At 72.7% G+C, this 57,671-nt stretch carries 43 protein-coding genes (2 of these 43 cut by a window edge); 16 read left to right on the plus strand and 27 right to left on the minus strand.

Translation table 11 applies throughout. The features are described from left to right. The 5 genes from sucC to ACH4MY_RS30740 form a co-directional block, all read right to left on the minus strand. Positions 1 to 154 carry the 5' end (the start) of an ADP-forming succinate--CoA ligase subunit beta gene (gene sucC / locus ACH4MY_RS30720; RefSeq protein WP_398006996.1) on the minus strand. The gene continues 1,025 nt to the left of window position 1, outside the view, so 154 of the gene's 1,179 nt are visible here — the first part of the coding sequence; its start codon is at positions 152 to 154; its stop codon lies off the left edge, out of view. Between the two features lie 477 nt (positions 155 to 631). Continuing rightward, a complete protein-coding gene (locus ACH4MY_RS30725; protein ID WP_398006997.1) occupies positions 632 to 1,849 on the minus strand; it encodes a VWA domain-containing protein in 1,218 nt (405 codons plus the stop codon). Further along, on the minus strand, positions 1,846 to 4,272 hold the full coding sequence (locus ACH4MY_RS30730) for a DUF5682 family protein (RefSeq protein WP_398006999.1): 2,427 nt from the start codon (positions 4,270 to 4,272) through the stop codon (positions 1,846 to 1,848). The genes ACH4MY_RS30725 and ACH4MY_RS30730 overlap by 4 nt, the downstream gene beginning before the upstream one ends. Beyond that, a complete protein-coding gene (locus ACH4MY_RS30735; RefSeq protein ID WP_398007001.1) occupies positions 4,269 to 5,426 on the minus strand; it encodes an AAA family ATPase in 1,158 nt (385 codons plus the stop codon). Before ACH4MY_RS30735 ends, ACH4MY_RS30730 begins: the two co-directional genes overlap by 4 nt. Before the next feature lie 183 nt (positions 5,427 to 5,609). Then, positions 5,610 to 6,023 carry a hypothetical protein gene (locus ACH4MY_RS30740; protein WP_398007003.1) on the minus strand — a complete coding sequence of 138 codons (414 nt, stop codon included), beginning with the start codon at positions 6,021 to 6,023 and terminating at the stop codon, positions 5,610 to 5,612. A 154-nt stretch (positions 6,024 to 6,177) separates the two neighbouring features. On the opposite strand from ACH4MY_RS30740, the gene ACH4MY_RS30745 reads away from it, so the two are divergent. Both ACH4MY_RS30745 and ACH4MY_RS30750 read left to right on the plus strand, forming a co-directional pair. Further along, positions 6,178 to 7,548 carry an SWIM zinc finger family protein gene (locus ACH4MY_RS30745; RefSeq protein ID WP_398007005.1) on the plus strand — a complete coding sequence of 457 codons (1,371 nt, stop codon included), beginning with the start codon at positions 6,178 to 6,180 and terminating at the stop codon, positions 7,546 to 7,548. 74 nt (positions 7,549 to 7,622) lie between these two features. Further along, on the plus strand, positions 7,623 to 9,392 hold the full coding sequence (locus tag ACH4MY_RS30750; protein WP_398007006.1) for a DUF5691 domain-containing protein: 1,770 nt from the start codon (positions 7,623 to 7,625) through the stop codon (positions 9,390 to 9,392). A gap of 80 nt (positions 9,393 to 9,472) precedes the next feature. On the opposite strand, the gene ACH4MY_RS30755 is transcribed toward ACH4MY_RS30750, so the two are convergent. Next, a complete protein-coding gene (locus ACH4MY_RS30755; RefSeq protein WP_398007008.1) occupies positions 9,473 to 9,880 on the minus strand; it encodes a cobalamin B12-binding domain-containing protein in 408 nt (135 codons plus the stop codon). 301 nt (positions 9,881 to 10,181) lie between these two features. On the opposite strand from ACH4MY_RS30755, the gene ACH4MY_RS30760 reads away from it, so the two are divergent. Together ACH4MY_RS30760 and ACH4MY_RS30765 are read left to right on the plus strand one after the other, a co-directional pair. Next, positions 10,182 to 10,973 carry an esterase/lipase family protein gene (locus tag ACH4MY_RS30760; RefSeq protein ID WP_398007010.1) on the plus strand — a complete coding sequence of 264 codons (792 nt, stop codon included), beginning with the start codon at positions 10,182 to 10,184 and terminating at the stop codon, positions 10,971 to 10,973. Positions 10,974 to 11,192: 219 nt separating this feature from the next. After that, positions 11,193 to 12,884, plus strand: a complete 1,692-nt coding sequence (locus ACH4MY_RS30765) for a M23 family metallopeptidase (protein WP_398007012.1) — start codon at positions 11,193 to 11,195, stop codon at positions 12,882 to 12,884. An 86-nt stretch (positions 12,885 to 12,970) separates the two neighbouring features. Here ACH4MY_RS30765 and pcrA read toward each other — a convergent pair whose 3' ends face one another. Then, positions 12,971 to 15,421: a DNA helicase PcrA gene (pcrA, locus tag ACH4MY_RS30770; protein ID WP_398007014.1), complete on the minus strand. Its 2,451-nt coding sequence runs from the start codon at positions 15,419 to 15,421 to the stop codon at positions 12,971 to 12,973. 124 nt (positions 15,422 to 15,545) lie between these two features. After that, positions 15,546 to 15,899, minus strand: coding sequence for a hypothetical protein (locus ACH4MY_RS30775; protein WP_189832916.1), 354 nt, complete (start codon positions 15,897 to 15,899; stop codon positions 15,546 to 15,548). A gap of 340 nt (positions 15,900 to 16,239) precedes the next feature. Between ACH4MY_RS30775 and ACH4MY_RS30780 the strand changes: the two genes are divergently transcribed. Further along, the gene (locus ACH4MY_RS30780) at positions 16,240 to 17,355 is read left to right on the plus strand and encodes an NlpC/P60 family protein (protein WP_398007016.1); all 1,116 of its coding nucleotides are present in this window, start codon (positions 16,240 to 16,242) and stop codon (positions 17,353 to 17,355) included. Between the two features lie 36 nt (positions 17,356 to 17,391). On the opposite strand, the gene ACH4MY_RS30785 is transcribed toward ACH4MY_RS30780, so the two are convergent. Both ACH4MY_RS30785 and ACH4MY_RS30790 read right to left on the minus strand, forming a co-directional pair. After that, positions 17,392 to 18,108, minus strand: a complete 717-nt coding sequence (locus ACH4MY_RS30785) for a LuxR C-terminal-related transcriptional regulator (RefSeq protein WP_398007017.1) — start codon at positions 18,106 to 18,108, stop codon at positions 17,392 to 17,394. Then, on the minus strand, positions 18,105 to 19,367 hold the full coding sequence (locus tag ACH4MY_RS30790) for a PspC domain-containing protein (RefSeq protein WP_398007019.1): 1,263 nt from the start codon (positions 19,365 to 19,367) through the stop codon (positions 18,105 to 18,107). The genes ACH4MY_RS30785 and ACH4MY_RS30790 overlap by 4 nt, the downstream gene beginning before the upstream one ends. Positions 19,368 to 19,523: 156 nt before the next feature. Here ACH4MY_RS30790 and ACH4MY_RS30795 point away from each other — a divergent pair, with 156 nt between their 5' ends. Then, the gene (locus ACH4MY_RS30795; protein ID WP_398007021.1) at positions 19,524 to 20,870 is read left to right on the plus strand and encodes a PspC domain-containing protein; all 1,347 of its coding nucleotides are present in this window, start codon (positions 19,524 to 19,526) and stop codon (positions 20,868 to 20,870) included. A 156-nt stretch (positions 20,871 to 21,026) separates the two neighbouring features. Here the strand turns inward: ACH4MY_RS30795 and ACH4MY_RS30800 are convergent, their stop codons facing one another. From ACH4MY_RS30800 to guaA, 4 genes are all read right to left on the minus strand, one after another. Next, complete coding sequence (locus tag ACH4MY_RS30800) at positions 21,027 to 21,629, minus strand: DoxX family protein (protein WP_398007022.1); 603 nt, start codon at positions 21,627 to 21,629, stop codon at positions 21,027 to 21,029. Between the two features lie 181 nt (positions 21,630 to 21,810). Continuing rightward, positions 21,811 to 23,043 carry a hypothetical protein gene (locus tag ACH4MY_RS30805; protein WP_398007024.1) on the minus strand — a complete coding sequence of 411 codons (1,233 nt, stop codon included), beginning with the start codon at positions 23,041 to 23,043 and terminating at the stop codon, positions 21,811 to 21,813. A gap of 178 nt (positions 23,044 to 23,221) precedes the next feature. Further along, positions 23,222 to 24,010 carry a class II aldolase/adducin family protein gene (locus ACH4MY_RS30810; protein ID WP_398007026.1) on the minus strand — a complete coding sequence of 263 codons (789 nt, stop codon included), beginning with the start codon at positions 24,008 to 24,010 and terminating at the stop codon, positions 23,222 to 23,224. Positions 24,011 to 24,127: 117 nt separating this feature from the next. Beyond that, complete coding sequence (guaA, locus tag ACH4MY_RS30815) at positions 24,128 to 25,720, minus strand: glutamine-hydrolyzing GMP synthase (RefSeq protein WP_328943021.1); 1,593 nt, start codon at positions 25,718 to 25,720, stop codon at positions 24,128 to 24,130. 321 nt (positions 25,721 to 26,041) lie between these two features. Here guaA and ACH4MY_RS30820 point away from each other — a divergent pair, with 321 nt between their 5' ends. After that, complete coding sequence (locus ACH4MY_RS30820; RefSeq protein WP_398007028.1) at positions 26,042 to 26,335, plus strand: chorismate mutase; 294 nt, start codon at positions 26,042 to 26,044, stop codon at positions 26,333 to 26,335. A gap of 676 nt (positions 26,336 to 27,011) precedes the next feature. Here the strand turns inward: ACH4MY_RS30820 and ACH4MY_RS30825 are convergent. From ACH4MY_RS30825 to ACH4MY_RS30850, 6 genes are all read right to left on the minus strand, one after another. Next, on the minus strand, positions 27,012 to 28,844 hold the full coding sequence (locus ACH4MY_RS30825) for a GMC family oxidoreductase N-terminal domain-containing protein (protein WP_398007030.1): 1,833 nt from the start codon (positions 28,842 to 28,844) through the stop codon (positions 27,012 to 27,014). A gap of 53 nt (positions 28,845 to 28,897) precedes the next feature. After that, complete coding sequence (locus tag ACH4MY_RS30830; protein WP_398007032.1) at positions 28,898 to 30,535, minus strand: succinic semialdehyde dehydrogenase; 1,638 nt, start codon at positions 30,533 to 30,535, stop codon at positions 28,898 to 28,900. A 195-nt stretch (positions 30,536 to 30,730) separates the two neighbouring features. Beyond that, positions 30,731 to 32,479: a serine/threonine-protein kinase gene (locus ACH4MY_RS30835; RefSeq protein WP_398007033.1), complete on the minus strand. Its 1,749-nt coding sequence runs from the start codon at positions 32,477 to 32,479 to the stop codon at positions 30,731 to 30,733. Positions 32,480 to 32,625: 146 nt separating this feature from the next. Continuing rightward, complete coding sequence (locus tag ACH4MY_RS30840; protein WP_398007035.1) at positions 32,626 to 35,838, minus strand: protein kinase; 3,213 nt, start codon at positions 35,836 to 35,838, stop codon at positions 32,626 to 32,628. Positions 35,839 to 35,995: 157 nt separating this feature from the next. Beyond that, positions 35,996 to 38,437, minus strand: a complete 2,442-nt coding sequence (locus ACH4MY_RS30845) for a protein kinase (RefSeq protein WP_398007036.1) — start codon at positions 38,435 to 38,437, stop codon at positions 35,996 to 35,998. Between the two features lie 186 nt (positions 38,438 to 38,623). Beyond that, entirely contained in the window at positions 38,624 to 40,330 is a 1,707-nt protein-coding gene (locus tag ACH4MY_RS30850) for a glycerol-3-phosphate dehydrogenase/oxidase (protein WP_398007038.1), read from the minus strand. A 264-nt stretch (positions 40,331 to 40,594) separates the two neighbouring features. On the opposite strand from ACH4MY_RS30850, the gene ACH4MY_RS30855 reads away from it, so the two are divergent. Together ACH4MY_RS30855 and ACH4MY_RS30860 are read left to right on the plus strand one after the other, a co-directional pair. After that, positions 40,595 to 41,836 carry a nucleotide sugar dehydrogenase gene (locus ACH4MY_RS30855; RefSeq protein ID WP_398007039.1) on the plus strand — a complete coding sequence of 414 codons (1,242 nt, stop codon included), beginning with the start codon at positions 40,595 to 40,597 and terminating at the stop codon, positions 41,834 to 41,836. A 107-nt stretch (positions 41,837 to 41,943) separates the two neighbouring features. After that, positions 41,944 to 42,435: a hypothetical protein gene (locus tag ACH4MY_RS30860; RefSeq protein ID WP_398007041.1), complete on the plus strand. Its 492-nt coding sequence runs from the start codon at positions 41,944 to 41,946 to the stop codon at positions 42,433 to 42,435. Positions 42,436 to 42,505: 70 nt separating this feature from the next. Here the strand turns inward: ACH4MY_RS30860 and ACH4MY_RS30865 are convergent, their stop codons facing one another. The 4 genes from ACH4MY_RS30865 to ACH4MY_RS30880 form a co-directional block, all read right to left on the minus strand. Then, entirely contained in the window at positions 42,506 to 43,630 is a 1,125-nt protein-coding gene (locus tag ACH4MY_RS30865; RefSeq protein WP_073810049.1) for a GuaB3 family IMP dehydrogenase-related protein, read from the minus strand. 106 nt (positions 43,631 to 43,736) lie between these two features. Beyond that, positions 43,737 to 45,239: an IMP dehydrogenase gene (gene guaB / locus ACH4MY_RS30870; RefSeq protein ID WP_398007043.1), complete on the minus strand. Its 1,503-nt coding sequence runs from the start codon at positions 45,237 to 45,239 to the stop codon at positions 43,737 to 43,739. A 190-nt stretch (positions 45,240 to 45,429) separates the two neighbouring features. Next, positions 45,430 to 46,032: a sigma-70 family RNA polymerase sigma factor gene (locus ACH4MY_RS30875; RefSeq protein ID WP_308439803.1), complete on the minus strand. Its 603-nt coding sequence runs from the start codon at positions 46,030 to 46,032 to the stop codon at positions 45,430 to 45,432. A gap of 243 nt (positions 46,033 to 46,275) precedes the next feature. Then, positions 46,276 to 46,887: a response regulator transcription factor gene (locus tag ACH4MY_RS30880; RefSeq protein WP_003948568.1), complete on the minus strand. Its 612-nt coding sequence runs from the start codon at positions 46,885 to 46,887 to the stop codon at positions 46,276 to 46,278. 433 nt (positions 46,888 to 47,320) lie between these two features. Here ACH4MY_RS30880 and ACH4MY_RS30885 point away from each other — a divergent pair, with 433 nt between their 5' ends. Then, positions 47,321 to 47,716, plus strand: a complete 396-nt coding sequence (locus ACH4MY_RS30885) for a WhiB family transcriptional regulator (RefSeq protein ID WP_398007046.1) — start codon at positions 47,321 to 47,323, stop codon at positions 47,714 to 47,716. Between the two features lie 146 nt (positions 47,717 to 47,862). Here the strand turns inward: ACH4MY_RS30885 and ACH4MY_RS30890 are convergent, their stop codons facing one another. Further along, the gene (locus ACH4MY_RS30890; protein ID WP_398007048.1) at positions 47,863 to 48,756 is read right to left on the minus strand and encodes a LysR family transcriptional regulator; all 894 of its coding nucleotides are present in this window, start codon (positions 48,754 to 48,756) and stop codon (positions 47,863 to 47,865) included. An 81-nt stretch (positions 48,757 to 48,837) separates the two neighbouring features. On the opposite strand from ACH4MY_RS30890, the gene ACH4MY_RS30895 reads away from it, so the two are divergent. Both ACH4MY_RS30895 and ACH4MY_RS30900 read left to right on the plus strand, forming a co-directional pair. Further along, positions 48,838 to 49,512, plus strand: a complete 675-nt coding sequence (locus ACH4MY_RS30895; protein ID WP_398007050.1) for an MOSC domain-containing protein — start codon at positions 48,838 to 48,840, stop codon at positions 49,510 to 49,512. Between the two features lie 95 nt (positions 49,513 to 49,607). Then, positions 49,608 to 50,381 (plus strand): SDR family NAD(P)-dependent oxidoreductase, encoded by a 774-nt coding sequence (locus tag ACH4MY_RS30900; protein ID WP_398007051.1) that lies wholly within the window; start codon positions 49,608 to 49,610, stop codon positions 50,379 to 50,381. A 13-nt stretch (positions 50,382 to 50,394) separates the two neighbouring features. Here ACH4MY_RS30900 and ACH4MY_RS30905 read toward each other — a convergent pair whose 3' ends face one another. Continuing rightward, on the minus strand, positions 50,395 to 51,948 hold the full coding sequence (locus ACH4MY_RS30905; RefSeq protein WP_398007053.1) for a right-handed parallel beta-helix repeat-containing protein: 1,554 nt from the start codon (positions 51,946 to 51,948) through the stop codon (positions 50,395 to 50,397). After that, a complete protein-coding gene (locus tag ACH4MY_RS30910) occupies positions 51,945 to 53,867 on the minus strand; it encodes a DUF2264 domain-containing protein (RefSeq protein ID WP_398007055.1) in 1,923 nt (640 codons plus the stop codon). Before ACH4MY_RS30910 ends, ACH4MY_RS30905 begins: the two co-directional genes overlap by 4 nt. A gap of 175 nt (positions 53,868 to 54,042) precedes the next feature. Between ACH4MY_RS30910 and ACH4MY_RS30915 the strand changes: the two genes are divergently transcribed. From ACH4MY_RS30915 to ACH4MY_RS30930, 4 genes are all read left to right on the plus strand, one after another. Then, complete coding sequence (locus ACH4MY_RS30915; RefSeq protein ID WP_398007057.1) at positions 54,043 to 55,140, plus strand: substrate-binding domain-containing protein; 1,098 nt, start codon at positions 54,043 to 54,045, stop codon at positions 55,138 to 55,140. Between the two features lie 123 nt (positions 55,141 to 55,263). Then, positions 55,264 to 56,580, plus strand: a complete 1,317-nt coding sequence (locus ACH4MY_RS30920; protein ID WP_398007059.1) for an ABC transporter substrate-binding protein — start codon at positions 55,264 to 55,266, stop codon at positions 56,578 to 56,580. 4 nt (positions 56,581 to 56,584) lie between these two features. Continuing rightward, the gene (locus tag ACH4MY_RS30925; RefSeq protein ID WP_398007061.1) at positions 56,585 to 57,529 is read left to right on the plus strand and encodes a carbohydrate ABC transporter permease; all 945 of its coding nucleotides are present in this window, start codon (positions 56,585 to 56,587) and stop codon (positions 57,527 to 57,529) included. Then, positions 57,526 to 57,671, plus strand: the start of a protein-coding gene (locus ACH4MY_RS30930; protein WP_398007063.1) for a carbohydrate ABC transporter permease. The gene runs 709 nt beyond the window's last position; only the first 146 of its 855 coding nucleotides appear in the window; the start codon lies at positions 57,526 to 57,528; its stop codon lies off the right edge, out of view. The genes ACH4MY_RS30925 and ACH4MY_RS30930 overlap by 4 nt, the downstream gene beginning before the upstream one ends.

Consider the following 57,671-nt stretch of genomic DNA (forward strand, 5'->3'; position numbering starts at 1 on the left):
CACCGACCTTCACCTGCGCCTTGACGACCGACTTGCCGCCAAGACGCTCGGTGGCCTCGCGCGCCGCCTCAGGCGTGTCGATGACTTCACCGGCCAGCACCGGTACACCGTGCTTGGCGAAGAGGTCCCTCGCCTGGTACTCGAACAGGTCCACGCGCGTCCGTCCCTTTTCTGATGATCGCGGTTCGTTGTCTGCGTGGGCGTGCCGCGAAGGGCAACGTGACTGCGCTGTCACAAGGGAGGCGTACACGGTGACCGTGGACGCGGCATGTCCGTCTCGCAGGTTATCCCCGAGGGACGTGGGTCCCTAAATCGCAGATCACACCAGAGCGGTGATACGGGTCACAGATCGTAGGGGCGAGGGGGCCGTCCGTAGGGAGCGGGAGGTGGGGACATGCGGCGTTCACAGCAGGCGCGGCTTGGCCTCCCGACCCCTCACGGCGCGCCGGAAGCGCAGGTGAGGGGCGTTCTGAGACGGATGTGATATGGGACTCAATCACCCTCGGGGCGCCCGTGCGGGTGGTCCCGCGACGACGAATTCCGCAGCCGCGGGTGCCGGTCGAGAGCCGTGGGTGCCGGTCGACAGCCGCGGACGCCGGTCGATCGGGCCCGACAGCGCGGTCGCGGTCCGTCAGGTCGCCGGTATCGGCAGCGGGCGCTTCTCCAGGGCGGCCGCCATCACCTCCGGGAAGAGGTCCGGCGTGCACGCGAAGGCCGGCGTCCCGAGCGCGGCCAGCGCCGCCGCGTGGTCCCGGTCGTACGCCGGGGTGCCCTCGTCGGAGAGGGCGAGCAGCGCGACGAACTGCACTCCCGACGCCTTCATCGCCGCGACCCGCTTCAGCATCTCGTCACGGATGCCCCCCTCGTAGAGGTCGCTGATGAGGACGACGACGGTGTCGGCGGGGCGGGTGATCCTCGACTGGCAGTGGGCGAGGGCGCGGTTGATGTCGGTGCCACCGCCGAGCCGCGTGCCGAAGAGGACGTCGACGGGATCGTCGAGCCGGTCGGTCAGGTCCACGACGGCCGTGTCGAAGACGACGAGCCGGGTGGCGATCGACCGCATGGAGGCGAGCACCGCGCCGAAGACGGAGGCGTAGACGACGGAGGCGGCCATGGAGCCGGACTGGTCGATACAGAGGACGACCTCCTTCCGTAGCGACCGGGAGGCGCGCCCGTGGCCGACGAGCCGCTCGGGGACGACCGTGCGGTGCTCGGGCAGATAGTTCTTGAGGTTGGCGCGGATCGTACGGTCCCAGTCGATGTCCCGGTGCCGGGGCCGGCTGATCCGGGCGGAGCGGTCGAGGGCGCCGGTCAGGGTCGCGCGGGTGCGGGTGGCGAGGCGCCGCTCAAGGTCGTCGACGACCTTGCGCACCACGGCGCGGGCGGTCTCCCTGGTCGTCTCGGGCATGGCCTTGTGGAGGGAGAGCAGGGTGCCGACGAGGTGCACGTCGGCCTCGACGGCCTCCAGCATCTCCGGCTCCAGGAGGAGGGTGGCCAGGCCGAGGCGGTCGATCGCGTCGCGCTGCATGACCTGGACGACGGAGCTGGGGAAGTACGTACGGATGTCGCCGAGCCAGCGGGCGACGGAGGGCGCCGAGGCGCCCAGCCCCGCCGAGCGGTCCCGTCCGGTGCGGTCGCCGCCCTGGCTCCCGCGGCCGTAGAGCGCGGTGAGGGCTCCGTCCATGGCGGCGTCGGTGCCGGTGAGGGCCCGGCCGGTGCCGTCGGCCTCCCCTCCGCCGAGCACGAGCCGCCAGCGCCGCAGCCGCTCGTCCGCCGCGCTCGCCGCCGCGCCGGCGGCCGGGCCCGTGCCGGTGCTCGTGTCGGTGCCGGTCCTCGTGTCGGTGGTCATGCGAGGGCCTCCGTGCCGAGGACGAGGTGGAGCAGGGGCAGTACGGCGTCCGCCCGTTCCCGGTCGAGCGTGGGGGCGAAGCCGGGGACGCCGGGCACGGAGTGCGCCGGGCCGCCGGCGCCGGGGCCCCGGGCGACCAGCTCGCCGAGGGTGCGGCGCACACCCGGCTCGTATCCCGAGAAGGTGCGGCGCAGCAGCGGGAGGACATCGGTGAACGCCTCGGCCGGCACACCCGTGAGCCAGGCGTCGACCAGGCCGAGGAGCCGCTCGTCGTGGACCAGCAGCAGTCCGCCACCGGAGGCCCCGCCGGCGAAGCCGTCGATCCAGGCGGCGGCGTCGGCCGGCGGGGTGCCGGGCGACAGGGCCCTGCTCATGAGCAGGGCGGCCTCGTCGTCGGCGATCCGTCCCTCGTCCAGGAGGAGCCGGGCTGCCCGGCCCCTGAGGATGCCCGGTATCCGGTCGCGGTCGGCGAGCCGGCGCAGGACGCCCGCCCAGCGGACGGTCAGCTCGTCCGCGCCGGGCAGCAGGCCGAGGGCCTGGTGGACCTCGTCGATCCGCTCGCGCATGGCGGTGGCCGCGTCGGCGTCGAGTCCGGCGCAGGCGGGCGGCAGGCCGACACAGATCCGTTCGGCGAGGCCCGCGGCGACCTCGGCGAGGGCCGCGGTGTCGGTGCCGCGGACATCGCCGTAGCGCAGTGAGCGGGCGAGGGCCGGGAGGGCCTGGGCGAGATGGGCGACGTCCGTGTCGAGCGCGGCCCGGTCGGCGAGCGCCCGCATCACGACGGGGAGCGCGTCGCCCAGCCCGGCGAGGAGGCAGTGCTCCGCGAGGGCGGTGACGTCGGCGAGGGCCGTCGCCGCCAGGGCCCTGGACCGGGCCCTGGCGGTGGCGGCGGCCTCGACGGTGGTGCCCCAGACGCCGGCCTCGGCGACCTGGACGTGCAGCTCGGGCTCCCAGCGCAGCCGCCAGGTCTCCCGGAAGGTGCCGGTGCCGGCGCGTCCGGCGGCCGGTTCGCCCCAGCCGACACCGAGGAGGCGCAGCCGGTGCAGCAGCCGGCTGCGGTCTCCGTCCATCTCTTTGCGGAGGTCGAGTTCGAGGTCGCGTTCCGTGGCCTCGGGCTTGAGGCGCAGGCTGCGCTGGCGGCGGGCCAGATCGCGCTGGAGGGGGACGGCGGGGGCGCCGGCCGGGACCTCGCCGAGGACGTCGCCGACGACGAGGCGGTCCCGGACGAGGTCGAGCGGCACGTCGGAGCCCTCGCACAGGACGGCACGGACGGCGTCGGTGGTCTCGTCGAGGCCGGGTGCCGGTCGGCCGCGCAGGGCGGCGAGGCTCTCGGCGAGCCGGACGGCCTCGATGACATGGGCGGGAGAGACGAGGTGGTCCTCGGCCCTGAGGAGTCCGGCGACCTTGGTCATCCAGCGCTCCAGGGGCCGGTCGGGCGCGGCGAAGAGGTGTCCGTACCAGCCGGGCGCGTCGATCCCGGCGCCGTATCCCGAGCGGCGGGCGAGCCTGCGATGGGTCCAGGGGACCCAGGTCATCTCGGTCTTCACCTTCGGCAGGCCCTTGAGCAGGGCCCGGTCGGCGGTGACGGTGGTCTTCCGGGTGAGGGCGGGAACGTGCCAGGCGCCGCAGACGACGGCGACGGCGTCGCCGAACTCCTTGCGGGCGGCGCGCAGCCGGAGCCGCATGTACGCCTCGCGGACGAGGTCGCGGGGATGGCCGCCGTGCCCGTACGCCTCGCGGAGCGCGCCCATGGCCTCGGCGAGGGCCTCGAAGGGGGCGACGGCGTCGCCGTCGCCGCGCAGTTCGACGACGTCCTCCCACCAGCGCTCGGCGTCCTCGTACCCGGCGGCCCTGGCCAGTTCGGCGACCGGGTCGATCCGCAGGCCGCTCCCGGAGACCTCGTCCTCCCCGTCGTCCCAGGTGGGGTCGGCCGCGGCGAGGGTGTGTGCGGCGGGCAGGTCGATGAACCGGACGGCGGCGCCCCGGTCGAGGGCCCAGCGGATCGCGACCCACTCCGGGGAGAACTCGGCCATCGGCCAGAACGAGGCCCGCCCGGGGTCGTCCACGGCGTGGGCGAGCAGCGCGACCGGCGGCCGCATGCCGGGATCGCCGGCGAGCGCCACGAGGGCGTCGGCCTCTGCGGGGCCCTCGACGAGTACGGCGGCGGGCTTCTCCGCGTCCAGGGCGGCCCGCACCCCGCGCGCCGACCCGGGCCCGTGATGCCGCACCCCGAGCACGAGCGGCCCCCCGCCGGCCCGCGCCGCGCCCTCGGCTCCGCGCCGCACCGGGACCGCCGGGACCGTCGGGACCGTCGGGACCGTCGGGACCGTCGGGACCGCCGGGACCGTCGGGACCGTCGGGACCGTCGGGACCGTCGGGACGGGGACGCCGACGGCGGTGTCCCGGACCGCCGCGGCCGTCATACGCTCACCTCGCGGCAGGCGCGGTAGAAGTCCTTCCAGCCGTCTCTCTCCCTGACCACCGTCTCCAGATACTCCTGCCACACGACCCGGTCGGCCGCCGGGTCGCGGACGACCGCGCCGAGGATGCCCGCCGCGATGTCCGCCGGGCGCAGGACGCCGTCGCCGAAGTGGGCGGCGAGGGCGAGGCCGCCCGTGACGACGGAGATGGCCTCGGCCGTGGAGAGCGTCCCCGAGGGGGACTTGACCCTGGTCCGTCCGTCGGTGGTGACCCCGTCGCGCAGCTCGCGGAAGACGGTGACGACCCGGCGGATCTCGTCGGCCCCGTCCGGTACGGAGGGCAGTGCGAGGGAGTGGCCGAGCTGCTCGACGCGGCGGGCGACGATGTCGACCTCGGCCTCGGGGGTCGCGGGGAGGGGCAGGACCACCGTGTTGAAGCGGCGGCGCAGCGCGCTGGAGAGTTCGTTGACGCCTCGGTCGCGGTCGTTGGCCGTGGCGATCAGGTTGAAGCCGGGGACGGCCTGCACCTCCTGGCCCAGCTCGGGGACGGGGAGGGTCTTCTCGGACAGGATCGTGATGAGCGTGTCCTGGACGTCGGCGGGGATACGGGTGAGCTCCTCCACCCGTGCCGTCATGCCCCGCGACATGGCCCGCATCACGGGGCTCGGCACGAGGGCGTCCCTGCTGGGGCCGTGCGCGAGGAGCTGGGCGTAGTTCCAGCCGTACCGGACGGCTTCCTCGGGGGTGCCGGCGGTGCCCTGGACGAGGAGGGTGGAGTCGCCGCTGACGGCGGCGGCGAGGTGCTCGGAGACCCAGGTCTTGGCGGTGCCTGGCACACCGAGCAGGAGCAGCGCCCGGTCGGTGGCGAGGGTGGTGACGGCGACCTCCACGATGCGGCGCGGTCCCACGTACTTGGGTGTGATCACCGTCCCGTCGGGGAGGGTGCCGCCGAGGAGATAGGTGGCGACGGCCCACGGCGAGAGGCGCCAGCGGGCGGGGCGGGGCCGGTCGTCGGCCGCGGCGAGGGCGGCGAGTTCGTCGGCGAAGGCGTGCTCCGCGTGCGGCCGCAGGGCTTCGGTCACGGCCTGCGGCCGCCCGGTTCCGGTGTCCGTCTCGACACCGGAACCGGGCTGCGCGATGGTTTCGGGCACGGGCATGGATCCCCCTCCAGATCGTTCGACCTGCTGTGCGATCCACGGTGCACCATGCCTCTGACAATCGGATGTCACCGCTGGTCAGAGGCAGTTGGAGGGTTCATGAAGGGGTGATGGAGGGGTGATGGAGGGTCAGCCCTCCGTCGGGACGGGGCGGGGCGGCCCCGTCCTCGGGGCGGGTGGGGATCAGCCCACGACCGGGGAGACGGCGACGCAGCCGCCGGCCATCGCCTGCTCGGCCTTGGCCTCCTTGATGACCTTGCCCTGGTAGATGACCTTGCAGGTGAGGTCGGCGGGGCTGAGGGAGACCGGCATGACGGCCGGCGGCATGATGCCCTTCAGCTTCACCGTCTTCTTCCACGGCGTGGTCGGCTTCTTCTCCGACTCGACCTTCGGCGCCATCGCGGTGCCGTCGCCCGCGTGGTAGTCGATGGACTCGATTCCCTTGCCGGTGACCTCGTACGTGACCTCGTAGGAGTCACCGACGGACTTGTCGACCTGGTCGGCGGCCTTCTCGGCGGCCTGAGAGCAGGCTCCGAGGCCGAGGGCGAGACCGGCGACGGCGAGGACCGAGACGGCGGTGCGGGTGGTGCGGTTCATTGCGTGGTTCCCCTGAAGCAGTTGCGGTGGATCAGTTGGTCTCGCGCAGAGAATCGCAAAGGAAAGGTAAAGTCAAATCCTTTCACGACCCCTTCACCACCCCTGAACACGCAGGCCAGAGGCGTTGTCAGTGGCGGGCTCTACCGTCGGGGACATGAATGCCATGGGGGTGCGCGTTTCAGTTGAACAGGTGCTGGCACTGGCTCCTGACGACGCCTCGCGCAGAGCGGGGAGCACGTTGGGCACGGCCGGACCGTGGTCGGGCACGGGCCGCGACGGGGGCGCCGTCTGGGGGCTGTGCAAGGGCAGCGGCGGCGTGTCGTACCGGACGGTCGTCGACACCACGGGCCCCGCATACCTCTGCGCGTGCCCCAGTCGTAAGTTCCCGTGCAAGCACGCGCTCGGCCTGCTGCTGCTCCGCGCCTCGGACCCGGCGGCGATCGAGGAGACCACCGCGCCCGACTGGGCCGCGCGGTGGCTCACGGCGCGACGCGAGCACGCCGGAAGCCCCGAAGCCGCCACAAGCACCGCGGGCGCGGCTCTCGGGGCCGAGGGCGCCGCCGGAGGCCCGGCGGATCCCGAGGCGGCGCGGCGCAGGGCCGAGCGGAGAGCCGCCCGGATCACCTCGGGGGCGCGGGAGTTGGAGCAGCGGCTCGTCGACCTGCTGCGCGGCGGACTGGCGGCGGCCGAGCAGCCGGGGTACGGGCTGTGGGAGGAGACGGCGGCCCGGATGGTCGACGCCCAGGCGCCGGGACTGGCGGGCCGGGTGCGGGAGTTGGGAGCCATACCGGGTTCGGGGCCCGGCTGGCCGGTGCGGCTCCTGGAGGAGTGCGCGCTGACCCATCTCCTCGACCGGGCCTGGCTCACCGCCGACCGGCTGCCCCCGCCCTTCGCGACGACCGTACGGACCCGGGTCGGCCTCACGGCCCCGGTCGACGGCGTGCCGCTGCGGGACCACTGGCTCGTCCTCGCGCAGTACGACGCGGCCGACGCCCGGCTGACCACCCGGCGCATCTGGCTGCACGGCACGACGAGCGGGCGCACCGCGCTCCTGCTCTCCTTCGGCGCGGCGGGCAGGGCTCCTCGACTGGCGCTCCCCGTGGGCATGGTGCTCGACGGCGAGGTGACGCCGCACGGGGGGTCCGGTCAGCTGCGGGCGGAGCCGGGCGAGCGGTTCGTGCCGGTCGGGGGGCCTGTCGCCCCGCCGCCGGGCGGGCCGGTGGGCGCGGCCCTCGACGCGTACGGCCGCGCGCTGCGCGAGGACCCGTGGCTCGACTCCTGGCCCGTCACGCTGAGCGGGGTTCTCCCCGCGCGGGCGGAGTACGGCTGGCAGCTCGCCGACGCGGACGGCCGCGAGGCCCTGCCGCTGACACCCGCCGCCCAGTCCCGGCCCGGACTCTGGCGTCTGGTCGCCCTGTCGGGCGGCGCCCCGGTGACGGTCTTCGGAGAGTGCGGGCACCGCGGCTTCACGCCCCTCGCCGCCTGGTCCCCGGAGACCCCGGGAGAGACGGTCCCTCTCATATGACCCCCGGGACGACCACCGGCGCACCCTTCGGTACGCCACCCGCCCACGGACGCCCGCCCGCCCGGAGGAACGCGATGGAGACGGACACGACGCCCCCGACCGCCACCGGCCCGACCGCCGACACCGACACCGACACCGACACCCTTCCCGAGCACGGCGGCGCTCCCGAGCTCGGCGGCGGGGGGCTCGGCAGCGATGCCGAACTCGGCAGCGGTGTCGCCGAGGACGCCGTCTGGGAGGAGCTCGTCACCTCGGCCCTGCTCGGCACGGACCGGCGGACGCCCGCCCGGCTCGCCGGAAAGAGGCCCCGGGACGTGCCGGGCGCCCTGCTCGACGCCGCGGCGCTGCACACCGTACGGCGCAGGGCGGGGCTGCGTGCCGGACCCGCCGCGCCACCGCCGGAGCCCGCACCCGAGGACCCGCGTGGACCGCTGCCCGAGGCGGCCCGGCGGCGCCTCGACCAGCTGCTCGCCGGCCGCGCCGCGCCCTCGCCCGCCGGGCGGCGCGGAGCCGCCCCCGACCTCGCCGAACTGCTCCCGCAGTGGCTCGCCCTGGCCAACGAGCGCGGCTACCGGGCACCGGCCGCGACCCTGCCCGCCCTCCTCGACGCGGCCCGGGCCCGTACCGATCTGCGCCCCCAGGCCCTGCGTCTGGCCGGGCCGCGCGGCCTGTGGCTGGCCCGCCTCAACCCGGAGTGGCGGTTCGCCCTGCGGGGTGCGGGCGCGGGGAGCTCCCTCCCGGCCCCCGGGGACCGGGAGGCTGTGCGTGCTCTGTGGGACGAGGGCCTGTTCGCCGAGCGGGTCGCCCTGCTCTCCGCCGTACGGACGGAGGATCCGACGGCCGGCCTCGCCCTCCTCGCCTCCACCTGGTCCGCCGAGCGGGCGGAGGACCGGCTGATGTTCGTGGACTCGCTGCGGACCGGACTCTCGGACGCGGACGAGGAGTTCCTGGAGGCCGCCCTCGGCGACCGCAGCCGCAATGTCCGCGCCACCGCGGCCGAACTGCTCTCCGCCCTGCCGGCCTCGGCGCTCGCGGGCCGGATGGCGGGCCGGGCGGTGACCTGCGTCGGTCTCGACCGGACGGCGGACGAGCCGACGGTCACCGTGGAGGCTCCGCACGAGTGCGATACGGCCATGCAGCGGGACGGCCTCGCGGCGACGCCTCCGGCGGGGCGGGGTGAGCGGTCCTGGTGGCTGGGCCAGCTCGTCGAGGCCGCCCCGCTGTCCTGCTGGCCGCCGCGGTTCGGGGGGCGCGGGCCGGAGGAGATCGTGGCCCTGCCGGTGGCCGACGACTGGCAGGGCGAACTGCACGCGGCCTGGTGCCGGGCGGCCGTGCGACAGCGGGACGCGGCCTGGTCGCGCGCCCTGCTCGGCTCCCCGGCGATCCCGCCCGCGACGGGCCCCGGCACCTCGTCGCTGGCCGAGCGGGCCCAGCTCCTGTCCACGCTTCCCCGGGAGGAACGGGCGCTCTGGGTCGCCTCGTTCGTCGCCGCCCACGGTCTGTCGGAGGCCTTCCAGCTGCTCGGGGTCTGCGCGGTGCCGTGGGCGGAGCCGCTGGGCGGGGCGGTGATCGACGCCCTCGACATCGCGCGGGAGGCGGGCAGTTACCCGTGGAGCTTCAGCGGGGTGATGGGACTGGCCGAGCGGTGCCTCGCTCCGGAGGCGGCGCGGCGGCTGGAGTCCCTGACGGCCCGGCCGGACGAGACGGAGGACATCTCCCCCGGCGCGGGCGGCTACTGGGCCGAGGCCTTCCAGCGGCTGGTCTCCACCCTCCGGCTGCGTGCGGCGATGAGAGCCGAGCTCACCGAACCGCCGCCGGCCTCCGGGACTCCGGCTCCCCTCTGAACGGCCGGTACGACAGGAAGGGCCCTCCCCGGAGGGAGGGCCCTTCACCGGCCATGTGAGGCGCGCATCGCCGAAACGGGTTACGCGGCCACGCGGACGTTCGCGTTCACCCAGTCGACGATGGACGCCGTCGTCGCGCCCGGCGTGAAGATCGCCGCCACGCCCTTCTCCTTCAGCGGCGGGATGTCCGCGTCCGGGATGATGCCGCCGCCGAAGACCTTGATGTCCTCCGCGTCGCGGTCCTTGAGGAGCTCCAGGACCTTCACGAACAGCGTGTTGTGCGCGCCCGAGAGGATCGAGAGGCCGATCGCGTCGGCGTCCTCCTGGATCGCGGTGTCGACGATCTGCTCGGGCGTCTGGTGGAGACCGGTGTAGATGACCTCCATACCGGCGTCGCGGAGTGCCCTCGCGATCACCTTGGCCCCGCGATCGTGGCCGTCGAGACCCGGCTTGGCTACCACCACGCGGATCGGACCGGTCACACCCATCACTGCCTCCACATGCGACCCCCGCGCCTGATGGCCCCGGGGAGGTGAACGAACGTTATCTCCAGCATCCCGTACCCGCCCGTTTCGCGGAGGCGAGCGAGGGGGAAATCACACGTGGGACATGTTCGCTCTGCGCCGTACCCCGCTTTCGGGCCCTCCTCCTGGGCCCACCAGCCGCAAGCGGGGCACTGTCGCAAAGGGAGCCGCGACGAGGTCGCCGCGCCTCCGTGCCGCCGTCCGTGCGGCGCGGGGGCGGGGCGTACCGGCCTTCCGGCCCCGCGTGCCGTTCGGGAGGCCGGCCATGGAGTTCGCCAAGGTCACCGCCCTGATGAAAGCCACCGCCCTGGAGCTCGCGATCCTCACCGGGCATCTCGTCCTGTACCCGTCGGGGATCGTGGCCGAGCGCCTGTCGCCCGCCGCTCCCCCGTCGGCGATCACCCCGGGCCGGCGCCCTGTCGTCCTGCTGCACGGCTTCGTGGACAACCGTTCGGTCTTCGTCATGCTGCGCCGTTCCCTGACCCGGAACGGCTGTGACTGTGTCGAGTCGGTCAACTACTCACCGCTCACCTGCGACCTGCGGGCGGCCGCGGAGCTGCTCGGCCGCCGGGTGGAGGAGATCCGCGCCCGTACGGGACACGCCGAGGTGGACATCGTCGGACACAGCCTGGGCGGGCTCATCGCCCGTTATTACGTACAGCGTCTCGGCGGTGACACCCGGGTACGGACCCTGGTCACGCTCGGCACCCCGCACTCCGGCACCACCGTCGCCCCGCTCGCCGACGCGCACCCGCTGGTGCGGCAGATGCGTCCCGGTTCGGAGGTGCTGCGGGAGCTCGCCGGGCCCTCGCCCGGCTGCCGGACCCGGTTCGTGAGTTTCTGGAGCGATCTCGACCAGGTGATGGTGCCCGTGGAGACGGCCCGTCTCGACCACCCCGACCTGCTCGTGCACAACGTCCGCGTCAGCGGGATCGGCCATCTCGCGCTGCCCGTACACCCGACGGTGGCCGCCGGGGTCCGGGAGGCCCTCGACGCGGGCGGAGCCGAGGCACCCGCGGCACGGGAGGAGGAGCCGGGCGCGACCTCTGTCGCGTGACACTCCGGCACCGTTCTTCGAACGTTCCTCGAACACAAGGCCAAAGCTCTCTCCCTGAGCTGGCGAAACACAGCCGATTGCCCGTTTCCTGCGGGCGTAAGCCCCTCCGAAGATTGTCGGCTGCGCATACCGCCGGGTACAGTCGCGCCACTGCTTACCCCCGGGACACCCCTCGTCGGGCCGCCCCGGACTGGTCCTGCTGCCGAGGCGAGAGAGACGTTGGTGAACGACCAGCACCCCCACGCCGGGTACGCCGGAGACGGCGCCCACACCACCGGCAGCTTCGCCACCGACCCGCTCTTCGGCGCCTACGCCGATGGTCAGGCCGATCAGAGCGGCCAGTGGAATCCCGGTCAGTACGACGCCACCGGCGCGTACGGGACCACGGGGCAGTACGACACCACGCAGTACGGCACCGCGGGCCCGCAGTACGACACGACGGGTCAGTACGACACCACCGGTCAGTACGACACGACCGGCCAGTGGGACACCACCGGACAGTGGAACACCACCGGCGCCTACGACACCACCGGCACGTACGCGACGACGACCGGGGCGTACGACACGAGCTCGCAGTACGACGCCGGCGCGCAGTACGACGCCTCCGTCTCGTACGACACCACCGGCCAGTGGGACGCCTCCGCCTGGACCGACGCCCAGCACACCGGCCAGTACGAGACCCTCCACTCCGGCGCCTACGCCGCCCAGGGCGCGTACGGCCACGAGACCTACGACGCCACCGGCCAGTGGGCCGCCCCCGCCTTCGCGACCGACACCGGCGCCTACGACGCGACCGCGTGGAACCAGGCGGCCCCCGAGGCCGAGCCGGTCGTCCCCCACCAGTACACCCCGCAGGCCGAGCACACCGCGGAGTTCGCCTACGAGTACGTCCCCGAGACCGGGGCGGGCACCGCCGAGGCCCACGCGGAGGCGGCGTACACCTACGACGAACAGCCCACCGAGCACGCCGCGCACCCCGAGGACGCCCACGGCGTCGAGGACCTCGCGGACCTCGACGACCCCGAGGCCGCGTACGGCACCGCCGACGACCTCGACGACGACCGTCACGACGACCGCGGCACCGAGCCCGCCGTCGAGCTCCGCACGGACTCCCCCGTCGCCGGCCGCCCCGTGCGCCGCTCCGCCGGCGGCAGCCGCGGCCGTCGCCGCACCCCCGCCAAGCGGTCCGCGCTGCTGACCGTCGCCGTCCCCTCCGCCTGTGTCATGGGCGTCGCCGGCATCGCCGCCGCCTCCGTCGGCGGACTCACCGGCGCCACCGCCGACAGCGGACAGAAGGACAACACCACCGCGCTCGCCGCGGCGGACCCCGCCTCCGTCAAGCAGGTCGCCGCCAACAACGCGCTCGACACCCAGCTCGCCGCGCTCAGCGCCGACGCCCGCGACTTCGGCGAGCGCGCCAGCCGCACCCAGGAGCGCATCGACCTCAAGGTCCGCCAGGCGGCCGAGAAGAAGAAGCGCGAAGAGGAAGCGGCGCGCAAGGAGGCCCTGCGCCCCAAGTTCATGCTGCCGGTGCAGCTCCACCGGCTCAGCGCGCGCTTCGGCCAGTCCGGCGTCAACTGGATGTCCGTGCACACCGGCATCGACTTCCCCGTACAGCCCGGCACACCCGTGATGGCCGCGACGGACGGCACCGTCCGCACCCAGATCAACAGCGCCTACGGCAACATGGTGATCCTCACCGCCCCCGACGGCACCGAGACCTGGTACTGCCACCTCAGCAGCGCCAAGATCCGCTCCGGTCAGGTGAAGGCCGGCGACGTCATCGCCTACTCCGGCGACACCGGCAACTCGACCGGCCCGCACCTCCACTTCGAGGTCCGGCCGGCCGGCGGCTACGCGATCGACCCGCTGGCCTGGCTGCGCAGCCACGGTCTCGACCCGACCAGCTGAGCTGCTCACCCGCACACGCGCTCACCCTTCCCGTACGCACGAGAGCGGGCCCCGGCCGAAGCCGGGGCCCGCTGTCGTCGTCGGTGCTACAGCTTCTCGACCGGCGCGTACCGCAGCAGCAGCCGCTTCGGCTTCTCGTCGCCGAAGTCGATCGTCGCCTGCGCGTCCGCGCCCGCACCGGTCACCGTCATGACCGTGCCGAGGCCGAACTGGTCGTGCGTGACCCGGTCACCGACCTGGAGGGAGATCACCGGCTTCTCCCCGGCACGCCGGGTGGCGAAGCCCGAGGGGCCGGAACGCGAACGGGACGAGGAGAGCGAGGAGGTGATCCCCGAGGTCGGCCCGGCGGGCTTCGCCATCGGACCGGTCCGCTTCCACTCCAGGTACGCGGGCGGAATCTCCTCCAGGAAACGCGAGGCCGGGTTGTACGAGGGCTGTCCCCAGGCGCTGCGCATCGACGAACGCGTGAGGTAGAGCCGCTCACGGGCGCGCGTGATGCCCACGTACGCCAGGCGCCGCTCCTCCTCCAGCTCCTTCGCCTGACCGAGGGCCCGCATGTGCGGGAAGACGCCGTCCTCCATGCCGGTGAGGAACACCACCGGGAACTCCAGGCCCTTCGCGGTGTGCAGCGTCATCAGCGTGATGACGCCCCGGCCCTCCTCGTCCTCGTCCGGGATCTGATCGGAGTCGGCGACCAGCGCGACCTTCTCCAGGAACTCGGCCAGGGTGGCGGGCTCCTCGCCCCGCTCCTGCTCGAACTCCAGGGCCACGGCGGCGAGTTCCTGGAGGTTCTCGATCCGGGTCTCGTCCTGCGGGTCGGTCGAGGCCTGGAGTTCGGCCAGATAGCCGGTGCGCTCCAGGACCGCCTCCAGGACGACGGCCGGGCCCGCGCCGGACTCGACGACGGTGCGCAGCTCGTCCATCAGCGCGTTGAACCGCTTGACGGCGTTCGCCGAACGCGCGGCCATGCCGTACGCCTCGTCGACCCGCTTGAGGGCCTGCGGGAAGGTGATCTTCTCGCGGAGGGAGAGGGCGTCGATCATCGCCTCGGCGCGGTCGCCGATGCCCCGCTTCGGAACGTTGAGGATGCGGCGCAACGGGACGTTGTCCTCGGGGTTGGCGAGGACACGCAGATACGCGAGGACGTCCCGGACCTCCTTGCGCTCGTAGAAGCGCACACCGCCGACGACCTTGTACGGCAGTCCGACGCGGATGAAGATCTCCTCGAAGACACGCGACTGGGCGTTGGTCCGGTAGAAGACGGCGACGTCCCCGGCCTTGGCCTCGCCCGTGTCCGTGAGCCGGTCGATCTCGTCGGCGACGAACTGGGCCTCGTCGTGCTCGGTGTCGGCGACGTATCCGGTGATCCGCGCGCCCGCGCCCGCGTTCGTCCACAGGTTCTTGGGGCGGCGGGACTCGTTGCGCTCGATGACGGCGTTGGCCGCCGAGAGGATCGTCTGGGTGGAGCGGTAGTTCTGCTCCAGCAGGATCGTGGTCGCGTCCGGGTAGTCCTCCTCGAACTGGAGGATGTTGCGGATGGTCGCGCCGCGGAAGGCGTAGATCGACTGGTCGGCGTCACCGACGACGCACAGCTCGGCCGGGCCGAGGTCCTCGTAGCCGGTGCCGACGAGCTCCCGCACGAGGGTGTACTGGGCGTGGTTGGTGTCCTGGTACTCGTCGACGAGGACATGGCGGAAGCGGCGCCGGTAGTGCTCGGCGACGTCCGGGAACGCCTGGAGCAGATGGACCGTCGTCATGATGATGTCGTCGAAGTCCAGGGCGTTGGCCTCGCGCAGCCGCGACTGGTACATCCGGTACGCCTCGGCGAGCGTCTTCTCGAAGCCGTCGACGGCCTGGTCGGCGAAGGACTCCTCGTCGATCAGCTCGTTCTTGAGGTTCGAGATCTTGGCGCTGAACGACTTCGGCGGGAACTTCTTCGGGTCGAGGTCCAGGTCACGGCAGACCAGCGACATCAGCCGCTTGGAGTCGGCGGCGTCGTAGATCGAGAAGGAGGACGTGAAGCCGAGCCGCTTCGACTCGCGGCGCAGGATGCGGACGCAGGCGCTGTGGAAGGTCATCACCCACATCGCGTTGGCCCGCGGCCCGACGAGCTGCTCGACGCGCTCCTTCATCTCGCCGGCGGCCTTGTTCGTGAAGGTGATCGCCAGTATCTGACCGGGGTGCACGTGCCGCGAGCCCAGGAGGTGGGCGATGCGGTGGGTGAGCACCCGGGTCTTGCCGGAGCCGGCACCGGCGACGATGAGCAGCGGGGTGTCGGTGTGGACGACGGCGGCGCGCTGCTGCTCGTTCAGCCCGTCCAGGAGCGCGGCGGTGTCCACGACGGGGCGGGGGGCGCCGTCCCGGTAGTACGCGTCCCGGGCGGGCGGGGGCACGTCGAAGTGCTCCCCGAAGAGGTCGTGCGGGACGTCCTCCACGGCCGGGGTGCCGTGCCCGTCGTCCTCGGGGTGGGGCGGGGCCTCCTCCGAGGAGTGGTTCTGGAGGCCGGCCAGGAAGCTGTCGTCAAAGAGGCTGCTCATCGCCTCACGAGTCTAGGACGCCCCACCGACATCCGGGCCCGCCTTCGGGACCCACCTTCCCCCGCGGCCTGCGGAACCGGTCACACCGGCCCGCGGGACAGGTCGTCCCGCCCTGTCGGACGGGTCACGTCCAGAGGGTCGCGATGAAGATGTTCGCCGTGGTCAGACCGCCGACGGCGGCGAAGACGCCCTTGTCGACCCGCTCCTCGTCGCGCTTGACGTAGACCAGGCCGAGGACGACGACGAGGACCGCCAGCTTGATGCCGATCTTGATGTTGTTCACCGTCTGGTCGTCCGCCTGGTTCAGGCCGACGAGCGCGACGCCGGTGACCAGCATGGTCAGCGCGCCGTGCAGCATCGCGGGGCTGAAGCGGGCCGTACCGGCCCCCATCGCCTTCATCTGCGTGAGGAATCCGCCCAGCAGGGAGGCGATACCGATGATGTGCAGGGCGACGAAGACATTGATGAGTACGTCCATGGGGCGGAGCCTAACCGGGGCCCTAGCACCCTCCCCCGGCCGGGTCCACCCACTCCCGCGCTTCGGTCGGTCGACCACCGCAATGTCCCCCGGCCCGCCATCGCGGGCGGAGAACATCGGTCCTCGACCGTCAACTCTCGCCAATAGCGGTCAACTCACCGCCCGGGCGTGACCCCCGGTTTAGCGTCCTCCACCAGGTGACCGACTCCCCACCACCGTCGGCGATCCGGCGGTTGTCGGTCACCCCCGCCGAGAACCCGGCGGCGGGCCGTTCCCCTGTGCGGCCCGCCGTCGGCCCGGTGGGCCCGTTCCCCTCAGGCAGAGGATGTGACCCGCCCTCGTGGCAGCACACCGAAAACCCAAGCAGTCGCCCCTCGGCGGTCAGGCGGGCCGCACGGCCGCCACCCTCGCCCTCGCCTCCGCCGCGACCGCGACGCTCTTCGAGGGATCCGGACACGCGGAACCCCGGCCCACCACCGCGCAGGTCAAGGAGAAGGTCGACCGGCTCTACGAGGAGGCCGAGGTCGCGACCGAGCGGTACAACGGGGCGAAGGAGAAGGCGGACGAGGCCCGCGCCGCCTTCGACCGGCTGCGCGACGAGGCCGCCCGCAGGACCCAGCGGCTCAACACCGCGCGGGACGGACTCGGGGCCATGGCCGCCGCCCAGTACCGGTCCGGAGGGCTCGACCCCGCCGTACAGCTCGCCCTCACCTCCGACCCCGACGAGTACCTGGAGCGGGCCGCGCTCGCCGAGAAGGCCGGGGAGCGACAGGCGGCCGCCGTCGGACTCGTACGGCGTGAGCTCGCCGCGATCCGTCAGCTGCGCGGCGAGTCGACGGGACGCCTGGACGCGCTGCGCGGGCACGAGACGGAGCTGCGGCGACAGAGGACGGCCGTCCTCGGCAAGCTCCGGGAGGCCCGGACCCTGCTCGCCCGGCTGACCGCCGAGGAACGGGCCCGCTACGAGGCCGCCTCGGCCGGCCGCGACGGCTCCCGCGCCTCCGCCGGGAACGGCGGCACGGCCCGTACGACCACGGCCGGCGGCTCCGCCGCGACACGGGCCGACCGCTCCTCGGGCAGCGACCGCGGCCCGGTGACCGCCCCGAACGCCCGCGCCGCCCAGGCCGTCTCCTTCGCCCACGCCCAGCTCGGCAAGCCGTATGTGTGGGGGGCGACGGGCCCCTCCGCGTACGACTGCTCGGGCCTCACCCAAGCGGCCTGGCGCGCGGCGGGCATCTCCCTGCCGCGGACCACGTACACGCAGATCAACGCGGGTCAGCGCGTTTCCCGGTCCCAGCTCACCCCGGGCGACCTGATCTTCTTCTACTCCGGCATCAGCCATGTCGGGCTCTACATCGGCGGCGGCCAGATGATCCACGCCCCTCGGCCCGGCGCCCCGGTGCGGATCGCCCCCATCGACGAGATGCCCTTCGCCGGAGCGACCCGAGTGGGCTGACGGGACCCGCCCCTCGGATCACTCGGACCGCGTCGCTCAGACCAGGCGGCGGGCGGTGGCCCAGCGGGTCAGCTCGTGGCGGTTGGAGAGCTGGAGCTTCCGCAGCACCGCCGAGACGTGCGACTCGACCGTCTTCACCGAGATGTAGAGCTGCTTGGCGATCTCCTTGTACGCGTACCCGCGGGCGATCAGCCGCAGCACCTCCCGCTCCCGCTGGGTCAGCCGGTCCATGTCCTCGTCCACCGGGGGCGCGTCCGTCGAGGCGAAGGCGTCCAGGACGAACCCGGCGAGGCGGGGGGAGAAGACGGCGTCGCCCTCCTGGACCCGGAAGATCGAGTCGACCAGGTCGGTGCCGGTGATCGTCTTGGTGACATAGCCACGGGCGCCGCCGCGGATCACCCCGATCACGTCCTCGGCCGCGTCCGAGACGGACAGGGCCAGGAAGCGGACGGGATCCTCCGCCGCACCCATCAGGTTCGCGCACCGCCGCAGCACCTCGACCCCGCCGCCGCCCGGCAGGTGCACGTCGAGGAGGACGACCTCGGGGCGGGTCGCCGTGATGACGGTGACCGCCTGGTCGACGTCGGCGGCCTCGCCGACCACCTCGACGCCGGTGATCTCGGTCCGGCCGATCTCGGCCTGCACGCCCGTACGGAACATCCGGTGGTCGTCGACGAGCACCACCCGCACCCGGCGCTCCGTACCCGCCGCCCCCGCATCGGTCCCGGTCGCTGATCCGGTCTCGTCGCTCATCCGTCCGCCCTCTCCATCTCAAGCTCCACTTCGGTGCCCCCGCCCGGCACGGACCGCAGCCGGGCCGTGCCGCCGTTGCGCTGCATCCGACCGATGATCGATTCTCGTACGCCCATCCTGTCCTCGGGCACGGCGTCCAGGTCGAAGCCCGGTCCCCGGTCCCGCACCGAGACGAAGACCGTGCGGCCCTCCACCTCGGCGTACACCTGTACGGCCCCGCCCTCGCCACCGTACTTCGCGGCGTTGACCATCGCCTCGCGTGCGGCCTGAATCTGTGCGACCAGTCCCTCGTCGAGCGGGCAGTCACCGACGACGACCACCTCGATCGGCACCCCGTGCTTGTCCTCGACCTCGGCCGCCGCCTTCTTCACCGCCTCCGCGAGGGTCTCGGGCTCCTCGTCCTTGCCGGTGCCCTCGGGCTTGTAGAGCCAGTTCCGCAGCTCCCGCTCCTGGGCGCGGGCGAGCCGGCGGACCTCACCCGCGTCCTCGGCGTTGCGCTGGATCAGGGTCAGGGTGTGCAGCACGGAGTCGTGGACGTGGGCCGCGACCTCAGCGCGCTCCTGGGCGCGGATGCGCATGGTCCGCTCCTCCGTAAGGTCCTGCGACATCCGGACCAGCCACGGGCCGGCCAGCAGGGCTATGCCGGTGAGGACCGCGACGGCGGCGGTGAGGGCCGTGCCGAGCTGGGCGACGGAGCCGCGGACCACCACGAAGACCGCGAGGCCGGTGCCGACCAGGGCGACGCCGACGAGGCCGCGTACGAGATGGAAGGCGCGGCTGTGGCCCCCGGCGTCGGTCCAGCTGGCCCGACGGGCGTTGTCCGCCTGGCGCCAGACCAGGGCGACGCCGCCGCTGACGAGGATCAGCGGCCAGATGTACCGCCCGGACCCGCTGTCGACGCTGATGTTCCCGACGAGGACCGCCGCCCCGATCGCGAGTGCTATCAGGGCGAAGATCTGACCCCGGTCGGGCTTGCGCAGTCTGCGGCGTCCGTCCGGGGTCGTCTCGAAGACGGGACGCGGGGCGGTCCGCCCGCCGACGCCGAGCGGGACGACGATCCAGAAGGCCGCGTAGATCAGGAGGCCGAGGCCGTCCATGAAGAACAGCACCAGGAAGATCACGCGCACCCAGACGACCGGGAGGCCGAGATGCCCGGCGAGGCCGCGCGCGACACCGCCGAGCCATCGCCCGTCGGCGCTCCGGTAGAGCTTGCGCACGGGCGGTTCGTCGGTGTCGGTGACACGAGCGGCTGCGGACATGCACTGATCGTCACACGTTCGGCCTGCCCGGGACATCAGGGTCGGCCCTGAGATCGCCCCTGGTACCGCCTCGGGGAGAACGGCGCGCGGAATATCAGGGTCGGGCCAGGGTCGGCCCCGGTGCCGCTCGGCGTCACGGGCCGTCACCATGGATGCATGACGAGTTCGATGCCTTCGCAGCACGAGGCCCCGCCGCCGGCGGAGGCCGTTCCCGCCCTGCCACTGCGGCGCTCGCGCGGCAGCAAGGTCGTGGGCGGTGTCTGCGGCGGTCTCGGCCGGTACTTCGACCTGGACCCGGTGATCTTCCGTGTCGTGGTCGGTGTGCTGGCGGTGCCGGGCGGACTCGGGCTGATCTTCTACGGCTTCGCCTGGCTGCTGATCCCGCTCGCGGGCGAGGACGAGAACGAGGGGCGCAGACTGCTGACCGGCCGGGTCTCCGGCGCCACCCTGGCCGCCATATTGATGGCCCTGGTGGGCTGCGGGATCTTCCTGTCGATGCTGCACAGCGGGACGATGCTGGGCTCCGCGCTCCTGGTGGCGTTCCTCGTCTCGGCGGCGTCGGTCTGGTCGCGGCGCCGGCAGGCGGGCGCGGTGGAGCCCGAGGGCCGGGTGGATTCGGCGGCCGCGGCCCACGCGGTCGCCGTGGCCCCGCCCGAGACCAAGGCACCGCCGCTCGTCGAGTTCCCCTCCTGGTGGAAGGACCCGATCGTCAAGGACGGTTCGACGGGCAAGGTGGCCGTCGGCTATCTCTGGGGTCCGCACGGCATCGTGGACGAGAAGGGCCGGGTGGACGGCAAGGTGCCGAAGCCCGGCAGTCAGTGGGGCGCCGGTCCCCCGGCCCCCGGGCGCCCCAAGCCCTCGATCCGACGGAGCCCGCGCTCCATCGGTGGTCTCGTCACTCTGCTCGCCATGGTCGCCGCCGTGCTCGGCACCGCTCTCACCTGGGAGTCCCAACCGCTGGGCACGAGCCTGCAGACGGGTCTCGTCGGCGCCCTCGCGGTGTTCGGTCTCGGCCTGGTCGTCAGCAGCTTCCTCGGCCGGACCGGGTTCGGCACGGTCTTCCAGACCGTGGTCACGGCGGGGCTGCTCGCCCTGGTCACGGCGCTGCCGCAGCAGATCACCACGGACTGGATCCGCGATACGTGGAGACCGGCGTCCGTCGCCGCGGTGCAGCCCCGGTACGAGGTGGGCACCGGGGTCGGCACGCTCGATCTGACAGGGGTACCGGTCCCGGTGGGCACGACCGTCTCGACGTCGGTCGAGGTGGGCGCGGGGCAGCTCAAGGTGATCGTCCCGAAGGACGCCGTCGTGAAGCTGCGTGCCCAGGTGGGGCTCGGAGACCTGCAGCTGCCCGGTGAACAGCCCAACGACATCGACATCGCGCCGGACCGCGATGTGACCCGGACGCTCAACCCGCCGGCCGGGACCACCCCGGCGGGCACCCTGGACCTCTCCCTCGAGGTCGGCATCGGACAGGTGGAGGTCACCCGTGCTGCTTCATGAGTTCCGCCCCGGCCGTCTCCTCGCCGGCCTCACGGCCCTCGCCGTGGCCGCGGTCTACGCGGGCGACGCCGCCGGCTCGTGGACGACCCCCTGGTACGTGGCGATACCGATCGTCTGCGGTGGCCTGGGCCTGGCCGGTCTCGCGACCTGGATCACCTATCGCGTGCGCCGCCGCTCGGCGAGAAGCCGGTCCAGCGACAGCACCGGCGCCCCGGCCAGCAGCAGCGGCAGCCAGGCCATCAGATAGGCGAGGTCGTTGCCGAGGTAGTACGGGTTCACCTGCCAGCTGACCGTGAGCCACAGGCTCAGGGAGATCAGGGCTCCCCCGAGCGCCGCGAGGCGGGCGAAGAGACCCAGCAGGGTCCCGATGCCGACGGCGATCTCACCGAAGGCGATGGCGTAGCCGAAGCCGGTGGGGCTGTTGAGGGCGAGGTCGACCAGGGCGGGGATGGCCGAGGTGTCCCGGACGCCGCGCATCGTCTCGCCGATGGAGCCGCTGCCGGTGTCGGCGAGGAAGGCGGGGTCGGTGAGCTTGTCGAGCCCCGCGTAGATGAACGTGATGCCGAGGAAGAGCCGCAGGGGAAAGAGGGCGTAACGGGAGGCGAGGGCCTTCCACCGGTCGAGCCGGCCTGAGCCACCGGTCCGGCCCGCATCCCCCGCACTCGTCGCACCGTCCACGCCACCGTCATCGCCGCTCACGCCGCCCGCGTGGCCGGTCCCGTCGGCCGTGCCGTCCGCCCGGTCCGCGTGTCCCGTCATCATCGGCCACCTTTCCTCACCCCGTACAACTGTCCGCGGAACGATTCTCCTCGCACCACCGCTCCGGGGATACGCGAAGGGGGCCGGAAGAACGGCCGGAGGCCGGCGCAAGGTGTCTCCGCACGGAGTGGGCGGAGGGGACGGCGCGGAGAGCGCGCCGCGGAGGGATCGTCGTGGCGGGTCAGTCCATGACGTCGATGGTGACGCGGTTGGTCTCGACGCCCGCCGCTGTCACGACCGAGACCTCCACCCGGCCCGGTTCCACGTCCGCCGGGAGGGGGACGGTCAGGGTCGTGTCGGTGGGGTTGGCGAAGCCGCCGGGGACCGGGACCAGGGGGACGTGGGCGTGGACCGGGCCGATGCGGACGACGAGGCGGGTCAGCGGGTCGGGGGCGGCGGCGCCGGGCGGGACGAAGCCGCAGCCGCGAATCTCGATGTCGTCGCCCGTGCGGATCGGGGCGTCGAGATCGCCGGCCTCCCGGGACCGGACCACGGAGTGGATTGTGGGGCGGACGCCCTCGGTGCATTTCGCGGCGAGGTGCCAGGCCGCCGAGAGGCCGAGGAGCAGTACGAGGGACCAGGGCACCTCGGGGAGCCCGGCGGGGTCGCGGACGAGCCCCACGGCCGCCAGGGCCAGGACGGAGCCGGAGACGAGGAGGTACTGGACGTCGGCGAGGCAGGCCCGGCCGCCGTCGTCGCAGAACAGATCGGCGGCGCGCGGACGGTCGGCGCGCACCTTCTGGAGGCGGCGGGACGCGATCCCCGCCGAGACGACCGGGCGGGCGGTGACCGTGACCGCCGAGACCAGGGCGAGGGCGGTCAGCAGACCGGCGCCGCGGGCCAGGCCGAAGGCGGTCGCGCCCGGTGCGAGGAAGGCCAGGAAGAGGAGGGTGTAGCCGAGGAGCAGGAGCCAGGCGGCGGCGACGGCACGGGTGGTGGAGAGCCGGTTGTCCTCGCCGATCAGGGGGGCGAGGAGACCGCCGCGGGAGCGGTGGGCGTGGGCGGCTGCGCTGAGCACGACGGCGACGACCAGGGCGGTGCAGAGGCCGGCCGTGCGGGCCCCGGTCCAGCCGCCGCCGATGGCGGTGAGGGCCTGGCCGAGGAGGAGGGCGAGGACGGCGCCCCAGACGGCGCCGAGGCCTCCGCGCCGTACCCGCTCCAGCCAGGCCACCCCGGCCTCCCGGCCGTGTGCGGCCACCGCGCGGGCGGACTGGGCGAGCTCGTCGGAGACCCACTGGCGGGCGGCGACCGGGGAGTGGGCGACGGCCGCGGGGACGCCGTGCCCGGCGGCGAGTTCGTCGCGCCGGGCGAGGAAGGCGGCGACGGCACGGCGGTGGCCGGCCTTTCCGCAGTGGGCACAGCCGGCACAGGCCGTCGCGTGCTCGCCGTACTGTCTCGCCTCTTGAACCGCCACGGTGCTCACTTCCCGAGCTCACTTCACGACACGTACCGGGTGCCTCCCGAAGGGTCAACCAGCCGTAGGTTCCACGGAATTGTGTCGCACCGGCGGCTTCCGCGCCTCCCGCGTGCGCCCTGCCGGAGAGTGATTGCCGCGCCATCTCATTGACGTACAGAAGGGTGAAGCGATGGTGTTACGACAGGAGTTCGGGCTCCGCTCGGCTGATCCTGCGCCAGAGGGGCTGGTAGTTGATCCAGGCGACGAGGTCGCTGCCGAGCTGTTCGCGGGTGGCGAGGGCCTCGCGGTGGTCGATGAGGACCGGTTTGCCGGCCGCCCGGGCGGCCAGCTGGACCTGGGCGCAGCGCTCCAGGGCGATGAACCACCAGGCGGCCGCGTCGACGGAGGTGCCGACGGTGAGCAGCCCGTGGTTGCGGAGCACGATCGCCTTGAGCGCGCCGAGGGCGACGGCGATCCGGCGTCCCTCCTCGGCGTCCACGGTGACGCCGGTGTAGGCGTCGTAGAGGGCGTGGTCCTGGTAGAAGGCGCAGGCCTCCTGGGTGATCGGGTCGAGGAGTTCGCCGAGGGCGGCGAGGGCCCGGCCGTGGAGGGAGTGGGTGTGGACGACGGCGACGGCGTCGGGCCGGGCCCGGTGGACCTGGGCGTGGACGGTGAACGCGGCCTGGTTGACGTGCTGTCCGCCGCGGACGACCTGACCGTCGCCGTTGACCAGGATGAGGTCGCTCGCGGCCACCTCCTCGAACGGCGCCCCGAAGGGATTCACCCAGAAGCAGTCGGCGTATTCGGGGTCGCGGGCGGTGATGTGGCCGGAGACGCCCTCCTCGTACCCGAACCGTCCGAAGACCCGGAGCGCGCCCGCGAGTCGCTGTTTGCGGTGGACGCGTTCCTCGTCGGCCGTCGCGTGGACGGGCGGCATGGCGAAGTGGAGCCGGTCGACGGGTACGGGGTCGGGTATCACGCTCATGCGCCGGAAGGTAACGCCCGGCCGGTCAACTCACCAGAGCCCGGACGCGAAGAAGCCGCCGCCCCGCGCGACGGGCGCGGGGGCGGCGGCTTCGGTCGACTCAGGGAGCGGGCGCGACTACTCCCACTCGATGGTGCCCGGCGGCTTGCTGGTGACGTCGAGGACGACTCGGTTGACGTCCTCGACCTCGTTGGTGATGCGGGTCGAGATCTTGGCGAGCACGTCGTACGGCAGACGCGACCAGTCGGCCGTCATCGCGTCCTCGGAGGAGACGGGGCGCAGCACGATCGGGTGACCGTAGGTGCGGCCGTCGCCCTGGACGCCCACGGAGCGGACGTCGGCGAGCAGGACGACCGGGCACTGCCAGATCTCGCGGTCGAGACCGGCCGCGGTGAGCTCCTCGCGGGCGATGGCGTCGGCCTCGCGGAGCAGGTCCAGACGCTCCTTGGTGACCTCGCCGACGATGCGGATGCCCAGGCCGGGGCCGGGGAAGGGCTGGCGCTGGACGATCTCCTCGGGCAGGCCGAGCTCCTGGCCGACCATGCGGACCTCGTCCTTGAACAGCTGGCGCAGCGGCTCGACGAGCTCGAACTCGATGTCGTCGGGGAGTCCGCCCACGTTGTGGTGGGACTTGATGTTGGCGGTGCCGGTGCCGCCGCCGGACTCGACGATGTCCGGGTAGAGCGTGCCCTGGACGAGGAAGGCGACCTCGGGGCCGTCCTCCTGGAGGATCTCCAGCTGCGCCTGCTCGAAGACCCGGATGAACTCGCGGCCGATGATCTTCCGCTTGGTCTCGGGGTCGGAGACCCCCGCGAGGGCGGTGAGGAAGCGCTCCTGCGCGTCGACGACCTTGAGGTTGACGCCGGTGGAGGCGACGAAGTCCTTCTCGACCTGCTCGGTCTCGCCCTTGCGCATGAGGCCGTGGTCGACGTAGACGCAGGTGAGCTGCGAGCCGATGGCCTTCTGCACGAGTGCGGCGGCCACGGCGGAGTCGACGCCGCCGGAGAGACCGCAGACGGCGCGCTTGTCGCCGACCTGGGCGCGGATGGCCGCGACCTGCTCCTCGATCACGTTGCCCGTGGTCCAGCTGGGCTCGATGCCGGCGCCGCGGTAGAGGAAGTGCTCCAGGATCTGCTGGCCGTGCGTGGAGTGCAGCACCTCGGGGTGGTACTGGACGCCGTACAGCTTCTTCTCGTCGTTCTCGAAGGCGGCGACCGGCACGACGTCGGTGGACGCGGTGACGGAGAAGCCCTCGGGGGCGGCGGAGCAGGCGTCGCCGTGCGACATCCACACGGACTGCTCGACCGGGGTGCCCTCGAAGAGGGTGGAGCCGGCCTTGGAGACGTGCAGGGGGGTCCGGCCGTACTCGCGGGCGCCGGTGTTGTCGACGGTGCCACCGAGGGTCGTCGCCATCAGCTGGAAGCCGTAGCACATACCGAAGACGGGGACGCCCGCCTCGAAGATCTCACGGTCGAGGCGGGGGGCGTTCTCGGCGTACACCGAGGACGGGCCGCCGGAGAGGATGATCGCCTTCGGGTTCTTGGCCAGCATCTCGGCCACCGGCATGGTGGACGGGACGATCTCGCTGTAGACCCGGGCCTCGCGGACGCGGCGGGCGATGAGCTGGGCGTACTGGGCGCCGAAGTCGACAACGAGGACTACGTCCGGGTTGGTGACGTCGGGCGCGGCAGCGGGGGTCGCTGATGACACTACGGCGGCCTTCCGGCGGTAGGAGGAGGGTCCCCCGAAGGGGGGTGCTATTTGTCGATTCTACCGGCGTGGCGGTGGCGCTTTTCGTCTCACCATCCGAACCCGGGTTGGCCGCGGCCGGGCGGCGGGGTCCATACTGTCGCCATGCGCGAGCTCACGACCTTCGTCTTTACCTATGGCAACCGGCCCACCGGCTGCCATGGTCGTGCTGCTTGAGCAACTGACAAGCGACTTCCCAGGCGCCCCGGGCTGACAGCCCGGGGCGTTCTGTCGTTCCGGGCCGGTTCACCCCAGGGCATCCGACACCCCAGGAGCCCCATCATGACGACGAACACCGCCACCCCGGAGAAGACCGGCGCCCGCACCGACGAGGCGGCGACGCTGATCGGCGACGCCCGTGACCGCATCGACGCGCTCGACGACCGGATCATCGGTCTCATCCAGGAACGGATGGCCGTCTCGGCCGTCATCCAGGAGGCGCGGATCTCCTCCGGGGGCCGCCGGGTGAACCTGGCCCGCGAGATGGAGGTCCTCGGTCACTTCAGGGACGCGCTGGGCAAGCCGGGCACGTCCCTCGCGATGACGATGCTGGAGCTCTGCCGGGGTCGCATCTGAGTTCGGTCCCGCTCTCACCCGTACGGCGCGTGACCGGCTCAGGCCCGGCTTCGTTGGTCCGGGTGTCCGTGCCAGCCAGGGGCGGGCCCGTAAGAAACCACGCGTGGCTTCGCTGGGGCGTGTGGCGTACCTCTGGTACGTCGTGGGACCTCGCACCAGCGCTTGTGACCGGACAGCAGGGGACAGCAGCCCGGTCGCCCAGAAGGAGCGGTCGGTCCCGGGGACGCCCGGGGCCGGCCGCAACCGGCTCTTTCGGTCGCGGCCCCCGCGGCCTCACACAGTGCGGAACCCGAATCCCGTCCCGTCCCTCTCCTGACCTCTCCCCACGCGGCGCGCCCCCCCGGCGCCGCCCCGCTCGGCACCGCCGCTGCCCTGACACCGGTGCCGACCCCCGAGGGCCCCGTGCCGCGACCGGAATCGCGCCACGGGGCCCTCGCCCGTGCCCACGCACCCGACCCGCCCCAGACGTGACGCGCGTCACATGAAGATCCCGCGCAACCGCTACAACCATCTCCGTCGGTCGCGGGTCATCTATGCAGCAACACCAAAGCTGGTGGGGGCGCTGCACTCGGAGGGGGGTGCAGCGCCCTTTCCTGTCAGCTCTTTTTCGGCCCTGTGAGCTCTTCCCGGGCCCTGCCGTCTCTCCCGGGGCCCTGCCGGCTCTTCCTCGGCCCTGTCAGATCTTCTTCGGCGGGACCGTCGGCATCCCGAGGAACGGCAGCCGCAGCGCGCCGAAGGCCTCGGCCGGGACCGCGGGGGACTTCGGCTCGACCGCCGCGAGCCGTACGTACGTCTCGCCCTGCCGGGGTCGCGCGTCCTCCTCGCCCTTGTTCGGCCAGAAGGACATCGCCCGCTCCGCCTGCGCGGTGATCGTCAGGGACGGGTTCACCCCGAGGTTCGCGGAGACGGCCGCCCCGTCGACGACCGAGATCCCCGGGTGGCCGTAGAGCCGGTGGTAGGGGTCGATCACGCCGGCCTCGGCGTCGGCGCCGATCGGGCAGCCGCCCAGGAAGTGGGCGGTGAGCGGGGTGCCCATCAGCTCGCCGACGTTGGAGCCCGCGAAGCCGTTGATCTCCTCGGCGAGGAGGGTGGCGGCCCGGGTGGCCTCCGGGATCTGCACCGGGTTGGGTGCCCCGTGCCCCTGCCGGGCCGTGAGCAGGCCCTTTCCGAGGCCGCCGGGCTTGCGGTAGGTCGTCAGGGAGTTGTCGAGGGACTGCATGACCAGGCCGATGATGGTCCGCTCCGACCAGTGCCAGTTGGAGAGCGAGCGGGCGGCGAGGGCGGGGTGCTTGACGAGGTTGACGAACCAGTTGCGTACCCGGTGGGCCCCGTAGGGCACCTGGAGGACGGTCAGGCTGCCCATCGAGTTGGAGCCCTTGCCGTAGCGCACCGGCTCGATGTGGGTGTTCTCGTCGGGGTGGACCGAGGAGGTGATCGCGACGCCCTTGGTGAAGTCGGCCTTCTCCTTGCCGTGCCGCTTCCGGTAGCGGCGGTCGGTGGTCTGCGCGCCGACCAGGCCCTCGGAGTTGGTGCGGGTGAGCTCGCCGAGCCGCTGCGAGATCCGGGGCAGCAGGCCGCTGTCCTTCATCCGGTGCAGCAGGGTCTGGGTGCCGTACGTGCCGGCGGCGATCACCACGCGACGGGCGGTGAAGGTGCGCCCCCGGCCCTTCCTCCGCCGGTCGGTGGGCAGGGTCTTCACCGCGAAGCCGCCCCGTGAGTCCTCGGTGACGGTGACGACCGTGGTCATGGGGTGGACGGTGGCGCCCGCCTTCTCGGCGAGGTGGAGGTAGTTCTCGTTGAGGGTGTTCTTGGCGCCGTGACGGCAGCCGGTCATGCACTCGCCGCACTCGGTGCAGGCGCGCCGGGCCGGGCCCGCGCCGCCGAAGTACGGGTCGGCGACCTCGCCGCCGGGCTGCGCCTTCGCCGTACCGACGCCGTCCTCGCCGACGGCGTCGCGGCCGTCGCCGAAGAAGACTCCGACGGGTGCCATGTGGAAGGTGTCGCCGATGCCCATCGCCTGGGCGGCCGCCTTGAGGTGCACGTCGGAGGGGGTCGTCGTGGGGTTGAGCCGGACGCCGAGCATCCGCTGGGCCTGGTCGTAGTACGGCCGCAGCTCGTCCTGCCAGTCCGTGATGTCCTTCCACTGCGGGTCGTCGAAGAAGGGCTTCGGCGGTACGTAGAGGGTGTTGGCGTAGTTGAGGGAGCCGCCGCCGACCCCGGCGCCCGCGAGCACCATGACGTTGCCGAGCAGATGGATGCGCTGGATGCCGTAGAGGCCGAGGGCGGGAGCCCACAGGAAGTTCTTCACGTCCCAGGAGTTCTTCGGCAGGGTCGCGCGGGTGAAGCGCCGCCCCGCCTCCAGGACGCCGACCCGGTAGCCCTTCTCGGTGAGCCGGAGGGCGGTGACCGAACCGCCGAAGCCGGAACCGACGACGAGGACGTCGTAGTCGTACGCCTCTCCCTCGTCCTCCACCTGCTCCTGATTTTGGGTAGGGGGTACCGCGGTCATGGCTCTCCTCGTACGAAAAGGGAACAGTCGGGGTGCTGAGGCGGAGCGGGGGCTCAGCGCAGACGCAGGGCCTTCATCGCCTTCAGGGACACGCTCATGAACGCGGCGTACTTCTCGTCGTCCATCCCGAAGGAGGGCGCGAGCGGCATCAGCCGCTGCTGGGCCACGGTCTGGGCCTCGGTGTACTTGAGGATGCCCTCGGAGCCGTGGCGCCGGCCGAGCCCGGAGTCCTTCATGCCGCCCATCGGGGACTGCACGCTGCCGTAGGCGGGGGCGTACCCCTCGTTGATGTTGACGGTGCCGGTACGGAGCCGGGCCGCGACGGCGTGGCCGCGGCGCGAGTCCTTCGTCCAGACGGAGGAGTTCAGACCGTACGGGGTGGCGTTGGCGAGGCCGACGACCTCGTCCTCGTCGCTGAAGCGGTAGATCGAGACGACCGGGCCGAAGGTCTCCTCGCCGCAGACCGCCATCGGGGCCTCGACGCCGTCGAGGATGGTCGGCTCGTAGAAGAGGGGGCCGATGTCGGGGCGCGCGACGCCGCCCGCGACGAGCGTGGCGCCCTTGGCGACGGCCTCGTCGACGTGCTTCGTGACCGTCTCCAGCTGGCGCTCGCCGACGAGGGAGCCCATGTCGGCGCCGTACGTGAGGGAGTTGCCGAGCCGCATGGCCCTGGTGCGGGCGGCGAAGCGGTCGAGGAAGGCGTCGGCGATCGACTCGTGCACGTAGAGGCGCTCGATGGAGATGCAGAGCTGGCCGGCGGAGGAGAAGCAGGCGCGGACGGCTCCGGCGGCGGCCTTCTCGATGTCGGCGTCCTTGAGGACGAGCATCGCGTTCTTGCCGCCGAGCTCCAGGGAGACACCGACGAGCCGGGCGGCGGCCCCCTGGGCGACCTCGCGGCCGGTGCGGGTGGAGCCGGTGAAGGAGACGTAGTCGGCGTGCTTGACGACCTCGGGGCCGACGACCGGGCCGTCGCCGAGGACGACCTGGAAGACCTCGGCGGGCAGTCCGGCCTCGATGAGCAGGTCACGGGCCCACAGCGCGGTGAGCGCGGTCTCCGTGTCGGGCTTCATGACGACGGCGTTGCCGGAGACGAAGGCGGGGAGCGCGTCGCCGACGGAGAGCTCCAGCGGGTAGTTCCAGGGCGCGATCTGGCCGACGACCCCGCGCGGCTGGCGCAGCTCGGTGACCTTGGTGAGGGTCGGGACGACGCCGGTGTGGTGGCGGGGCCGCAGGTAGGAGGAGGCCTTGCGGCCGTAGTGGCGGGCGGCGACGCAGACCGCCTGCACCTCCTCGTGGGCGTGCAGGCGCGCCTTGCCGGTCTCCAGCTGGATGAGGTCGAGGACCTCGGACTGGCGCTGGAGGACGAGGTCGTGGAAGCGCAGCAGGACGGCGGCGCGGGCCCTGACCGGGGTGGCGGCCCAGGCGGTCTGGGCGGCGCGGGCGCGGGTGAAGGCCTCGGCGACGTCCTCGGGGGTGGCCTCGGGCAGGTCCGCCAGCTTCGCCCCGGTGAAGGGGGTGTGGTTGGCGGTCCGGCCGGAGCCGACGACGCCGCGGGTGAGCCGGGCGACCACGTCGGGCGTCACGACGTCGGCGGCGGTGCGCGCGCCGGCGGGCGCGGGCGCGACCGGATTGGTGGCCGTGGTGGGCGCGGCGGTGACCGAGGGGGCGGCGGGGGCCTGCGAGTCCGTCATGAGGGCGAGCGTAGGCGTCGTTCCGCCCTTTGGGTACCCGTCGGTAACGCGTTTTCACCGGGTGCGCACATCGCGCCAGCGATCACTGGCATATAAGCCCTGATCAGGGCCTTATGGCAGACGAAGGCCCCCGACGGAGATTTTCGAAGCCTCGCGCGGGTCCCCTCCGACGGTCCGGCCGCCCGGTCCGCCGGCTCAGTCGCCCGGCGCCCGCCAGTGCTGGAGGACGACGTCGAACTGCTGGCGGGTGGTCTCCCAGCTCGACTCCGGCGAGGACATGTAGATCGCGTACTCGGTGCCGTCGTCGGCGTAGTACATCAGGTCGATCGCGTGCCGCGGCCCGGGGAAGTCCCGCTTCTCGGTCCAGGTGAACTCCCACAGACAGGAGCGGACCTGGTCGCGGTAGGTGGTCTGGCCGAGCTTGACCCGGTCGTACGTCATCCGTTTCTCGACCGTGCGCTCCAGGTCGAGGGCGTGCATGTACGGGTTCTCGAAGTCGGGGCTGGGGTCGACGTTGATCCGGATGCGGTGGCGGCCGTTGTCCGGGGTGTAGTCGATGTTGTCGCCCTCGGTCTGCCGCTTCCAGCCCTCCGGTACGACGAGGCTGAAGCCCTCCGGGTCCTCGACGCGCTGCCAGCCGGCCGGCACGTCGTTCCCGGTGCCCTTGGTGACGGTGGAGGGGGACGATCCGGTGGCCGTGGGCCGCCCGCCGTCGCCGCGCTCGCCACTCGCGTAGTTCATGGCCGCGAAGACCGCGCCGCCCGCGACGAGTCCGGCGAGCAGGGCCGCCAGGACGGCGGAACGCCAGCGGCCTCGGCCGGAGGCCGGCGTGGGGCCGAGGGCCGGCGGCACCACGGTGGGCGGGGAGACGGCGGGGTGGGACGGACCGGACTCGGCCGGCTGCGGCGGATGCGGCCACTGGGCCGTACGAGCCGGTACGGACGGGCGGGAGGTGCCCGCCGGACCCGTGGCGTCCCGCGCCCCCGCGCCGTCGTCGTCCTCGCTCAGCTCCACCAGGTCGAGGCCGAAGGCGGGCCCGTCCCCCGCCGGGTCCAGGTCCTCCCTGGCCACCCGCTGCGTCGGCACATACGCCTGCGCGGCCTCCGGCGTACGCCCCTCCATCGCGTCCAGCAGCATCCGGCCGGCCTCGTCCGCCTTCGGCCGCTGCAGCGGGTCCTTGCGCAGCAGGGCCACGATGACGGGGGCCAGCGGCCCGGCCTTCTCCGGGTACGGCGGCTCCTCGGCCACCACGGCCTGCATGGTGCTGATCGGGGAGGTGCGGCGGAACGGCGAGGTGCCCTCCACCGCCGTGTAGAGCGTGGCGCCGAGCGACCAGAGGTCGGAGGCGGGACCGGGGTCGCCGCCCCGCACCCGCTCGGGCGCCAGATAGTCGATGGAGCCGACGAGTTCACCGGTTCGGGTGATCGTCGCGTCGCCCTCGATCGCCGCGATCCCGAAGTCGGTGATCAGGACCCGCCCGTCGCGCGCCAGCAGGACGTTGCCCGGCTTGACGTCCCGGTGCAGCACCCCGGCCGCGTGCGCGGCACGCAGCGCGCCGAGGACGTGCAGCCCGATCCTCGCCGCCTCGTGGGGATCGATCGGGCCCTTCTCCTTGGCGGCGTCGGCGAGCGAGGGCCCGTCGACGTACTGCATGACGATCCACGGCCGGTCGTCGTGCTCCAGAACGTCATGGACGGTCACCACACCCGGGTGCGTGATCCGCGCGGCGGCCCGCGCCTCCTTCTGCGTACGGGCGTGCAGCACGAGCCGGTCGGCCTCCCCCACGAAGCGGCCCGCCGTCAACTCCTTCACCGCCACCACGCGGTGCAACACCTCGTCGTGCGCGCGCCAGACCTTGCCCATGCCGCCGCGTCCGATGGACTCGCCCAGCCGGTAGCGACCGGCGAGCAACAGCCCCGCACCTGTGCTCTGAGAATGTTCCACTTGCCCCCGCCCGTTCCTTCGGATGCCAGGTTACGGAGGGGGGTACGGGCGACGGAACCTCGGGGCGGTCATAGGAACAGCACTGTGACCGGGGGCCGGTGGGCATTTCCGGCGTACCGGGGGCGCGCGGCCTCGTTCCGTCCTGTTCAGCGCCCCGGGCGGAAGCCCTTCGTGGCCTCGTCGAAGATCTCGGAGACCTTGCGGCGCGCGCCGTCCGGGCCGATGACCTGGACGACGTGGTACCTGCCGCCGCTGATCAGGGCCAGGTTGCGGACGTACACCTCGCGTCCCGTGCTGTCGAGCCACACGTAACTGCCCGTGGCCGTCGCCGTCGTGCCGATGTCGATCCGGCGCGTCTCCTCCACCCGGGACCAGCTCGACGCCCGCCACGGCTCCAGTTCGCGCTCCTTGGCGTTCTGGTACTCCACCGGGTCGGAACCGTTGTCGCGGACGCTGTCCCGGCCGGGCACGACGATCATCGTGAAGTCGCCCCGGGAGTAGCGCACTTGCCCGGCGTCGTTGATGGGGCTGCGCCGCCATCCGTCCGGCACACCGATCCGGAACCCCTCGGGGTCCTGGCGCAGCGTGTACCCGGCGGCGAGCGCGGGAGCCGAGGGATCCGCGGCGGGCGGGGTGGTACGCGGCGTGGCGGGCGGCGCCGTCGTCGTGGACGGACGGCTCGTGGGCGGCGCGGAGGTGCCCGGTGTCCGGCCCTCGGTGGGCGTGGTCGCACCGGTCGGCGCTTGAGGCGTCTCCTTCTCGCCCGGCATGAAGAGGACGGCGTACGCGACGGCCCCGCCGAGCAGCAGGACGACGAGGACCAGCAGGGTGCGGCCCAGCGCGTGCGGGGAGCCCTCCGGCCGGGAGGACGACGATCGGCCCGCACGCGGCGATCGGGAGGCGCGCTGCGGGATCTCCTCGTGGAACGAGTCCCGGAAGTCCTCGGGGAACTCCTCTCGGACATCGGCCTGTACGGGCGCGGTATCGCGCTCACGCGTCCGGACGTCCTCGTGACGGGCCGGGGGACGAGGGTCCTTGCCGCGCTTGTGGCGGTGCCGGCCCGCGCCCGCTCCCCCGCGCCGGCGGCGCACCAGCTCGCCGCGCCGGCGCACGATCGGCAGCCGCGTCTCGTCGAAGGACGGCAGCGGTACGGCTCCGAGACCGGCCTCCGGCTCCGGGGCCGAGCGCACGAGGGAGCGCAGCCAGCCGCGCAGCTCCTCGAAGTCGGGCCGCTCGGTGGGGTCCTGGCGCAGCAGGGACTCCACGACCGGGCGCAGGGGCCCGCACTCCTCGGCGAAGGCCGGCGGCTCGGCGCAGACCAGTTGGACGAGCTCGGCGGCGCTGTCCTCCGGGTAGGGGGCGTGGCCCTGGACGGCCCGGTAGAGGAGCGCGCCGAGCGCCCACAGGTCGGTGGCGGGGCCGATGGGCGGGGCGAGGCGCCAGTTCTCGTGGACGGGACCCGCCTGTTCGGGCGCCCAGCGCTCGGTGACGGCGCCCACGACCGCGATCCGGGTCTGCCGGGCCCGCTCGGCGGCCAGCCTCGTCGTGGGGCCGCGGTCCGCCCCTGCGGCGACCGCGACCGGCTCCCGTGCCTCCTCGCGGGCGCCTCTGGGCACGGGGAGGCGCGCGGGGTCCGGGTTCGCGGCCGTGTACCCGGCGGGCAGCGCCGGGCGGCCCGAACCAGGCAGCACGGGACCGCGGCCGGGCCCCGAACCGCCACCGGCCGATATCGGCCCGGAACCGTCCCGCGAGGCGTGCGGACCGTCGCTCCAGCTGCCGGCCAGCATCACGCGCGGCGGCGGCCCGGCCTGCGGGCCGGACCGGGGACCGGACGGCGACCCGCCGCCGCAGGGCTCGTCGCCGTCGTCCTCGTCGTCCTCGTCGTCGTCCGACACCCGTGCCCACCACTGCGGTTCGGGCGCGCCGGCCGCCTGCGTGGTCGGCGCCGGAGGCGGCTCGGGCGGGTCCGTCGGCGCGGGGCGCTGGGCGGGGAGCGCCCCGGTCTCCCCGAGCCGGGCCGCGGCGCGCGCACCGGCCCGGTAGGCGGCGATCGCTCCGGCGCGCGCGGCCCGCACATCGGCGGTGGGCGGCGCGGGCGCGGGCCGCGGCCCGGCGGCGGGCGGCGTCGCCGAGCGGCCGTAGGGGTCGGCACCGTACTCGCCGGGGGCGGTTCCGTAGGGGGAGCCGGTGTCGTCGTCCGGACCGAAGCCGGAGGCGTAGGTCCGGGTCTCGTCCGGATCGGCACCGGGCTCGTCGTGGAAGCCGGACTCAGCGGCGTGGGGGGCGGGTTCGGGCGCGTAGGGGGCGGGTTCGACGGCGTACTGGCCGGGTTCGGGCGCGTACGGGCCGATTTCAGCGGCGTAGGGGCCCGCTTCGACCGCGTAGGAGCCGGGTTCGACCGCATAGGGGCCGGGTTCGACCGCGTACGTCGGCTCGGCTCCGTAGCCGTAGCCGTAGTCCGGATCCGTGCGCTCCGCCGGCCCGCCCTCCCGGGTCTCCCCGGCGAGTTCGTCGACCGGATCGCCGGCGAGTTCGCCGTCCGGGTCCCCGGCAGGGTCCGTGCCGTACTCCGCCGTCCCCCCGTGGGAGGCCCGCTCGTCGCCCTCCTCGTACACCTCCGCCTCGTACAGCTCGGAGCCGTACTCGTCGGACTCGTACTCCTCGGGGCCGTACGCGCCGGACCCGTGCTCCTCCGCCCCGTACTCCTCCACCTCGTGTTCCTCGACCGGCTCCGGCCACGCGGGCGGCTCGTCCGGCTCCGCCTCCGGCACCGGCGCGTACCCGCAGAGGGCCTCCTCCGCCGCGCCCACCGCGAGGCCCGTGAGGACCACCCGGCCGTCGTCGCAGACGAGCACGGTCCGGGAGGTGATGTTCCGGTGCACCCAGCCGTGGGCGTGGAGCGCGCGCAGGGCGGTGAGGACGTCGGCGCCGATCTCGGCCGCCCGGTACGGGTTGAGGGGCCGCTCGGCGAGGAGCGCGGCCAGCTGCCGGGCCGCGATCCGTTCACTCACTATCCAGAGCGAACCGGCCTCGGCGAAGACGTCGAAGACCTGGTCGAGGAGGGGGTGGTCGGGGATCTGCGCGGCGGCCTGGGCCGCCTCCATCGCCCGGCGCACGACGGGCTCGGCCGGGCGGCGGGTCGCCCGCCCCGCGCCGCCGCGGGCACCGGAGTGGCCGCCCTCGCCGTCGAGCACCTCGGCGTCCACGAACTCCGGCAGCGGCACCTGGCGGACCAGGACCTCCTGCCCGCTGAACGTGTCGAAGGCACGCGTCTCGGCCAGGTCGTACGCATCCGCGTCCGCCTGCGGCAGCGGCAGGCGGTAGCGGTCCGCGAGCACCCTTCCCGCGTAGTCGTCCACGACGCCTCCCCACGCGCGCACGCTGTCCCCCGTGGACCCGCGATCCCTCGGGATCGAGCGGGATCACGCGGGTCCGTCAATTCCGGTCCGACACCGTGCAGTCAACGGCTCTGTTCGGCTGCGTACGGTCGTCGAACCTTCACGATACGTGCGTCGGTCAGTCCTTGGGGCTGAACGTGGCGAACGCCGTCTCCCGCAGCGTCTTGCACTCGGCGCCGTTCCACTCGTCCGCCTTGCAGCTGACCATGATGGAGTAGCCGTGCTCGGCGTCCACCTTGAAGCCGCGGTTGAGCACATGGACGCGCATGCCCTGCTGGACACGCTCGAACTCCCAGTCGGCGACGGTCGGGTAGCCCTTGTACGAGACCGTCCTGATGCCGAAGTGCTTGTACCCCTTGCTGGTGGCGGCCACGCCGATCTTGCCCAGCTCCCAGGCGGCCGCCGCGTCGTCCTTCGGGCTGGCGTTGAAGTCGACCTGGATGCGCGGGAAGCCGCCGCTGTCACTGAATATCCCGCCACCGCTGTAGCCCGGTATCGAGCGGACCTCGAAGGTGGAGGGCATCGCCATGGAGAAGTGGAAGCGCTTGTTGGTGACGAGGGTGTAGCCCGCGGGCAGCCGCGTACCCGTGCTGCCACCGGGCTTGCCGGAGGGCGTGACGCCGTTGCCGTTCGACCCCGTGGAGCCCGTGGTGCCGTTGGCGCCCGTCGAGCCGTCGGTGCCGGTGTCGCCGGGCTGCGCGCCGCCCTGCTGGCCGGGGCCGCCGGGCGTCTGGCCCTTGCCTCCGTCGGAACCGCCGGAGCCGCCGGAGCCGTCACCGCCGGCCGAGGCGCCGGCCGAGGCCGTGGTGCCTTCGTTCCCCTTGCTCTGCTTGTCGTCGTCGCCTCCGCCGAGGGAGACCGCGAGGATCGTCCCGAGCAGGGCGAGAACGGCGACCGCGGCGATGATCACCAGGGTGCGGCGCGGTACGACGTCGGTCAGCGGCGCGCGGGCCGTGGCCGGTCTGCCGGGACCGCGCGACGGGACGGAGGCCGCGCCCGTCGCCGACGAGGCCTTCGGCTCGGGCTTCACGGAGGCCGCCGCGTTGCGCACGGACTTCAGGGCGCCCCGCATCCGGTCGGTGGACGCGTCGGGCGTCCGGGCACGGTCGGCGACCGGCGCCACCGGCGCCTGCTCGGGACGCGGCGGCAGCGGTACGACCCTGGTGACCTCGGGGGAGACCGGCGGTGCCGCCTCGGGCGCGTCGAGCACGGCCATCAGCAGGACCCGCGCGCGGGCGTCGTCGAGCCGCTGGGCCGGGTCCTTGGCGAGGAGGCCGTAGATGACCTTCTCCAGCTCGGGTCCCGCGTTCTTCGGCGGGTCGACCTGCTCGATCATCACCGCCGTGAGGGTGGCGATGGCGGAACCCTTGTCGTACGGCGGGCTGCCCTCGACCGCCGCGTACAGGAGTCCGCCGAGCGACCACATGTCGGCGGCGGGGCCGGGCTTGTGACCGCGGGCACGCTCCGGGGAGATGTACGAGGGGGCGCCGACGAGCATGCCGGTGGAGGTGATGGAGGGGTCGCCCTCCACCTGGGCGATGCCGAAGTCGGTGAGGACGACCCGGCCGTCCTCGGCGATCAGCACGTTGGACGGCTTCACGTCGCGGTGCAGGATGCCCTCGCGGTGCGCCGAACGCAGCACGTCGAGGATGGCGAGGCCGACCTCGGCGGCGCGCCGGGGTGTGAGCGTGCCGTCCTCGCGCACGGCGTCGGCGAGGGACTTGCCCTCGATGAGCTCCATGACGATCCACGGACGGTCGTCCTCGTCGACGACGTCGTACACGGTGACGGCGCCGTTGTTGCGGATCCTGGCGATGGCCTTCGCCTCGCGCAGGGTCCGGGTGATGAGGCGGCGCTTCTCGTCCTCGTCGATGCTGGTGGGGAAGCGGAGTTCCTTGACGGCGACGGTACGGCCGAGGGTCTCGTCGACCGCACGCCATACCGTTCCCATGCCGCCGCGGCCGAGAACCCCGCCGAGCCGGTAGCGGCCGGCGAGCAGCCGGCCCTCGTTGACCGGGGCCTTGCGCGTCCGGTCGCCGCCGCGCGCGGTGCCGGCCGGTGTCCGGCGGTCGCTCTCGCCGTCCCCGTCGCCCGCGCCGAACCCGGCCCGTCCGGTCGACGGCTCGGTGCCCCGCAGCCGCCCGGCGGCGGAGACGTCCTCGCCCCGGCCCGCGCCGGAGCCCGCCCCGGCCCCGGACGGCGTGCTCGCGGAGCCCTTGGCGTCGCCGGAGTCCGCGGACCCCTTGGCGCTCCGGGCGTCCTGAACGTCCTTCACGTCCCGAACACCCCCGGCGTCCTGAACATCCTTCACGCCCTGAACGTCCGCACCCCGGACCTCCGCGTCACGGACGCCCGGGTCCCGGGTGTCCGTGTCCCGGACATCCGGGTCCCGGACCTCGGGCGCGTCCTCCGCACCCTGCTTGACCTGCGCGTCCTTCGTGGACCGCTCGGACTCACGTGCGGCCGGGACCGCTCCTCGGTCGCCGTCGACGGCGGCCCCCGCGGCGGCGTCCAGCCTGGGGTCCTTCGCCGTGTTCCGCGACTGCTCCGCCTCCGACATACGTCCCCTCTGCGATCCCTGATCTTCGCCGCGTCTGCCGCTTCCCGCGCGATGCGGTAACCCGCCCTGGAAGAGAGGCCATTGTCCCTCACCTCGGGACGGGTGGCGCCCCCGGGTCCGTACTCCGGAATGACGACGCCCCCGCACACCCCCCAGGTTCCCACCCGCGGGCGACCGGACGTCCCGTCAGATCGGCACGATGTCCGGCGCGCCGAGCCGTGCGGCGTCCGCGGTCAGGTCGTCGGGCTGCCGCTGCGACTCCCGCTCCGCCTCGACCCGCTTCTCGTAGTGCTCGATCTCCTTCTCGATCTGGTGCTCGTCCCAGCCGAGGACCGGCGCCATCAGCTCCGCGCAGACCCGGGCGCTGAGAGTGCCCCGGTCGAAGGTCTCGATGGAGATCCTGGTCCTGCGGGTGAGGACGTCGTCGAGGTGCCGCGCGCCCTCGTGGGAGGCGGCGTAGACGATCTCGGCGCGCAGGTAGTCGTCGGCCGCCGCGAGCGGTTCGGCGAGTCCCGGGTCCTCCGCGACGAGGTCGAGGATCTGCTCCGTCAGGGAGCCGTAGCGATTGAGGAGATGCTCGACCCGGACCACATGGAGGCCGGTCCGCGCGGCGATCCTCGCCCGCGCGTTCCACAGGGCGCGGTAGCCCTCGGCTCCGAGGAGCGGGGTGTCCTCGGTGACACAGGGGGCGACCCGCTGGTCGAGACCGTGCACGGCCTCGTCGACGGCGTCCTTGGCCATGACGCGGTACGTCGTGTACTTGCCGCCGGCCACCACGACCAGGCCGGGGACCGGGTGGGCGACGGTGTGCTCGCGCGAGAGCTTGCTCGTGGCGTCCGACTCACCGGCGAGCAGGGGCCGCAGCCCGGCGTAGACGCCCTCGACGTCGTCCCGGGTGAGCGGAGTGGCGAGCACGGTGTTCACATGCTCCAGGAGGTAGTCGATGTCGGCGCTGGAGGCGGCGGGGTGGGCCTTGTCGAGGTCCCATTCGGTGTCGGTGGTGCCGACGATCCAGTGGCGCCCCCAGGGGATCACGAAGAGCACGGAATTCTCGGTGCGCAGGATGAGTCCGGTGGACGAGTGGATGCGGTCCTTGGGGACGACGAGGTGGATGCCCTTGGAGGCGCGGACGTGGAACTGGCCGCGCTCGCCGATGAGCGCCTGGGTGTCGTCGGTCCACACCCCGGTGGCGTTGACGATCTGCTTGGCGCGGATCTCGTACTCCGCTCCGGCCTCGACGTCCTGGACGCGGGCGCCGACGACCCGCTCGCCCTCGCGCAGGAAGCCGACGACGCGGGCCCGGCTCGCGGCCAGGGCGCCGTAGGAGGCGGCGGTGCGGACGAGGGTGGTGACGAAGCGGGCGTCGTCCATCTGGGCGTCGTAATACTGGAGGGCGCCGACGAGGGCGTCCTTCTTGAGGCAGGGGGCGACCCGCAGGGCGCCCCGCCGGGAGAGGTGCCGGTGGGCGGGGAGGCCGCGGCCGTGGCCCGAGGAGAGCGACATCGCGTCGTACAGCGCGACGCCCGAGCCGGCGTAGAACCGCTCCCAGCCCTTGTGCTGGAGGGGGTAGAGGAAGGGGACCGGCTTCACCAGGTGGGGTGCGAGCCGCTCCAGGAGCAGTCCGCGCTCCTTGAGGGCCTCCCGCACGAGGGCGAAGTCCAGCATCTCCAGGTAGCGCAGGCCGCCGTGGATGAGCTTGCTGGACCGGCTGGAGGTGCCGGAGGCCCAGTCGCGCGCTTCGACGATGCCGGTGGAGAGGCCTCTCGTCGCGGCGTCGAGGGCCGTCCCGGCGCCGACGACTCCGGCGCCGACGACCAGCATGTCCAGCTCTCGCTCGGCCATGGCCGCGAGCGCCTCGGCGCGCTCGGCGGGTCCCAGTTTCGCTGTCCTCACGGCTGCCGCCTCCCGTCGTCCCCCGTCGTTCCAGCACGCGAACCGGGCCATGTGGTCCGGCTCACAGATCGATTCTGTCCCTCCCCGGCGACTTCAGCCACCGCCTCGTCACCGACCTGTGGATAACACTCGGCGACCTTCGGCCTCCCAATGCGACATGTCGGTCATATTTACGCCTAGTCTGACATTGCGCTCGACCCGTTCTGTCCACCGGGCTTGCGCGTCGCGTCCCCTCCGGCTACTGGGAAGGACGGCCCACCCCCCATGCCCGCTGACCTCGCCGTCATCGGCCTCGGCCACCACGGACTCCCCCTGGCCCAGGCCGCCACCGCCGCCGGTATCGACACCATCGGCTACGACACCGACCCCCGCCCCGTCGCCGAACTCGCCGCCGGCCGCTCCCCGGTCGACGGCTCCCTCACCGTCCCGGAGATCCGCCGGATGCTCTCGGGGAGCTTCCGGCCGACCGCCGACCCCGCCGAACTCGGCCGGGTCCGCACCGCCGTCCTGTGCGCCCCTACCCCCCTCGGCCCCGACCACACGCTCGACCTCACCGCCGTCACGGACGCGGCCCGCGCGCTCGCCGCCCGGCTGCGCCCGCACACCACCGTCCTGCTCGAGTCACCGGTCCCCCCGGGCACCACCGAGGGCCTGCTCCGCGACGTCCTCGAAACGGGCTCGGGCCTCCGCGCCGGACGCGACTTCCACCTCGCGTACTCCCCCGGCCGCCTCGACCCCGGCAGCCGTACCCACGGCTTCGCCGGCACCCCCAAGGTCATCGGCGGCCTCACCCCGGCCTGCACCGAATCGGCGGCCGCCTTCTACGGCCGGCTCACCGACAAGGTGGTACGCGCGCGTGGCCCCCGCGAGGCGGAGACGGTCAAGCTCCTGGAGACCAACTTCCGGCACGTCAACATCGCCCTGGTCAACGAGATGGCGGTGCTCTGCCACGAACTCGGCGTCGACCTGTGGGACGTCATCCGCTGCGCCGAGACCAAGCCCTTCGGCTTCCAGGCCTTCCGCCCGGGACCGGGGGTCGGCGGCCACGGCGTCCCCGTCGACACGGTCGGCGCCCACCGCCCGCTCCGCCTCGTCGAACTCGCCGGCCAGGTCAACGAGCGCATGCCGCAGTACGTCGTCCAGCGCGCCGCCACCCTCCTCAACGAGCACGGCAAGTCGGCCCGCGGCGCCCGCGTCCTGCTGCTCGGGATCACGTACAAGCCCGACCTCCCCGACCGCCAGGGCTCCCCCGCCGACGAGATCGCCCGCCGTCTGATGGACCTCGGCGCGGCCGTCAGCTACCACGACCCGCACGTCCCCGACTGGCGCGTCCGCGACCTGCCCGTCCCCCGCGCGGACTCCCTCTACGAGGCCGCCGCCCACGCCGACCTGACGGTCCTGCTCCAGCAGCACCGCACCTACGACCTCCAGGGCCTCGCGGTGAAGGCCCAACTCCTCCTCGACACCCGGGGCGCCACTCCCACGGGCACCGCCCACCGACTCTGACCAGCACGACCGGCGGAAATCCTGTCGCACTGTCATATCCGGCTGCTAACCTCCGGGCCTCTCGCACGCACATCCGTGCGTCTTCCGTCCCTGGGGGGATCCACCGCATGAGCCAGCCCGTTCCGCCGCCCGGCAACCCGTTCGCCGACGGCGCCGCGCCCCAGCCGTACCCGGTCGCGCCGCCGCCGGCGCCCGCCCGTGACAACGTCGCCCTCGGCCTGGTCGCCGCCCTGGTCACGGCCCTCGTCACGGCCGGTGTGTACGGCGCCCTCATCGGCGGCGTCGAGCGCGAGATCGGCTGGGCCGCGGTGGGTGTCGGCTTCCTCGTCGGCCTCGCCGCCGGCAAGGTCGGCGGCCGCAACCCCGTCCTGCCGGTCGCCAGCGCGGTGCTGGCCCTGGGCGCCGTCTACCTCGGCCAGCTCGTGGGCATCGCGGTCCTCCTGGCCAAGCAGCTGAACGTCTCCGCCACGGACCTCTTCCTGGAGGAGTTCGGCGTGCTCACCGAGGCGTGGAGCGAGACCAAGGACGGCCTGACGTTCCTGTTCTTCGCCATCGCGGCCTTCGCCGCCTTCTCGGGCGCCAAGAAGTCCGCCGCCTGAGCCTCGGCCGGCAGACGCCGAAGGGCCCCGCACCGGTCGGTGCGGGGCCCTTCGGCGTACGGACGGAGGATCAGCGCTTGTGCTGGGCGTCCGCGACCGTGACCTCGACGCGCTGGAACTCCTTGAGCTCGCTGTAGCCGGTCGTGGCCATCGCGCGGCGCAGGGCGCCGAAGAAGTTCATCGAGCCGTCCGGGGTGTGCGACGGGCCCGCGAGGATCTCCTCGGTGGTGCCGACGATGCCCAGGTCGACCAGCTTGCCGCGCGGCACGTCCTCGTGGACGGCCTCCATGCCCCAGTGGTGGCCCTTGCCGGGCGCGTCCGTGGCGCGGGCCAGCGGGGAGCCGATCATGACCGAGTCGGCGCCGCAGGCGATCGCCTTGGGCAGGTCGCCGGACCAGCCCACGCCGCCGTCGGCGATGACGTGCACGTACCGGCCGCCGGACTCGTCCATGTAGTCGCGGCGGGCCGCGGCCACGTCGGCGACCGCGGTCGCCATCGGGACCTGGATGCCGAGGACGTTGCGCGTGGTGTGCGCGGCGCCGCCGCCGAAGCCGACGAGGACACCCGCGGCGCCGGTGCGCATCAGGTGCAGGGCCGCGGTGTACGTGGCGCAGCCGCCGACGATGACCGGGACGTCCAGCTCGTAGATGAACTGCTTCAGGTTCAGCGGCTCGGACGCGCCCGAGACGTGCTCGGCCGAGACCGTCGTGCCGCGGATGACGAAGATGTCCACGCCGGCGTCGACGACGGCCTTGGAGAACTGCGCGGTGCGCTGCGGGGAGAGCGCGGCGGCGGTGACGACACCGGAGTCGCGCACCTCCTTGATGCGCTGCCCGATCAGCTCTTCCTTGATCGGGGCGGCGTAGATCTCCTGCAGACGGCGGGTCGCGGTCGCCTCGTCCATCTCGGCGATCTCGTCCAGAAGCGGCTGCGGGTCCTCGTACCGGGTCCAGAGCCCTTCGAGGTTCAGGACGCCCAGGCCGCCCAGCTCGCCGATGCGGATGGCGGTCTGCGGCGAGACGACCGAGTCCATCGGGGCGGCCAGGAACGGCAGCTCGAACCGGTAGGCGTCGATCTGCCAGGCGATCGAGACCTCCTTCGGGTCCCGGGTGCGCCGGCTCGGAACGACGGCGATGTCGTCGAACGCGTACGCCCTGCGGCCGCGCTTGCCGCGCCCGATCTCGATCTCAGTCACGATGTGTGGCCTTTCCCTCTACGTCTGCGCCTACCAGTATCCCCGACACAAGCGTGAGGGGCGGCTCCGGCCACATGCCGGAACCGCCCCCACGCGTCGCGCTGTGTTACTTCCTGCTGTAGTTCGGCGCCTCGACCGTCATCTGGATGTCGTGCGGGTGGCTCTCCTTGAGGCCCGCCGAGGTGATCCGGACGAACCGTCCGTGCGCCTGGAGCTCCGGAACCGTGCGGCCGCCGACGTAGAACATCGACTGACGCAGACCGCCCACCAGCTGGTGGACGACGGCCGAGAGCGGGCCCCGGTAGGGCACCTGGCCCTCGATGCCCTCGGGCACGAGCTTCTCGTCGGAGGCGACACCCTCCTGGAAGTAGCGGTCCTTGGAGAAGGAGCGCTGCTCGCCACGGGTCTGCATGGCGCCGAGCGAGCCCATGCCGCGGTACGACTTGAACTGCTTGCCGTTGATGAAGAGCAGCTCGCCCGGGGACTCCTCGCAGCCCGCGAGCAGCGAGCCGAGCATCACCGTGTCGGCACCGGCCACGAGGGCCTTGGCGATGTCGCCGGAGTACTGCAGGCCGCCGTCGCCGATGACCGGGACACCGGCCGCCTTGGCGGCGAGCGAGGCCTCGTAGATCGCGGTGACCTGCGGGACGCCGATACCGGCGACGACACGGGTGGTGCAGATGGAGCCGGGACCGACGCCGACCTTGATGCCGTCGACACCGGCGTCGATGAGCGCCTGGGCGCCGTCGCGGGTGGCGATGTTGCCGCCGATGACGTCGACCGAGGAGTTCGACTTGATCTTGGCGACCATGTCGCCGACCAGCCGGGAGTGGCCGTGGGCGGTGTCGACGACGATGAAGTCGACGCCCGCCTCGATCAGGGCCTGGGCACGCTCGTACGCGTCACCGGCGACACCGACGGCCGCGCCGACGAGCAGGCGGCCTTCCTTGTCCTTGGCGGCGTTCGGGTACTTCTCGGCCTTGACGAAGTCCTTGACCGTGATGAGGCCCTTGAGGATGCCCGCGTCGTCGACCAGCGGCAGCTTCTCGATCTTGTGGCGGCGGAGCAGCTCCATGGCGTCCACGCCGGAGATGCCGACCTTGCCGGTGACCAGCGGCATCGGGGTCATGACCTCGCGCACCTGGCGGCTGCGGTCCGTCTCGAAGGCCATGTCGCGGTTGGTGACGATGCCGAGCAGCCTGCCCGCCGGGTCGGTCACCGGGACGCCGCTGATGCGGAACTTGGCGCAGATCGCGTCGGCCTCGCCGAGCGTCGCGTCCGGGTGGACCGTGATCGGGTCGGAGACCATGCCGGACTCGGAGCGCTTCACGAGGTCGACCTGGTTGGCCTGGTCGGCGATGGAGAGGTTGCGGTGCAGGACACCGACACCGCCCTGTCGCGCCATGGCGATCGCCATGCGGGACTCGGTGACCTTGTCCATCGCGGCGGAGAGGAGCGGGATGTTCACCCGCACGTTCTTCGAGATGTACGAGGCGGTGTCGATCTGGTCGGGCGCCATGTCGGACGCGCCCGGCAGAAGCAGCACGTCGTCGTAGGTCAGCCCGAGTGTCGCGAATTTCTCGGGCACTCCGTCGACGTTTGCAGTCATGACACCTTCCCCAAATGGCCTTGATCGGTGCGGATGTCCATGCTAACGGGCCGAAGCGGTGTCTCATTCCACGATCAAGATCAGCCGCAAGCTTTGGACGTTCCCACGTGTACGAAAGGGCTCAAAGACCCCGGCAACACTTACTGGTCGGCCATCGCCCCCCGGTTCGGTGAACGCCGGCCGCCCCTCGCTACTGCTCCGCCAGTGCCCTGAGCCGGCTGAGCGCGCGGTGCTGCGCGACCCGGACGGCCCCCGGTGACATGCCGAGCATCTGCCCGGTCTCCTCGGCGGTCAGTCCGACCGCGACACGGAGCACCAGCAGTTCGCGCTGGTTCTCCGGGAGGTTGGCGAGCAGCTTCTTGGCCCACTCGGCGTCGTCGCTGAGGAGCGCGCGCTCCTCGGGGCCGAGGGAGTCGTCGGGCCGCTCGGGCATCTCGTCGGAGGGCACGGCCGTGGACCCCGGGTGCCGCATGGCGGCCCGCTGGAGGTCGGCGACCTTGTGTCCGGCGATGGCGAAGACGAAGGCCTCGAAGGGCCTGCCCGTGTCCTTGTAGCGCGGCAGCGCCATCAGGACGGCGACGCAGACCTCCTGGGCCAGGTCCTCGACGAAGTGCCGGGCGTCGCCCGGCAGCCGGTTGAGGCGGGTGCGGCAGTACCGCAGGGCGAGCGGGTGGACCCGCGCGAGCAGGTCGTGCGTGGCCTGCGCGTCGCCTTCGACCGCGAGACGGACGAGCGCGCCGATCTCCCCCTGCCCGGCAGGCATGGGGGAACCCACGGTCTCGTCGTCGCGCATCGCTCCATGGTGCCCCGACGCCTCGGCGTTCGTGGCACCGCGTCCGTAGTTGTGCACCGAAGCGTTATGAGCAGGTGCGCCGGCACTCATCTCCCGCGCCCTCCCGTCCCGCTCGATCGACTCGTCCCCGAGGAACTCCACATCTCAAGGATGCGGCATTCCGCGGGGAAGTGACACAAGCCCACCCCGTCCACCCCACGACGGACGTGGACGAGGACGGGGATGTGGCGGGTGACCTGCGACTCAGCGGACCAGGCCCCAGCGGAATCCGAGGGCGACGGCGTGCGCCCGGTCGGAGGCGCCCAGCTTCTTGAAGAGACGCCGGGCGTGGGTCTTGACGGTGTCCTCGGAGAGGAAGAGCTCGCGCCCGATCTCCGCGTTGGAGCGGCCGTGGCTCATGCCTTCGAGGACCTGGATCTCGCGCGCGGTGAGGGTGGGCGCGGCGCCCATCTCGGCCGAACGGAGCCGGCGCGGGGCGAGCCGCCAGGTCGGGTCGGCCAGCGCCTGGGTGACGGTGGCCCGCAGTTCGGCGCGCGAGGCGTCCTTGTGCAGATAGCCACGGGCACCCGCGGCGACCGCGAGGGCGACGCCGTCGAGGTCCTCGGCAACCGTGAGCATGATGATGCGGGCGCCGGGGTCCGCGGAGAGCAGCCGGCGGACGGTCTCCACGCCGCCCAGACCGGGCATGCGTACGTCCATCAGAATCAGGTCCGAGCGGTCCGCGCCCCAGCGGCGGAGGACTTCCTCGCCGTTGGCCGCGGTGGTCACGCGCTCGACACCGGGCACGGTCGCGACCGCGCGGCGAAGCGCCTCTCGGGCAAGCGGGGAGTCGTCGCAGACGAGGACGGATGTCATGCCTGACCTCCGCGGCTCTCGCAGCTGTAGCGCGTCACCTTGAGCCTCCAGGGCTGTACGTAATCGTCACCTGTGCGATTGACGCTCTCGGACACCTGCCCGATCGCTTGTTCCTTCAACCGCCTCCGCACTCTCAACGACGGTCACTCGAAAGAGTTACGGGTCGGACGGCAGCCTTCGGCACTCTACGTGAGGGCTTGCGCGCGGAGGGGAGCGACGCGGGTGATCCGTCCATCATCGAAAGCTATGCCCCATTTAGCGGGATTTCTTCCCTTTTCGCAGTGTCTGTGGCTAGATTCGCAATGAGTCATATTTACATCTACTTAGACAGTAGGTGTACCGACCCGGACCCGACGGGGCCCGAGGAGCCCCGGCCATCAGCCATCCACCCGCCCACCTATCCGTTCGACACGGTTTCAAGGGGACAAGCGCAATGGCAGATTTCTCCCGCCTTCCCGGACCCAACGCCGATCTGTGGGACTGGCAACTCCTCGCGGCCTGCCGCGGAGTCGACAGCTCCCTGTTCTTCCACCCCGAGGGAGAGCGCGGCGCGGCACGGAGTGCGCGTGAGAACTCGGCGAAAGAGGTCTGCATGCGGTGCCCGGTACGCGCGGAGTGCGCGGCTCACGCACTCGCCGTGCGGGAGCCCTACGGCGTATGGGGCGGCCTCACCGAGGACGAACGCGAAGAGCTCATGGGACGCGCGCGCAATCGCCTGATCACAGCGGCGCCGACGACGGCGTCGGTCGCGTCCGTGGCATCCGTGACATCGATGACGACAGCGGCGTCGGCGTCGGCAGCCGGCCGGCCGATTGCGGAGCGCATGTGAAGGAACGTTTCTTCAGCTAAGCGACAGCCAAACGATCACCTACGGGGCGCGAAGGACGCGGCCCCTGGGGCAAGCAGGACCCGGAGCCGCGCCCACGCGCGTCGCGCACTGCCGCGCGCGCGTGGCGGCGCGGACGAATCCAGCGCCTACGCGCGCGTGGCCGTGCGGGTCAGCTCGTCGAGCGTGGCGGCGACGGCCGGGACCAGCGCGAGGTCGGGCAGTGTCAGGGCCACGATCTCCCGCTCCACGGCCGGCTCCACGGTCACGGTCCGCGCCCCCCTGGGCCGTACGGACTCGATGGCCAGTTCCGGCAGGACGGCCACGCCGAGACCGGCGCCGACCAGGCCCACCACGGCCGGGTAGTCGTCGGTGGCGAAGTCGATACGAGGAGTGAAGCCCGCCTCCTCGCAGACGTCCACGAGCTGCCGGCGGCAGCGCGGGCAGCCCGCGATCCAGGCCTCGTCGGCGAGTTCCGCGATGCCCACGGAACCGGCCCCGGCGAGCCGGTGCCCCTCGGGGACCAGGCCCACCAGCCGGTCGGTGAGGACGGGACGGACGACCAGGTCGTCCCACTCGGCCTGCCCGGCCCCGTACCGGAAGGCGAGGGCCACGTCGCAGTCGCCCTCGCGGAGCATCTCGATCGAGCGCGGCGGCTCGGCCTCGACGAGCGAGACGCGGGTGCCGGGATGCGCGGCCCGCAGCGCGGCGAGCGCGGTGGGGACGAGCGTGGAGCTGCCGCTGGGGAACGAGACGAGACGGACCCGGCCGGCCCGGAGCCCGGCGATCGCGGCGACCTCCTCCTCGGCGGCGGTGAGCCCGGCGAGGATGCCGGAGGCATGGCGGACCAGGACCTCACCGGCCTGGGTGAGGCGCATCTCGCGCCCGGTGCGGATGAGCAGCGGGGTGCCGGCGGAGGCTTCGAGGGCCTTCATCTGCTGGCTGACGGCGGGCTGGGTGCAGCCGAGTTCGCGCGCGGCGGCCGAGAACGAGCCGGTGGCGGCGACGGCCCGCAGGACGCGGAGATGACGTGCCTCGATCATGCGCTCCAGCATAAGCGAATCTTGGATCGAGCGGTGAATATTCGCCCACGACTTTGAGATGGGTGCCCGTAAAGTACCTACATGACCTTGCTCAGCGTAAATGTGGGCCGCGCCAGGGCCGTGGACTACACGGATGCCGCCTCCGGCCTCACCGCCATCGACAAGCGCCCCGTCGACGGGGCGGTGCGGATCGAGGCCCCCGGGGCGCCCGGCGTCGGGACGGGCGGGCTCGCCGGCGACACGGTCTGCGACCTGCGGTTCCACGGCGGCGACGACCGGGCCGCGTACGCCTTCGCCCGCGAGGACCTGGATCGCTGGGAGCGGGAGCTCGGCCGGGAGCTGGCCAACGGCTCGTTCGGCGAGAACCTCACCACCCGCGGCCTCGACGTGAACGGCGCCCTGATCGGCGAGCGGTGGCGGATCGGCGGGGACGTCGTCCTGGAGGTCACCGGCGGCCGCATCCCCTGCCGTACGTTCGGGGGCTTCGTCGAGGAGAAGGGCTGGGTCCGGCGGTTCACCCTGTCCGAGGCAGGACCCGGCGCGCTGCTGCGGGTGATCGTGCCGGGCGAGATCCGGGCCGGGGACCCGATCACGGTCGTCCACCGCCCCGACCACGACATCACCGTCGCACTGCTGCACCGGGCCGCGACCACCGAGCGCACCCTGCTGCCCGGCACCCTGGTCGCCGCCGAGTGGATGGAGTCCGGACTCCTCGCGCTCGCACGCCGGTACACGGAGAAGTACGCCCGCGCGTAGTCGCCCGTAAGCGGAGGATGACGCCCGCGCGCCTCGTCGGCGTACGGGGCGGACGCCCGGGCGGGGGCCGTCGGGAGGGGCACTACCGTGCCCGTATGACGACTGCACTGATTACGGGCGCCACCGCGGGCATCGGGGCCGCCTTCGCACGGAGACTCGCCGCGGACGGCCACGATGTCGTGCTCGTGGCCCGGGACATGAAGCGGCTCCGGGAGCAGGCGACCGAGCTGCACGACCGGCACGGCGTCGAGGCCGAGGTGCTCGCGGCGGACCTCGCCGAGGAGAAGGGCATCGCCGCCGTCGAGGCCCGGCTCTCGGACCCCAAGCAGCCGGTGGACATGCTGGTGAACAACGCCGGCTTCGGCAACAAGGGCCGTTTCCTCGAAGTGTCCATGGCCGACGAGCTGAAGATGCTCACGGTGCACTGCGAGGCGGTGCTGCGGCTGACCTCGGCCGCCGCCGCCTCGATGAAGGAGCGCCACCGGGGCTCCGTGGTCAACGTCGCCTCGGTGGCGGCCTTCGTGCCCCGCGGCACGTACGGCGCGTCGAAGGCCTGGGTCGTGCAGTTCACCCAGGGCGCGGCCCGGGACCTGGCGGGCAGCGGCGTACGGCTGATGGCGCTCTGCCCGGGCTTCGTACGGACCGAGTTCCACGAGCGGGCCGGGATGGGGACCGACAACATCCCGGGCTGGATGTGGCTCGACGCGGACAAGCTGGTGACGGCGGCCCTCGCGGACCTGGAGCGGGGGAAGTCGCTGTCGATCCCCGACCCCCGCTACAAGGCCCTCATGGGTGTGGTGAAGCTGGCTCCGCGCGGCCTGCTCGGCGGGGTCTCCTCCAAGGCGGGCCGCAAGTACGGGCCGAAGTGACCTCGGCGGCGCGCTAGCCGACGCCCGGCGCCTCGACGCCCGGTCCCTCGACACCCGGTCCCTCGTACGCCCCGATGTTCGGAACCGACGTCGCCGACACGGCGTTTCCGAACCAGTCCCTGCCGCCGTTGTCCGTGACGAGCGTCCCGGCGGACAGGGCCGGGGAGCCGGCGGAGAGCCTCAGGTCGGGGCGGAGCAGCGGGTCGGCGTCGATGCCGCCGGGGTTGGGGCGGGTCATGGCGATGCCGTGGAAGAGGTTGTGGGAGAAGGAGAGCCCGGCGGTGGGGTTCTTGAAGGCGTAGCCGCCGCTCGCGCCCGCGTTGACGAAGACGTTGTTGCGGATCGACAGCTCGTGCTGGGTGGTGGCGGGGCTGCCCGCGTCGTCCTGGACGAGGAAGGCCGGGACGGTGGTCCGGTTGACGAAGGTGTTGTTGTGGATCCGCGTGTCGAGGATGGGGCCCCAGCAGTTCTGGATGAGCCGGGCTCCGTCGTCGACGCTCAGGTTGTAGCGGACCACCGTGCCGAGGGTCCTGGCTCCGCTGTAGGGACAGATCAGCAGGAAGCCGCCCTGGTTGTCGTGGCTGTGGTTGTACTGGAAGACCGTGCCCTTCGAGGCTCCGTCGGCGTCGAAGGACATGCCGTCCTTGGTGCCGCCGCCGCCCGAGACCTCGTTGTACTCGACGACGGTGTCGTCGGTGTTGAAGGTCCAGATGCCGGCGTTGGCGGCCTTGGAGCGGAGCTGGAAGCCGTCGAGGCGGTTGTGGTCGATCCGGGCCCCGCTGGTGGTGTCGATCTTGATGCCGTCACCGGCGAGCGAGGTCAGCGTGTTGTGGTGGATCCGCACGTTGAGGCTGGGGGTCCAGGCACCGGGGTAGGCGTTCGGGTCCTGCTGGTTGCCGACCAGATCGCGCTTGGAGAAGCGGGACTTGAAGTAGATGCCCTCGCGGTCCACGTCCCGGATGTCGTTGTGGTGGATGTCCAGACCGTCGTACCAGCTGGGGACGGTGGTGCCCTCGACGGCGATGTGGATCGCGCTGGAGCCGGTGAGGGTCTTGAAGTCGCCGCCGCGCACGTCGTGGATCGACAGGTGGTCGAGGGTGATGCCCTTGGCGGCGCCGAAGTCGGCGAGCCGGAGGCGGACGCCGTTGCGCTCGCTGCCGGGGGCGGCCGCGTTGGTGATCTCCAGGCGGGTGAGACGCAGGTACTGGCTGTCGGCGAGGAGAACGGCGTCGTGGGCGCCGTTGCCGTCGATCACGGCGCGGTTCGGGGCGGACCCGTAGTCGGCGATGGTGAAGGGGTGGGCGGCCGAGCCGGAGCCCTGGGGCCGGAGGGTGCCGACGCAGGTGGTGCCGCGCTTGAACAGGAGCCGGTCGCCGGGGCCGTAGGCATGGGCGTTGGCCTCGGCGAGGCTGCTCCAGGGCCGCCGGGCGCTGCCGTCGCCGGCGGTGGTGGCCGAGCAGTCGACGTGGTGACGGTGGCCGGGCGGGGGCGCGGCCTGGGCGGGCGCGGCCGCGAGCAGGGACAGGGTCAGGGCGGCGAGCGCGGTGTACGTACGGCGCTGGGTCACAGATCCTCCGGTTCGGGGGCGTCGCGAGGGTCGGGATCGTGGCGAGGACCGGGATCGGGATCGGGGGCGTCGCGAGGGTCGGGATCGTCGCTCGCGTCCAGGTCCAGTCGGGCGGTGGTTCCGTTCTGCCAGGTCACGTGCAGGGTGTGGCCGGTGACCCGGACGTTCGCGAGGTCGGACACGGGCGCCGGGGCGGGCTCGGCGGTCAGTGAGGCGAGGGCGACGAAGAGGGCGGACGGGCCGCCGGTGACGCCGTGCAGGGCGAGGGTGCGGCTGCCGGGTCCCTGAAGGGTCTCCCCGGTGGGGAGTTCGACGGCCTCGCGGTCCGCGGGATAGCCGTGGACCGGGTGGAGCTGCGCCGACGGCCCCTCGGGGGTGGTGGCCCAGCCGGTCTGCAGTACGGGGGTCCCCTCCGGGGCGCCGAGGACGAGGTGGGCGCGGACCTCGGCGCGGCCGTGGGCGAGGATCGCGGAGAGGACCCGGACGCCGGGGTACGGGGTGTGCCGGGAGGCGGCCCAGCCGGGCCCGGTGCCGACGGGGGCGGCGGGGCCCCGGGTGGTGGGCCTCCCTTCGACGACCAGCGCGAAGTGGTTGTCGGCGGGGGCGGGTCCGGCGGTTGATCCGGGGGCCGGTCCGGAGAGCGGTCCGGTGCGCGTGGAGTAGGCCTGGCGGGCGTAGCCGGGGTCGTCCTCGCCCGCCTCGGCGCTGTGCGCGTGGTTGCTGCCGTGGTTGTGGAGGCGTACGAGCCCGTCGGCGGCGGTGGTCTGGACGAGCAGCCCGGCCGGGGCGAAGGGGCGGACGGTGTCGGCGCGTTCGGCGGGCAGGGGTTCCTCGGGGTCGGTCCAGGCCGGGTGGTCCGCGAGCAGGAGCAGACCGAGGAAACCCTTGGACGCCCAGTAGGGGGAGCCGGGTCCCGAGTACTCCTGGACGAGCGGCGGGCAGGGGCCGTGCCAGCCGAGGGTGAGGAGCCCGTTCGCGTCGGTGGCACCGCGGTCGAGGAAGTACCGCAGGGTCCCGGAGGCGAGGCGGCGGGTGGCGCCGGGGGTGAGCGGGGTGTGTCCGGTGAGGGTGCCGAGCCAGGGTGCGGCGGCCGCGGCGAAGCGGTAGATCAGGGACCGCCCGTACGGGAGGGGCGCGCCGTTGCCGTCGAAGAGGTGGGTGTAGGCGTCGAGATGGGCCCGCAGCCGGGGTCCGTACCGGTCGAGAAGCTCCCGGTCACCGGCGAGGTGGGCGTGGAGGACGGGGTAGAAGTGCAGGGCCCAGGCGTTGTAGTGGTCGAAGGCGCGGTTGTCGCCGTCGCTGTACCAGCCGTCGCCGAGGTACCAGTCCTCGATACGGGCGAGGGAGCGGTCGACGGTGACGGCGGCCCGGTCGGTGTCGACGCCGGCGTCCTGGAGGAAGCCGGCGACGGTGAGGCCGAAGAGCCACCAGTTGTTGTCGACGGGGGACGGGCCGAGGGCGGGGCGGAGCCAGTCGGCGACCCGCTCGCGGGTGCGGTCGTCGAGCCGGTCCCAGAGCCAGGGCCGGGTGAGACGGAGGCCGAGGGCGACGGAGGCGGCCTCGACGATCGCCTGACGGGTGTCGGTGGTGCGGGGCCAGGAGTCGGGGTCGTCGGTGCCGGGCTTCGCCGTGCCGGCCGCGAGGCCCTCGGCGTACCGGTCGAGATGGCCGTACGGGTCCGCCCCCCTGCCGCCGGCGACGCGGAGGGCGGCGAGGAGGAAGGTGCGGGCCCAGCCCTCCAGGCCGTCGGAGCGGGCTCCGGACCAGCTGGGACGGGGTCCCGGAAGGTTGATCAGCCCGTGGTGCGGCGAGGCGAACGGGCGTACCGCCAGAAGGAGTCGGTCGGCCGTGGTCTCCCAGTGGGCACGGGTCCAGCCGGTGTACGGGCTGAGCTCACGGTTCTCGGGCGGCGTGGGCATGATGCTCCCTGAGGCTCCCTGCGGTGACGTCTGCGTCGCCGGGAATCCTGAACAGGCTCCGATCGAACGTCAAGGGAATCGGAGCGAATGATCGAAATTCCCACCGTTCGATCATTTGAGGCCGGGTGTGAACTAAGGTCGGGGAACCACCATCACCGCGAGGGGGAACTGCGCCGTGCGCGAGAGTGCTGCCGAACGACACGACCGACTGCTGGCCCTGGTGCGCGAGCGCGGCACCGCCCGCGTCGCCGAGCTGGCCGAGCGGCTCGGGGTCTCCCCCGTCACCGCCCGCCGCGACGTCGAACTGCTGGCCGGCCGGGGCCTGCTCGACCGGGTGCACGGCCAGGTGTCCTGGCCCCGGTCGCAGGGCGCGCAGGGCGGCGGACGGCCCGGCGAGGGCCTGGTCCTCGGCCTGCTCGCCCCCTCCGCCACGTACTACTTCGCCGAGGTCATCCGGGGTGCGCACGAGGCGGCCGCCCGCGCCGGGGCCCGTCTGGTCCTGCGCGTCTCGGACTACCGGCCGGAGGAGGACCGGGCCCGCACCGAGGGGCTGCTCGCGGCCGGCGCCGAGGGCGTGCTCGTCGCCCCCGGCTGGCGGGGGCCCGAGGACCTGCTCGCGTACGGGGACTGGCTGGCCGAACTCCCCGTACCGGCGGTGCTCCTGGAGCGCCGGGCCGAGCCCGGAAGTCCGCTCGACGGCCTCGACCGGGTCGCCTCCGACCACGGCCACGGCGTTCTGCTCGCCCTGCGCCATCTGCTCTCCCTCGGCCACGCGACACCGCTGCTGGTGGCCCGCCGGGACTCCCCGACCGCGCTCGCGGTGCGCACCGGCTACGCCGAGGCGCTGGGGACGCTCGGCCTGGCGGAGCCGCGGCCCGTCATCGACTCCGTACCGGCCGAGGCGGACCCGGAGGGCTTCGAGCGGGCGGTGCGCGCGCTGCACGAGGCGGTCGGTTCGGGGCTGGCGAGCGCGGCCCTGGTCCACAACGACGTGGACGCGATCGAGATCGTGCAGCGCCTCGCCGAGCTGGGCGTACGGGTGCCGCAGGACCTTGCCCTGATCGCGTACGACGACGAGGTGGCGGCGCTCGCCGACACTCCGCTGACGGCGGTCGCGCCGCCGAAGCGGCAGGTGGGGCGGCACGCCACCGAACTCCTGGTGGAGCGGCTCACCGAGGGCCCGGACGAGGACGCGGCGCGGCGTCATCTGGGCCTGCTGCCGAGGCTCCGGGTGCGGGACTCGTGCGGGGCGCGCTCGACGCCGTCCGCCTGAGCTCCCGCCCGTTCAGGTCTGATCTTTTTTCGATCAATCAATCTTTCGCTCTTGACTTCGGTCATGAACGGTCACAGGATCACGGCCACAACCTCCCAGCCGCCCGCCCTCAGGAGTCGCGCCGTGACCCGTAGTTGGAGCAGAACGTCCCGTGTCATAGCCGGCACCGCCACCGCCCTCGCCGTCCTCACGGCCTGCGGCGGCAGCGGTGACGACACCGCGAACAAGCCCACCGGGCCCGTGACCATCACCTTCTGGGGCTGGGCGAAGGGCTCCAAGGACGTCGTGGACGCCTTCAACGCCTCCCACACCGACATCCAGGTGAAGTTCGAGGAGATCCCCTCCGGCACCGCCGGCGGCTACGCCAAGATCTCCAACGCCGTGAAGGCCGGCAACGCCCCCGACCTCGTCTCCATCGAGTACTCCTCGCTCCCCGAGTTCGTCAGCTCCGGCGCCCTCCAGGACATCGGCGGCGAGTTCACCGAGGCCGACCGCGCCAAGCTGCTCCCCCAGACCGTCGAACTCACCACCCTCGGCGGCAAGTCCTGGGCCGTCCCCTTCGACGCCGCCCCGCAGGCCTTCTTCTACCGCAAGGACCTCTTCGCGAAGTACAAGGTCCAGGTCCCCACCACCTGGGACGAGTTCAAGAAGGCCGCCGAGCAGGTCAAGAAGGCCGACGCCAAGGCCCGTATCGGCACCTTCTTCCCTGACGACCCCACCACCTTCGAGGCGATGGCCTGGCAGGCCGGCGCCCAGTGGTTCAAGGCCGAGAACGACACCTGGAAGATCGACACCACCGACGCGGCCACCACCAAGGTCGCCGGCTACTGGCAGGGCCTCCTCGACGCCGGACTCGTCCACAAGAACGCCTCCTTCAGCCCCGAGTGGACCGGCTCCCTCAAGAACGGCACCACCATCGGCTACCTCGGCGCCTCCTGGGGCGCGGGCGTCCTCAAGGGCACCCTGCCCGAGCAGGACGGCAAGTGGGCCGTCGCCCCCATGCCCAGCTGGGACGGCAAGCCCGCCAGCGGCATGCTCGGCGGCACCTCCTTCGCCGTGACCAAGGACAGCAGGCAGAAGGCCGCGGCCGTCACCTTCGCCGAGTGGATGTCCACCACCGAGGACGGGATCAAGGCCCGGATCGCCTCCGGCACCTCCTCCGCCTTCCCCGCCGCCGCCGCGCTGCGCCCCGTCGCCAAGAAGGCCTTCGACGCGAGCTACTACGGCGGCCAGGACATCTACGCCCTCTTCGAGGCCGCGGGAGCGTCCATCAGCCCCCACTGGGCCTGGGGCCCGACCACCGGCACCACCAACACCACCATCAAGGACCACTTCGGCAAGATCGCCCAGGGCGGTCCCGGCATCGCCGACGCCGTCAAGGCCGGTCACGACGCCACCGTCACCGAACTCACCAAGCGCGGCCTGAAGGTCGAGGGCTGACCGGATGAAGGCCCGCACCCGCGCCGCCACGATCCTGCTGACCCCCTTCTTCCTGCTGTTCACCGCGGTGATGGTGGTGCCGATCGGATACGCGGTCTGGCTCAGCCTCTTCACCGAGAAGCAGTCCGGACTGGGCTTCGGCGGCACCGAGACCGTCTTCACCGGCCTCGACAACTACACCGCGGCGCTGGGTGACCGGGCCTTCCGCGAGGGCTTCGGCGTCCTGCTCGGATACTGCCTGCTCTACATCCCGCTGCTGCTCGCCGGGGCCCTCGGCCTCGCCCTCCTGCTCGACTCGGCGCTCGCCCGCGCCCGCCGCTTCTTCCAGCTCGCGCTCTTCCTGCCGCACGCCGTCCCCGGCATCATCGCCGCCCTGATCTGGGTCTACCTCTACACGCCCCAGCTCAGCCCGGTCGTACAGGCCATGGAGGCCGGAGGCATCGGCTTCGACTTCTTCTCCCCCGAAGGCGCCCTGCCGTCCGTCGTCAACATCGCCCTGTGGGAGTGGCTCGGCTACAACATGGTCATCTTCTACGCGGCCCTCCAGGCCATCGACCGCTCCGTCCTCGAAGCGGCCACCGTCGACGGGGCCGGCGCCTGGCGCATCGCCTTCTCCGTCAAGATCCCGCTGGTCAAGGCCTCGCTCGCGATGGTCGGACTCTTCACGGTCATCGGCTCCCTGCAGCTCTTCACCGAGCCGCTGATCCTCAACAAGGGCACCGGATCCGCCGTCACCTCCACCTGGACGCCGAACATGTACGCCTACACCGCGGCCTTCGACCGCAACGACTACGGGCTCGCCGCGGCGGCGTCCGTACTCCTCGCCCTGACGGCGGCGCTGCTCTCCTTCGCGGTGACGCGGATGACGGGCCGCCGCAAGGCGGGAGCGGCCCGGAAGCCCGCGCCGGCCCGGAAGCCCCTGACCGCGCGGAAGGAGCGCACGGCATGAGCGGCACCCGCGCCCCCAGCCGGTGGCTCTCCAAGACGGCCGTCAACGGCTCCCTCCTCCTCGCCGTCGTCTACATGCTCTTCCCCCTGGTCTGGCTGCTCACCGCAGCCACCAAGGACGCCGGTGGCCTCCTCGCCGGAAA

The organism is Streptomyces sp. NPDC017246 (assembly GCF_044331325.1).
In the GTDB taxonomy this organism is placed as follows: Bacteria; Actinomycetota; Actinomycetes; order Streptomycetales; family Streptomycetaceae; genus Streptomyces.

Bases quoted from the DNA above. Each gene is read 5' to 3' on its own strand.
- ACH4MY_RS30725 (WP_398006997.1), bottom strand. From the start codon at position 1,849: ATGACCACCGACACGAGGACCGGCACCGACACGAGCACCGGCACGGGC.
- ACH4MY_RS30730 (WP_398006999.1), bottom strand. From the start codon at position 4,272: ATGACGGCCGCGGCGGTCCGGGACACCGCCGTCGGCGTCCCCGTCCCG.
- ACH4MY_RS30735 (WP_398007001.1), bottom strand. From the start codon at position 5,426: ATGCCCGTGCCCGAAACCATCGCGCAGCCCGGTTCCGGTGTCGAGACG.
- ACH4MY_RS30740 (WP_398007003.1), bottom strand. From the start codon at position 6,023: ATGAACCGCACCACCCGCACCGCCGTCTCGGTCCTCGCCGTCGCCGGT.
- ACH4MY_RS30745 (WP_398007005.1), top strand. From the start codon at position 6,178: ATGAATGCCATGGGGGTGCGCGTTTCAGTTGAACAGGTGCTGGCACTG.
- ACH4MY_RS30750 (WP_398007006.1), top strand. From the start codon at position 7,623: ATGGAGACGGACACGACGCCCCCGACCGCCACCGGCCCGACCGCCGAC.
- ACH4MY_RS30755 (WP_398007008.1), bottom strand. From the start codon at position 9,880: ATGGGTGTGACCGGTCCGATCCGCGTGGTGGTAGCCAAGCCGGGTCTC.
- ACH4MY_RS30760 (WP_398007010.1), top strand. From the start codon at position 10,182: ATGGAGTTCGCCAAGGTCACCGCCCTGATGAAAGCCACCGCCCTGGAG.
- pcrA (WP_398007014.1), bottom strand. From the start codon at position 15,421: ATGAGCAGCCTCTTTGACGACAGCTTCCTGGCCGGCCTCCAGAACCAC.
- ACH4MY_RS30775 (WP_189832916.1), bottom strand. From the start codon at position 15,899: ATGGACGTACTCATCAATGTCTTCGTCGCCCTGCACATCATCGGTATC.
- ACH4MY_RS30785 (WP_398007017.1), bottom strand. From the start codon at position 18,108: ATGAGCGACGAGACCGGATCAGCGACCGGGACCGATGCGGGGGCGGCG.
- ACH4MY_RS30790 (WP_398007019.1), bottom strand. From the start codon at position 19,367: ATGTCCGCAGCCGCTCGTGTCACCGACACCGACGAACCGCCCGTGCGC.
- ACH4MY_RS30795 (WP_398007021.1), top strand. From the start codon at position 19,524: ATGACGAGTTCGATGCCTTCGCAGCACGAGGCCCCGCCGCCGGCGGAG.
- ACH4MY_RS30800 (WP_398007022.1), bottom strand. From the start codon at position 21,629: ATGACGGGACACGCGGACCGGGCGGACGGCACGGCCGACGGGACCGGC.
- ACH4MY_RS30810 (WP_398007026.1), bottom strand. From the start codon at position 24,010: ATGAGCGTGATACCCGACCCCGTACCCGTCGACCGGCTCCACTTCGCC.
- ACH4MY_RS30820 (WP_398007028.1), top strand. From the start codon at position 26,042: ATGACGACGAACACCGCCACCCCGGAGAAGACCGGCGCCCGCACCGAC.
- ACH4MY_RS30825 (WP_398007030.1), bottom strand. From the start codon at position 28,844: ATGACCGCGGTACCCCCTACCCAAAATCAGGAGCAGGTGGAGGACGAG.
- ACH4MY_RS30830 (WP_398007032.1), bottom strand. From the start codon at position 30,535: ATGACGGACTCGCAGGCCCCCGCCGCCCCCTCGGTCACCGCCGCGCCC.
- ACH4MY_RS30845 (WP_398007036.1), bottom strand. From the start codon at position 38,437: ATGTCGGAGGCGGAGCAGTCGCGGAACACGGCGAAGGACCCCAGGCTG.
- ACH4MY_RS30855 (WP_398007039.1), top strand. From the start codon at position 40,595: ATGCCCGCTGACCTCGCCGTCATCGGCCTCGGCCACCACGGACTCCCC.
- ACH4MY_RS30860 (WP_398007041.1), top strand. From the start codon at position 41,944: ATGAGCCAGCCCGTTCCGCCGCCCGGCAACCCGTTCGCCGACGGCGCC.
- guaB (WP_398007043.1), bottom strand. From the start codon at position 45,239: ATGACTGCAAACGTCGACGGAGTGCCCGAGAAATTCGCGACACTCGGG.
- ACH4MY_RS30875 (WP_308439803.1), bottom strand. From the start codon at position 46,032: ATGCGCGACGACGAGACCGTGGGTTCCCCCATGCCTGCCGGGCAGGGG.
- ACH4MY_RS30880 (WP_003948568.1), bottom strand. From the start codon at position 46,887: ATGACATCCGTCCTCGTCTGCGACGACTCCCCGCTTGCCCGAGAGGCG.
- ACH4MY_RS30885 (WP_398007046.1), top strand. From the start codon at position 47,321: ATGGCAGATTTCTCCCGCCTTCCCGGACCCAACGCCGATCTGTGGGAC.
- ACH4MY_RS30890 (WP_398007048.1), bottom strand. From the start codon at position 48,756: ATGATCGAGGCACGTCATCTCCGCGTCCTGCGGGCCGTCGCCGCCACC.
- ACH4MY_RS30895 (WP_398007050.1), top strand. From the start codon at position 48,838: ATGACCTTGCTCAGCGTAAATGTGGGCCGCGCCAGGGCCGTGGACTAC.
- ACH4MY_RS30900 (WP_398007051.1), top strand. From the start codon at position 49,608: ATGACGACTGCACTGATTACGGGCGCCACCGCGGGCATCGGGGCCGCC.
- ACH4MY_RS30910 (WP_398007055.1), bottom strand. From the start codon at position 53,867: ATGCCCACGCCGCCCGAGAACCGTGAGCTCAGCCCGTACACCGGCTGG.
- ACH4MY_RS30925 (WP_398007061.1), top strand. From the start codon at position 56,585: ATGAAGGCCCGCACCCGCGCCGCCACGATCCTGCTGACCCCCTTCTTC.